Source organism: Pseudomonas sp. MIACH, assembly GCF_001269925.1.
Lineage (GTDB): Bacteria > Pseudomonadota > Gammaproteobacteria > Pseudomonadales > Pseudomonadaceae > Aquipseudomonas.
This window is the reverse complement of record NZ_LHVO01000018.1, coordinates 1-57,671: the sequence shown is the minus strand read 5'-3', so window position 1 is coordinate 57,671 and position 57,671 is coordinate 1. Positions and strand designations below refer to the sequence as shown.

Genomic DNA, 57,671 nt, shown 5'->3' with positions numbered 1-57,671 from the left:
GATTGAGGTCAGTACGCTCAAGAATGGAGGCCTCGACTCGTCAATCGTAGTCGGCCCCCAATTCGTCACGTCGGTGAATGGCGCGAGCCAGCCGCAGCCGACTGGCTCGATCAGGTCGTTCGACAGCAGCTCTACGTTGAGCGGCTCTCGCCAGGATTATGTTGTTTTTTAACGCCCTTCCCCGACTTCCGCTCGTATTGGTGATGAAAAAACCAAGCGATCAAAACCAGTATCGCCAGACCAAAAACGAATAACAGCAGCTCTATCGCGGGACCTTCGTGTGAAAACATTTTTCGTTCCTCATCCTGAAGTAGCGTGACCTGAAAACGGCCACAACCGAAATTATTCGTAACAATACGAACATTTTCAGGGTAGTCGCCAACACGCGCCGTGACAACCTTAAAAGCCTCAGAACCATTGATCTAGACACGTCACTCGTCGAAAAAAACCCTTTGAACGCGTTACGGGATACGGCGCAACGCTCTAGCGAGAGCGGGATCACGCCTGTACGGACTGATGCGGATGGAGATAGTTAGGCCTGCTCGAAAGGTTGGTACCCGGACCTTTTCTTTCGGGCAATAAAAAACCCCGTAGACGTTAATCTACGGGGTTTCTAAGAGTGGAGGCCGAGGTCGGAATCGAACCGGCGTAGGCGGATTTGCAATCCGCTGCATAACCATTTTGCTACTCGGCCTCAAACGATCAATGCCCTTGCTGCTGACATTCACCGTATAAAAACTTGAGTGGGCTATAAAACCCTGCCTCTACTCTAACTCATTGAATACATTGAAGTTTTTAATGCTTCGTTGCGTTCGATGGGCGCCATTATGTACTCATTTGCTTTTGCCTGCAACCCCTTGATTTCAAAAATATTTCGCATTGGCATCAAGGGGTTGCGTGCCTGCCCTACTCCTTGATGAGCTGCTGCTGGTACTGCGGGTCGGCCTTGATCTGGGCGTCGGTGAACGGCAGTGGGCGCAGTTTTTTCTCGGAGAACGCTTGGGTCTGGTCCTTCGAGTATTTCGATGCCGGGTTGCTGGACAGGGAAAACGCGAGCAGGCCTTGGGCGTGTGGGCCCTGGTCGTCGAAGGTGACGATCTGCAGGTAGCTGCTGCCGCTGACCACTTCGCGCTTGCCGTCGGCCCGGGGCACGGTCTGCATGGCGTTGTAGATCCCCAGCGCTTGCGGGCCGCCGTGGATCGGGGTTTGGCCGCTGACCTGGATATCGCCCCACTTGCTGTCGGCGTTGAGGCCGAGTTTGGCGACGGCTGCGGTGGAGGCCAGCATGGCTTCGCGCAGGGCCTTGGCCACGGGCGCGCGGTCGATGGCCAGGCCGCGTGGGGTGGTCAGGGGCTGGGCCGGGTCGAAAGCAACGCGCCAGGCATCAGGGATTTGCTGCAGGTGCTCGAACAGGTTGATGAAGTGCACCAGGCCCAGGCCGCTGTCGAGGTTGGCGTGTTGGTCCCAATCTTTGAGGCTGGTGCATAGCGGTGTCAGCGTAACCGCGTCGGTGCCCAGGTGTTTGGCGCAGAATTCCAACAGGTCGGGCATGACCTGGCCAGCCAGGTACACCTCGTTGTCCATCACCATGTTTTGCAGGTCGGCGACGTTGATCGGGCGCTGCTCCAGGGATTGCAGGCGTTGCACGGCGAAGCGTGCCCGCGGGCCGAGGCCGATGTGGTCCTGGCTGATCACCGGAGAGAAACCGGTCAACGGCGCCTTGGGGTTGGCCAGCCACGCCGAATCGTTGGAGTGCTGCACGTAGTCGCTCCGCTCCAGCTGCGGCAACTGGTCGGCCGCGAAGATGCCGGCCTGGGCGGCGCGTGGATCGACGTCCCAGGCACACGCGCTGTGGGCGCCATCGAGCATGATCATCTGCAGGCCGGCACGCGGGTCGCTGCATTGCGCCAGTTTGGCCGCGCTGACGTTGGGCACCACCGACAGGTTCATGTACAAGCTCTGGCCCTGGTCATCGGCGGCCAGGGTGTTGACCCACGGGATGCCTTGCAGAGTGTGCACCGAGGTTTGCAGATCTTTAAGGCTCGTGGCGCGGTTCATGGCGTACCACTGTTGCAGGACACGGTCGTTGCCCAGGTTGGCGTCGCGCAGGCTGAAGGCGTAGTGGTTGTCCCAATCCAGCTTGCCGGGCCACTGCACCACGGGGCCGAACTGCGAGCTATAGACCGGATGGGTCACAGGCTTGACGCTGCCGTCCGCTTGCCTGACTTGCACCGTCACCGAGGTCTTTTCCAGGGGGATGGATTTTCCATCCAGCATGTAGCGCGTGGAATCCTTGGGATCCAATGTCAGGCGATACAGCGTGAAGTGCTTGGACGTGTCCACCGTATGCGTCCACGCCACATGCTGGTTAAAGCCGATATTGATCACCGGCAGGCCCGGCAACGCGGCGCCCATCACATCCAGCTGGCCGGGGATGGTCAGGTGCATTTCATAAAAGCGCATGCCGCCCACCCAAGGGAAATGCGGGTTGGCCAACAACATGCCACGTCCATTGAACGAACGATCACGCCCCACCGCCACCGCGTTGCTGCCGCGATCGAGACTGAAGCGATGTTGATTGGCGGCGGCCAGTTCAAACGCCTTGGCGCTGGGCTGCACACTCGCCGTTGCCTGAGGCGGCTTGGCGCCGACCAGGGCTTCGGCGAATTGGCCGACACCGCCTTCCACCAGCAGCCTGCGGGTCAATTTCACCAGGTCTTCAACCACCAGCGGCCGTACCCAGGCCGCCTGGCACTGGGCGGGTGCGCCCTGCTCTTTCAGGTAGCGGTTGTAACCGGCCACATAGCCTTGCATGCGCTGCTGGATCTGCGGGCTCTGCGCCTTCCAGAAGGCCGCCACGGCACCGGGCGTATTGAGCCAGGTGAAAAACACGTCGCTGGCCAGGTTATTGCGTTCTTCCAGGGTCGACTGCTCGGGGCCGAAGTACCTGGCCCGCTCGCCGTTCACCGTGACCACTTCATTGGCCAGCAGGCACAGGTTGTCCTGGGCATAGGCGTAACCGATGCCCAGGCCCAGGCCGCGCTCATCATTGGCGCGAATATGCGGCACGCCGAAACTGGTACGCCGGATATCCGCCGACGCTTGCGTCACCTGTTCCCGCGCCGAAGCAGCCAGGCTCAACCCGAGCAACAACCCCGCCACGCACACCCTGGACAACCCGTTGGAAATAATCACACAGACTCCGCAGTCAAATTGAACACCCTCACCGGGGATTGCTACCCCACCGTAAGGACGCAAAAAACCGCGAAGAATTTAACCCGGTCAGGCGTTTATTTAAGGCTCCAGAGATGTGACAAAACCGATACCGACGAAATTTCTACATCCCTCACTTCATGATTTCCCTTGCTCGTTCGTCTTATTAGATAAGAGCGCCATCATTTTCCTGATCAGGCTCTGATAAGGAGTTTTTGCATGTACAACCCGCAAGTGCCCACGGACGGACATTCGGTCGCCGATAGCCAATTCGCCAGCGGCGCGCAAGTGTTCGGTAAAACGCCCGAACAGCAAGGCAACCAGCGTATTCGGCATTTACTCAAGTGTTTTGGTTTGCGCACCAGCCTGATTCGGCTGAAGGTCATCGACGCACTGCTCACCGCCGCCGACAACCAGCGCGCCCTGGGGGTACGCGGCGTGCACAGCCATCTGCTGGAGCTGGGGATTCCGCTGTCGTTCCTAAGTGTGCGCGAGGTGCTCAAGCGCCTCTGCAGCGAGGGGGTGATCACCCTCAACGCGGATAAAAGCTACAGCCTCCATGAAGAGGCTGCGAAGGTGCTCGAAGGTCGGGCTTAGAGCTTGACCTTGCGGCGCATGATGCCGTTGATCACCACCACGACCACTGCGACCGCAATGGCGATGGTCTGGAACGTCTTCTCACTGATAGCCCCGATGTTCTGCAGGTAGGACAGGCCAAACATCGTCGCCAGTACCGCCAGGGCGATCAGGATCGAGTATTTCAAGCGTTGCTTTTGGGTCATGAGGGGTTCCTGAACCGGAAGAGTGTATCCACTGTGTTCGCCGAACATGCCAGGCATACACCCGGCGACGGGTGCGTATGTTACAGGTGATAAAACACTTTGGCGCGTCCGGCATTTCCGTCATCCCCCCGGCAGCAGACGAGTGGACCGCCCCCCTGATGGACGTTTCACGCCGTTACCGACACCCGACTTTACAAACCGCAAGCCTCCCGGCAGGAACCCCGGTGGGTGTTTCCCACACCCAATGGGGCGTCTGGGGAATAGGGAACCTCCTAATAACAGGCGCTTTTGTTGCCACGTCAAGAAAGGTACCCCCCCATGACAACCCCTTCTGTAGCCGTCCAGCAGCCTCGCCCTTTTCTGCCCTCCCTCCCCATTGATAACCACCGCCAGCCATTAGCCGGCCAGTCGTCCACAGGTACCCAGCACGCGGACTCTGCCAATACGGGCCTGGAACAGGCCCAGGCAAACATGCAGAACCTGCGAGCCCTGGGGCAAAAACTCAACGAAATCGCCCTAGACCTGGGCAAGACCACACTGCCTCAGGCAATCCTGCGGGCGCTGAGAACGACACTCATCGATGTGCATCCCGCGTCTTCCTCTTCCGAAGCCGGTAACACCGTCACGCTTGAGGCGTATATCCGCTCGTCCAACTTCAGCGTACCCACCAGCCATTTTGCACTGACCGCGTTGGCTGACGCGGTGCTCAATAGAACCCAGCAACACCCTCTGGGTAACTTTGGCGGCGCGCTGTCCTGGCCGATGCCCTTGAGTGCCCAGGGGCAGAACGCGCTGCTGGAAACTGCCCTGCGCTATGCGACCCAGCATCCGAACCCTCGACCGATGGGGACAAGCCTGGGTGTACTGGAGTATTTGAACAGCAACCAGCCATTGTCCGCCGAGGCCATGAAAGACCCGGCCAAGGCCCTGGAGGCACTGCTTGGCACCCCACGCGCGCAGGATCTGGGCCAAGCCTTGCAGACTCAGTTGAGGGGTATCGCCACCGACACCAGCGTGAACGACTACACCTTGGCGGCGATGAATGTGCTGCTGGACCCGGCGTCCATTGGCGAGCCCCATGCAAACACCGTCGCCAACTTCGATCTGGCCCAGCAAAGTCATTGGGGCAAACCCGCGTCGGCGGTGTTGGGCAACCTCAGTGCGCATCTGGAGACCGAAGGCTACGCCACACCTGCAATGGCCAACGTCGGCGCCTACCTGTTACTGGCCAGAAAAGCTCCGGAGCTGCTGATCAAAGACATCCCCGCCAACGTGACCTACGGCAGCGCTGCCTGGGTCAACCTGTCCATCGCGGCGGCAACGATCGAAGCCTGGACACCCGGCAGAGTGCCCAACATGACCTTCGCCCAAGTCATGATGGAAGCCGAAAATGCCGGCCTGCAAAACCTGTCCGTCACCCAGCAGGCACAGACCGCTGCGCTGCGGGTCTGGGGTGTCGTCAACGGCGTGCTCTCTGAAACAGAAGCTGGCCGTTACGCTACCCCCGACATTGAGAAGGCCAGGAGCGCCTTCAACCGGCAGGCAGACGCCCGGGTCGGCGCCAGCGACCAGATCGAGGCCGCAGTCCCCAACCGTAAAGAAATCGCACTGGCCAAGCTGAAAGAACGATTTGGCGAGGATGTACCTTTTGAAGAGAAACTGCTGACCGTCAAGAACACCTCGCAGCCCTACGACCAACCGCTCTATGACCCTAATCGCGCACCCGCCGGTCGACACTCGTTGCTGGATATCGCAATGAGCGGGCTGCATCAGTATGAGTGGGAATCCACAGACGAGCGGATTGTCAACGCCACACAAGGCAAGTCCCTCGCATTTGACGTAAAGAAGGTGTTCGATACTCAGCTCACTCAGGCCATGGAAGCCCGCAAACAAGGGATCTCCATCGCCATCAGGCAGATGATCAGCCAACTTCCGATCGAAGACCGGGAGAATCTCGAATATGGACGGCTTGAGTTCTATCAGAACCATACCTACACCCTGGACCCAGGCTTCACTGGGCGAACCCTTGCCAAAAAAAATGATCGGTTGCTGATCAAGTCCACAGGCGTGAGCGGCGAGACGGTTTATGAAGTGGATCTCAAACAAGCCACTATCAAGGCGGTTCCCGGTACCGTATTGACCCAAGAGCAAACGCGCGACGCCAGCCGAATCTATCCAATAGAGACGTTCACCCCAAAAGACATCGCTGAGACCGCGTTTGAAAAAAGTAAAGAGGCGCGCACACCACTGCCGGTGCCCGACAGCTTCTCCAGCCCCCGTACGCTGGCGATCGCCGACGCGTTTACCCAACATCTGGATATCTATAACTCAGATGTGATCAAGCAGGCCAAAGGCGCAACCACCTTTGATCGGCAAATGGAGACCCAGTCAAAACTGGCGAATTTTTTCCTTGATTTGATTCCACTCAAATCGTCGATCCAGAACTTTTCGGAGGGCAACTACCTGGATGGTGCCGTCGACCTGGGCATGGATATTTTCGGTTTCGTCACGGCGGGCGCAGGTGCGGCAGCCAAGGTGGCTACTGTCGCGTCCAGGACCGTTAAAGCGACGACCAAGGCCCTCAAGGTTGCCAGAATCCTCGGCACCACCGTGATCGGTGAACTCAATCCGTTGAGCGGGGTGGGCGACCTGGTACAGGGCGGTGCCAAGCTGATCGGCAAGGGCGTGGACAAGATCAAGGGCGCCACTGGCACTTATGATTTAACCCGCACGATCACCCGCGAGCATGGGCCCATTACCCACGGCACGTTCAAGGTCGCAGACCAGACCTACCAGGGCGACACAGTCCTGTTCAACGGCCAGCGATATGCCTATGACCCGGACAAGATGAAGCCTTACGGCCCCCCCCTGAGCGACTTCAACCCGCTTGACACGCTGTCCCCCCATTCGCCATTGACGCATTCCCCCAGACAGCGTCACGCGCAGCGATTCAATCCCATGGATGCCAGTGGCCGCCCGATTCGGGTCAGAAAACCGCTACCCGACGGCGACTATGTAGAAGCCACGCGCGGAAGGTTGGAACCGGACCATTTCAAGCCCGATACCAAGATGGCGACGATGAATAGGTTCAATGAGCAAATGAATGAATACTACGACGCCATGAAACAAGGGGGGCTCCCATCACGGCCCGCCATTCCTGACGTCCCTGAACCGATCCTCGTATCCGAGCTCATCACAAAAGCCCTTGAACACTCGCCCGGGGTGGTGTTTGGCGAAAGCCACAATCAGATGGCCAGCTTCCGGGTGCTGTTCGATAACGTGGAAACGTTGAAGAACCAAGGTGTCAAAAAAGTCTACTTCGAGGGCTTGATCGACATGCCGCAAGGGCTTGTGGATGACGGCGTGGGACGGTTGGGACGAAGCGACTCACCTCGAACCCAACCGACATTTGTGCAGTTACGCGAAAAGCTGGAGGCCGACGGCATCGAAGTGTTGCCCATCGACCACTACTACCTCACCCGACACATTGATATTCGTCGTCACCTGCACGAACCCACGCAGACAGGTCACGGTTCTGTACGGCGACTGGAAGAATTCAACTACTACGCCGCAGAAACCATCCAGGCAACGTCCGGTACAGAAAAGTGGGCCGCATTGGTGGGCCATTCCCATATGAACACCTCAGAGGGTGTACCAGGCCTCGCAGAGCTGACAGGGAGCATCGGCATTGGCGTATTTGACAACTCCAAAGTACCGTGGAGTGCTGGAATGAAGGTCCAGGGCCGTGCACCGGACCCCACCAAGGCAATCTCCCCCAGAGATATCCCAGGGGATTTGCACATCTACATCAAGCCATAGGTCACCCCCGCACGCGCCGTCACGTCCTAAAGGCATCGGGCAACAGCCCGGTGCCTGGCCTCGCTATGCCGAAACACCGCGATTTAGCACCAACGTACCTAAAGCTGCGCACATTCAAGCCGATAGCCCTACGAAGCTCCAAAAAGCCGCGTCGATAATAAACGCTTCGTAAGGACGACCCCCATGCCCCCACTGCGCTCCATCCAAGCTCGCTATACCCTGTTTCTGGTGCTGTTCGTCCTGGTGCTATTCGTGTTGACCGTCGTCGGTATCGGCCAGTTGGTCGCGCCCAAGCTGCGACAGACCGAAGAACAGGTGGTGCTCAACCGCATCAGTGAGGTGGCCGAACAGATCCAGGGCGAACTGAACAAGGTTCAGTCCCAGCAACGCACCATCACCCAAACCATTCCCCTGCTCGACAGCGATGCCATCGACAAAGTCCTGCCGGGCCTGGTCGACCAGTATGGCGAGCTGAAAGTATTCGGTGGCGGTATCTGGCCGCTGCCCAACCAGCGCACGCCCGGACGTAACAAGCACAGCACCTTCTGGCACCGTGACGCCTCGGGCAAGCTGGCGGTCAACACGTTCTGGAACAGCGACCCCGCCCCCAACTATTACGACCAGAGCTGGTACAAGGGCGGCCTCGCGTCGCCACGCGGCCAATGTGCCTGGGCCGCGGCCTATAAGGACGATGCCAGCCAGGAGCCGCGCACCAACTGCGCCATGGCGATCCAGCGTGACGGCGCGGCGTACGGCGTGGCCACCATCGACGTGACCCTGGGCTTCTTCAATGAGCTGGTGGCGAGCAAGGAAAAAGACATCGGCGGGCAGATGCTGATCGTCGAAGGCGACGGCAAGATCATCAGCAACAGCACACGCCTGAGCAGCCCGGTGGTGTTGAAAAACATCAGCGAACTGGCCGGCACCTCGGCCTTTGCCGCCAAGATCAGCAAAGCCCTCACCCATCGCGACCAGACCTTGCAGCGCAGCGAATTCGATAACCAGGGCGTGGCCAGTACCTTCTACATGCGGCCTATCGAAGGCACGCCGTGGTTCCTGGCCACCGCCCTGCCGACCTCGCTGATCACCGCCCAGCGCGACGATGTGCTCGGCAGCCTGGCCCTGCTGCAGGTCCCCATGGTGTTGCTGCTGGTGCTGCTGGCGGTCTATGCGATCCGCCAATTGGTGCAACGCATGACAATCCTGAAGACCAACATCGACGCACTGTCCACCGGTGATGCCGACCTGACACGGCGCATCACCATCCGCGCCGAAGACGAACTGGGCGCCATCGGTCATTCGGTGAACCGCTTTATCGTCTACCTGCAAGACATGATCGGCGAAGTGACCCAGGCCACCGGGGCCATGTCATCGGGCCTTGAGCAATTGCAGCAAACCTCGGCGCACACCAACAGCATCCTGGTGCGCCACGCCTCGGAGACCGACCAGACCGTCACCGCCATCACCGAGATGAGTTCTACGGCCGATACCGTGGCGCAAAACGCGGCGGAAACCGCTTCGTTCACCCAACGCGCCAACGAACACGCCGACCGCTCCCGCGTGGTGGTGGGTGAAGCGTCCACCAGTGTCAGTGCGCTGATCGGCGAAGTCGCCAGTGCCACCCACACCGTGGAGAACATGCGCCAGGACGCTGCGCGCATCACCGAAACCCTCGGGGTGATCGGCGCGATTGCCGGCCAGACCAACCTGCTGGCCCTCAACGCGGCCATTGAAGCAGCGCGTGCCGGCGAGCAGGGGCGTGGGTTTGCGGTGGTCGCGGATGAAGTCCGCGCACTGGCGGCACGTACCCAAGCCAGCACCTCGCAGATCAATGAAATGCTCGCGCGCTTGACCACCGGCGTGAGTTCGTCGGTGGCGGCCATGGAAAACACCCAGGCCAGTTGCCAGTCGGCGGCGGATGCCACGGCGCGGGTAAACACCGGCCTTGACGAGATGGCCGGATCGGTCAGCCATATCAACAACCTCAGCACCCAGATCGCCACCGCTGCCGAGCAGCAAAGTGCGGTGACCGAGGAGATCAACCGCAGCATGGTGCATATCCGACATATGGTCGACGAACTGGTGGAAAGCGGCCACACCACGCAAACCAATACCCAAAGCCTGCTGGACGCCAATGGCCGGGTGATTGCGTTGATGAGTCGTTTCAAGGTGCGCTGATAAATGGCTGAGACACTCCCGTGCAATGTGCGGGAGTGGGACTATTCTGACAGTTCATAGCCACACAGGAGGTGTGCCATGCGCGCTGTCGAGCAGTCGGTCCGCTTGGAGCAGATCAGTCAGGAACGCTTTATCCAGGCCCCTATCGATGCCGTCTACGACTATGTGACCCAACCGGATCGCTGGCACGAATGGCACCCCACCTCCCTCGGTGCCGACACCGGCACCAGCGGCTCCCTCCCTGCCGGAGCACGCTTTACTGAAATGATCGACCTGTTGGGTGTACGTGTGCCGATGAGCTACCGCGTGCAGATCGCCCGGCGTCCTCGCGAATTCAAGACGGTGTTCACCTCACTGGTCGTCGACGGCTCGATTCACTACTTTTTGCAGCCCTTTCGCGACGGCACCCTGTTCAAGCGCGTGCTGACCTATGAAACCGAATTGCAGTTGGCCAGCCTCCATGAGCGCATGACCGAGCTATCGGCCGTTGCACTGGACCAACTCAGGCATCGCATGGAAAACCCGCCCTTCGTATAATTTTGAAACATTACCGCAACGTCCTACGGATAAAAGCAGGGAGAATGCCCGACCTACTGCCCGGTATTGGACGACACCCGAATGAAAACCCCATTGCGATTGGCCCTGCTTTCAGCGCTGTTCACCACCACCCTGGCCCAGGCCGCCGACCTGATTCCCATCGACGTGCACCGCGACGCCAGTTGCGGCTGCTGTAAAAAGTGGATCAGCCACCTGGAAAGCAACGGCTTCAAGGTCAATGACCACCTCGAAACCGACATGAGCGCCGTCAAGCAACGGCTGGGCGTGGCCCCGCGCCTCGGTTCGTGCCATACCGCCGTGATCGACGGCAAGTTCGTCGAAGGCCATGTACCCGCCGAGCAGGTGCTGGCGTTGCGCAAGCGTGACGACCTGCTGGGTATCTCGGCACCGGGCATGCCCATGGGTTCGCCTGGCATGGAGATGGACGGGCAGAGTGAGGCCTATCAAATCATCGGCCTGACCCGCGACGGCCATGATGTGGTGGTGGCGGACTACCCGGCGCACTGATCGGTGCTGATGGGTTACCTGGGGCTGTTCGTCGCGGCATTTGGCGCGGCGACGTTACTGCCACTGCAATCGGAAGCCGTACTGGTTGGCCTGTTGATCAGCGGACATTACAGCCTGTGGTTGCTGCTGGGGATTGCCACCTTGGGCAATGTCCTTGGCTCGCTGGTCAACTGGTGGCTGGGGCGTTGGGTGGAGCACTTCAAGCAGCGGCGCTGGTTTCCGGTAAGCGATAAGCAACTGGAAAAAGCCCGCCATCATTACCAACGCTGGGGGCATTGGACCCTGCTGCTCAGTTGGGTGCCCGTGATTGGTGACCCGTTGACGCTGGTGGCCGGCGTGATGCGGGAACCGTTTTGGCGGTTCCTGCTGCTGGTGACCCTGGCCAAGGGCCTGCGTTACGCGGTGCTCGCCGCCGTGACCTTGCAGTGGGTGTTAATCCCCCGTTAATCCCCCGCAAAGAGCATCCGAGCACCTTACTCGGAGCCCCGCCCATGCCTCTATCCCGTGCTTTTTGCATCGCCGGCCTGTTGACGGCCAGCATCGCCCCGGCGTTCGCCGCCAGCTATGGCCCTGAGCTGCAAGGCTTCCAATACCCCTACCCCCTCGAACATTTCCAATTCCAATCCCAAGGCAAATCCTTGCAAATGGGCTACATGGACGTGCCGGCCAAAGGTCAACCCAACGGCCGCAGCGTGGTACTGATGCACGGCAAGAACTTTTGCGGCGCCACCTGGGAAGGTTCGATCAAGGCCCTGAGCGACGCCGGATATCGGGTGATCGCACCGGACCAGATCGGTTTCTGCAGCTCCAGCAAGCCCGAACACTACCAGTACAGCTTCCAGCAGTTGGCCCTCAACACCCATCAACTGCTGGAAAAACTCGGCATTCAAAAGGCCACGCTCATTGGCCATTCCACCGGCGGTATGCTCGCCACCCGCTACGCGCTGATGTACCCCGAACAGACCGAGCAGCTTGGGCTGGTCAATCCGATTGGCCTGGAAGATTGGAAAGCCTTGGGCGTGCCCACGCTGAGCGTCGACCAGTGGTATGCGCGAGAGCAGAAAGTCAGCGCCGAGGGGATTCGCAAGTACCAACTCAATACCTATTACGTCGGACGCTGGAAGCCCGAGTACGAGCGCTGGGTAGACATGTACGCCGGCCTGAGCAATGGCCCCGGGCATACGCTGGTCGCATGGAACTCGGCGTTGATTTACGACATGATCTTCACCCAGCCGGTGTACTACGAGTTCAAGAATCTGCAGATGCCTACCCTGTTGCTGATCGGGACCGCCGACACCACCGCCATTGGCAAAGACATTGCGCCGCCGGCGGTCAAGGCCAGGATCGGCAACTACGCGGTATTGGGCAAGCAAGTGGCCAAGCTGATTCCCCACGCAACGTTGGTGGAATTCCCAGGCCTGGGGCATGCGCCGCAGATGGAAGAGCCCGCGAAGTTTCACCAGGCACTGTTGCAGGGGTTGAACGCCCTTTAATCCAACTTTTTCGAGGCACTCGTGAATGTCGGTACAGATCGCAGTCATTGATGATTGGCAGCATGTAGCCAGTAGCGTGGTGGATTGGTCAGCGCTGGAGGCCGTGGGGCGAGTGCACTTCCTGCACGATTACCCGGCAGATACCGCCACGATGATTGAGCGTTTGAAGGGGTTCGCGGTCATTTGCGTCATGCGTGAACGCTCGACCTTCGACAAAGCCCTGTTGCAGGGGTTGCCCAACCTCAAGTTGCTGGTAACCGGTGGCATGCGCAATGCCGCCATCGACCTCGCCGCCGCCAAGGCCCTGGGTATCCAGGTGTGCGGCACCGACAGCTACAAGCAGGCGGCGCCGGAACTGACCTGGGCGCTGATCATGGCCTCCACCCGAAACCTGTTGGCCGAAGCCAATTCCCTGCGCGCGGGTGGCTGGCAGGTCGGCCTGGGCGGCGACCTGCATGGCAAGACCCTGGGCATACTCGGCCTGGGCAGCATTGGCCAGAAGGTCGCGCAGTTCGCCCAGGTGTTTGGCATGCGGGTGATTGCCTGGAGTGAAAACCTCACGCCGCAACGCGCAGCCGAGGCCGGGGTGACCTGGGTCAGCAAGCGCGAACTGTTTGAGCAGGCCGACATTCTCAGCGTTCATTTGGTGCTCAGCGACCGCAGCCGCGGCCTGGTCGACGCCGAGGCCTTGGGCTGGATGAAGCCGACGGCCCGCCTGGTGAACACGGCACGCGGGCCAATCGTGGATGAGCAGGCGCTGGTGCAGGCATTGACCAATGGCCGCCTGGCGGGCGCGGCCCTGGACGTGTACGCCGAAGAGCCGCTGCCGGCCGATCATGCGTTTCGCCACCTGCCCAACGTACTGGCCACCCCCCATGTGGGCTACGTCAGCGAGCAGAACTACCGGCAGTTCTATCAGCAGATGATTGAAGACATCCAAGCCTGGGCCAAGGGCGCGCCCATTCGCGTGCTTGGCTGACGCACCAATCAGGTGCGGCCCGCACTAAGGGTGTGAGCGTAATCTTTGTGGTGAGCAGGCTTGCCCTGCGCTGGGGCGCGAAGCGGCCCTGAACCGGCGCAAGCCTGCTCACCACAACCTCCCGCCTTCCTCAATTGCATATGGTTACAAGTTTTTTGTCCTACAAAATTCCCACATAAACCCTACAGGCTCTGGAATCTGTCCTAGACTCATGACCGATGGGTCCGTTCCAAAACAAAAACCCCGCAAAAAATCGAAACTTTCGAACTCTGCCATAGGTCAGGTCTAGGGTAAGGCGCGCACAAGCGGTGCATACCAGATGCCGTCTATCTATTCTTTTTTGCTTACCGTGCAACTGGCATACGCCTTGCCAGTTTGTTATTGCGCTTGTGCGCCTGGCCGCAGGATGCGGTCATCGGAGCTAATGGCAGCGGGCCATTAGCCGACCAACACGTGGAGATAGCTATGATCAGTGCCGCTGCAAGTATTCAGGGAGAGCGTGTTAGTCAGCCAGTTGGCGGGTCGACAGCTTTAGTCGACCTCAACACGGTGCGGCCGGTCCCGAGTCATAACCCCAATCGCAAGAAAGTCCTGTTCGTGACGTCCGAATTCGCCGACCTGGTGAAAACCGGTGGCCTGGGCGACGTGTCTGCGGCGCTGCCCCGCGCCATGGCCCACTTGCATGATGTGCGCGTGCTCATCCCGGGTTATCCGCAGGTGATGGAAAGCGACAACCCGATCCATATCATCGGTGAGCTGGGTGGCCACGCCGCACTGCCGCCGTGCAAGATCGGGCGCATGGACCTCAAGGACGGCCTGGTCATCTATGTGCTGATCTGCCCCGAGCTCTACGAGCGCGAAGGCACGCCGTACGGCGCCAACAACGGCCGCGACTGGCCGGACAACCATATTCGCTTCGCCCGCCTGGGCCTGGCCGCTGCCGACATGGCCGCCAACCTCGCGCAGATCCATTGGTGCCCGGACCTGGTGCACGCCCACGACTGGCCCGCTGGCCTGGCACCGGCCTATATGCACTGGCGTGGGTCACGCACACCGACCCTGTTCACCATTCATAACCTCGCCTATCAAGGCGTGGTCAGCCTGGCCTCGACACCAGAGCTGGGGATTCCGCCCCACGCGTTACAACAGGAAGGCATGGAGTTCTACGGCAAGATGTCGTTCCTCAAGGCCGGCATGGCGTATTCCAGCCATATCACCACCGTGAGCGCGACCTACGCCCAGGAAATCACCACCCCCGAATTCGGCTGCGGCCTCGACGGCTTCCTCGCCGCCAAGACCCAGCAAGGCCTGCTCAGTGGTATCCCCAACGGCATCGATGAAAGTTGGGAAACCTCCACCGACACGCACCTGACCCACAACTTCAATATCGGTGACTGGGAAGGCAAGGCCGTCAACGCCGACCACGTACGCGAACTGTTCGGCCTGCATGCCTCCACCGGCCCGCTGTTCGCCGTGGTCTCGCGCCTGGTCTACCAGAAAGGCCTGGACCTCACCGAAGCAGTGGCCAGTTTTATCGTCGAGCACGGCGGCCAGATCGCCATCATCGGTCGCGGCGAGCCGGAAGAAGAGCAAGCCATGCGTGAGCTGGCGCTGCGCTTCCCCGGCCAGGTCGGCGTCCGCATCGGCTTCAACGAGACCGACGCGCGCCGCATGTTCGCCGGCAGTGACTTCCTGCTGATGCCATCACGCTACGAGCCGTGTGGCCTGAGCCAAATGTACGCCCAGCGCTTCGGTTCACTGCCGGTCGCGCGTAATACCGGCGGGCTGGCAGACACCATCGAAAATGGCGTCACCGGCTTCCTGTTCAATGAATCCACGGTCGAAAGCTACGAAGAAGCCCTGAGCCGCGCGTTCCGGGTATTCGCCAATAAAGGCCTGCTCAACGCCATGCGCAGCCGCTCCATGACCCAACCCTTCAACTGGTGCCAGGCGGTGGAACCGTACGCCGAGCTGTATGAACAACTGGTGGCCAAGGCCTTGGGGAAATCGACTAAATAATCAAGGGAGGTCTTCATAGATGCCGTTACGGACTTTGGAAACCTGGCCCCACGGCGCAATCATGCTGGACGCGCAACACACGCGTTTTGCCTTGTGGGCGCCAGACGCGTTTTATGTCAGCGTTGAATTGGAAAACGGTAAATCCATCGCCATGCTGCCCCAGGCAGAGGGCTGGTTCGAGACTGAAGTAAAGTGCCCCGCGGGCACGCGCTACCGTTACAACATCGATGGGGAAATGAAAATTCCCGACCCAGCGTCCCGGGCCCAGGCCTCGGACGTGCATGGTTGGAGCGTGGTAGTCGACCCGCTCGCCTACCCCTGGCGTCACGACAATTGGCCAGGCCGCCCCTGGCACGAAGCCGTGATCTACGAATTGCACGTCGGCGCGCTGGGCGGCTACGCCGAAGTCGAAAAGCACCTGCCACGCCTGGCCGAACTGGGCGTCACCGCGATCGAATTGATGCCGCTGGCGCAATTTCCCGGTGAGCGCAATTGGGGATACGACGGCGTGCTGCCCTACGCACCGCACTCCTCCTACGGCACCCCCGAGCAACTCAAACACCTGATCGACAGCGCCCATGAACACGGCCTCGCCGTGATCCTTGATGTGGTCTACAACCACTTCGGCCCGGACGGCAATTACCTGGGCCAATACGCCAAGGGGTTCTTCCAGGAAGATGTGCACACGCCATGGGGGGCAGGTATCGACTTTGAGCGGCGCGAAGTGCGGGATTTTTTCCTCGATAACGCGCTGATGTGGCTGCTCGAATACCGCTTTGATGGCCTGCGCCTGGACGCCGTGCACGCCATCGACAACCCCGGCTTTCTCCAGGAACTCGCTCACCGGGTCCGCCAGCAGGTGGACACTGGGCGGCATGTGTGGCTGATGCTGGAAAACGAGCTGAACCAGGCCAGCCTGCTCAAGCAGGATTTCGACGCGCAATGGAATGATGACTTTCATAACGTGCTGCACGTGTTGCTGACCGGCGAAACCGATGCCTATTACAGTGACTTCGCCCAGGACCCCACCGCCAAACTCGCGCGATGCCTGGGCGAAGGGTTTATCTACCAGGGCCACACCACGCGCCACGGCCATCAGCGTGGCGAACCGAGCGGTGAGCTGCCGCCCACGGCCTTCGTGGCCTTCCTGCAGAACCACGACCAGATCGGCAACCGCGCCCTGGGCGAACGCCTGCACCAGCTCTGCTCGCCCCAGGCGCTCAAGGCCGCGACCGCCCTGCTGCTGTTGTCGCCGATGATTCCGCTGATGTTCATGGGCGATGAAGCCAATGCGCGCGAGCCGTTCCTGTTTTTTACTGACCACCACGGCGAATTGGCCGAAGCGGTGCGTGAAGGCCGGCGCAATGAGTTTGCCGACTTCGCCGCGTTCCACGACCCCGAGCGGCGTGAACGCATCCCGGACCCCAACGCGCTGTCGACATTCGAGCAATCGACCCCGTTGATCGCCGACAACGAACATGCGCAGCTCTATCGCCAACTGCTCAGCCTGCGCCATCGCCACATCATGCCGCACTTGCCCGGCGCCGTGGCCTTGGGCGCGCAGGTGCTCGCCGATGCAGCCGTCAGCGCGCGCTGGCGCCTGAGCAATGGCAGCCTGCTACAGATCGACCTGAACCTGAGCGCCACGCCGCTGGATCACCCGGCAACCGCGCCAATCCTATTTGAAACGCCGGCCCCGCAAAGCGCGCAACTGCCGCCCTTCAGCGCCCGCGTCACCCTATCACCTGTTGGAGAGCACCCTTGAGCGAAGCGAACCTGGAAATCCTCGCCAGCCGAGCGGGACTGGCCGTCGATTGGATCGACGCAAACGGCCGCCCGCAACGAGTGACACCCGACGCCCTGCGCGCCGTCCTCAAAGGCCTGGGCCACCCGGCCGACAGCGATGCAGACATCAACGCCAGCCTGCTTGAATTGGAGCAGGTGCAACAAGACAAACACCTGCCCCCCTTGATGACCGTCGACAGCGGCGAAGGCCTCGACCTGGCACGCTACTTCGAACCCGACACCCTGTGCCGGGTCAACCTCGAAGACGGCGAAACCCTGGAGATGCGCCTCGACGGCGATGCCGTGCTGCCCGGCGTTATCGCCTTGGGCTACCACCAGGTGCATATCAATGACCAGGCCTTCACCCTCGCGGTCGCACCCACCCACTGCTACAGCGTGGCCGAAGCGGTGGACAACCAGCCAGCCCGCGCCTGGGGCCTGAGCGCCCAGCTGTATTCACTGCGCCGCCTGGGCGACGGTGGCTTTGGCGACACCCTGGCCCTGGAACACCTGGCGCGTTCCGCCGCCGAGCGCGGCGCCGATGCCCTGGCCATAAGCCCGATGCACGCGATGTTCAGCGCCGACACCGAGCGCTACAGCCCGTACTCGCCGTCCAGCCGCCTGTTCCTCAACAGCCTGTATGCCTCACCCGCCTGTATTCTGGGTGAACGTGAGGTGCGCAATGCAATTGAAGCCCTCGGCCTGGAAGAAGAGTTGCACACGCTGGAACAGCACAGCCTGATCGACTGGCCCGTCGCCGCCCAGGCCAAACAGCGCCTGCTGCGCGCGCTGTATGAAGACTTCCGCCACGGCCATCACCCGCAGCACGCCGACTTCCTGAGTTTCCGCCAGGCCGGTGGCGAGGCCCTGGAGAACCATTGCCGCTTCGAAGCCGTGCAGGCAGTGCGCGCCGCCGCAGGCGAAGACCTTGACTGGCGCCACTGGCCTGAAGAGTGGCGTTCGCCGCAGAGCCCTGCGCTGGTTGCGTTCGCCGAAGAGCACCACGCCGAGATCGGCTTCTACGCCTTCGGCCAATGGCTGATCGCCCGTTGCCTGGAGCGCGCCCAACAAGCCGCCAAAGGCAGTGGCATGGGCGTCGGCTTGATTGCGGACCTGGCTGTAGGCGCCGACGGCGGTGGCAGCCAGGCCTGGAGCCGCCAGGATGAACTGCTGGCCGACCTCACCGTGGGCGCGCCACCCGACATCCTTAACCGCGCCGGCCAGGGCTGGGGCATTTCCGCGTTTTCTCCCGAAGGCCTCAAGCGCAACGGTTTCCGCGCGTTTATCGAGATGCTGCGGGCCAACTTCGCCCATGCCGGCGGCTTGCGCATCGACCACGTCATGGGCCTGCAACGCCTGTGGGTGATCCCCATGGACGCCTCGCCGCGTGAAGGGGCTTATCTGTATTACCCGGTGGACGACCTGTTGCGCCTGCTGGCGTTGGAATCCCACCGCCACCAGGCCATCGTGCTCGGTGAAGACCTCGGCACGGTGCCCGACGGGCTGCGCGAAAAGCTCATCGCCCGCTCGATTCTCGGCATGCGCGTGCTGCTGTTCGAACAGGGCCACGACGGCCAGTTCAACCCGATCCTCGACTGGCCGGATAACGCCCTGGCCACCACCAGTACCCACGACTTGCCGACTCTCAATGGTTGGTGGCACAGCCGCGATATCGACTGGAACGTCCAGTTGGGCCTGATCGATGCGCCGACCGTGGAGCAATGGAGCGAACACCGCTTGCGTGAACGCCAGGCGCTGCGCCAGGCCTTGAGCCAGGACCCGCAGAACTTCGTCGATGAGATCCGCAATGAAACCGACCATATGATCGACGCCAGCGTGCGCTACCTCGGCCACACCCGTGCGCCGCTGGTGCTGTTGCCGCTGGAAGACGCGCTGGGCCTCGAAGAACAAGCCAACCTGCCCGGCACTACCGACACCCATCCCAATTGGCGCCGCCGTTTACCGGGCGAGGCCTCCAGCCTGCTCGACAACGCCGGTGCCGCGCGCCGCCTCGAACTGCTGGCTGTTGCGCGCAACCAAGCCTATGAGCGTGACCGATGAAAGCCCTGCCCCTGCGCGCGACCCAGCGCCTGCAATTCCACAAAGGTTTTACACTGGATGATGCGGTGCCGCTGGTGCCGTACTTCGCCCAGCTCGGCATCAGCCATCTATATGCCTCGCCCTTGCTGAGTGCGCGTGCCGGCTCCATGCACGGCTACGATGTAGTCGACCCCACCAGCGTCAACCCCGAGCTGGGTGGCGAAGCCGCCTTGCGCCGGTTGGTCGCGGCCCTGCGTGAGCACGATATGGGGCTGATCCTCGATATCGTCTCCAACCATATGGCCGTGGGCGGCGCCGACAATCCCTGGTGGCTGGACCTGCTGGAATGGGGCCGGCTGAGCCCCTACAGCGAATTCTTCGATATCCAGTGGCACTCCCCCGACCCGCTGCTCAAGGGCCAATTGCTGATGCCGTTTCTCGGCAGCGACTACGGCGAAGCCTTGCAGAGCGGCACGTTGACCCTGCATTTCGATGCGGCCCATGGCGCGTTTTACGTCGAACATTACGAACACCGTTTCCAGATCTGCCCACGGGATTACGCGGCGATCCTCGGCACGGATGAGCTGCTTAAACCCCTGGCCGACCGCTTCAGCGCCCTCGCCTATCAGGATGACGCCTACGCCGAAGCCGCCTGGCTCAAGCAGGCATTGGCCGAGCGTGCCACCGAAGTGTCAGCGGCCATCGAACACCGACTGACCGAGTTCGACGGACGCACGCCGGAGGGCTTCAACCGTCTGCACCACTTGCTCGAGCAACAGGCCTATCGCCTGGCCAGCTGGCGCACGGCGGCGGACGACATCAACTGGCGGCGTTTCTTCGACGTCAACGAGCTGGGCGGCCTGCGGGTCGAACGTACGGCGGTGTTCGAAGCCACCCACGGCAAGATCTTCGAATTGATCAGCGCCGGTCTGGTGGATGGCCTGCGCATCGACCACATCGACGGCCTGGCCGACCCGCGCGGTTACTGCCGCAAGCTGCGGCGTCGGGTGGACACGCTGTCGCCGGAACGGCACTTGCCGATCTTCGTCGAAAAAATCCTCGGTGAGGGCGAAACCCTTCGCGAAGACTGGCAAGTGGACGGCACCACCGGCTACGAATTCATGAACCAGTTGTCGCTGCTGCAACACCATCCCGAGGGTTTTGCGCCGCTGGCCGAGTTATGGACGCGCCACAGCGAACGGCCCTCGGCGTTTATCGAAGAGGCGCGGCTGGCGCGCCAGCAAATCCTCAACGGCTCCCTGGGTGGCGACTTTGAAAGCGTGGCCCAGGCCCTGCTGCAGGTGGCACGCGACGATGTGATGACCCGCGACCTGACCCTCGGCGCCATCCGCCGCGCGTTGCAGGAACTGATCGTGCATTTCCCGGTGTACCGCACCTATATCAGCGCCCGCGGCCGTAGCGCCGACGACGACAAGGTGTTCCAACAGGCCCTGGACGGCGCCCGCACGACCCTTGGCGAGGGCGACTGGCCGGTGCTCGAGCACCTGGAAAAATGGCTCGGCGGTCAACCCTGGCGCAATCGCCCGGTGGGTCGCGAGCGCAAGATCCTCAAGCATGCCTGTGTGCGCTTCCAGCAACTGACCTCGCCGGCGGCGGCCAAGGCCGTGGAAGACACCGCGTTCTACCGCTCGGCCGTGCTGCTGTCGCGCAACGATGTGGGCTTCAGCACCGAGCAGTTCAGCGCGCCGCTGGCCGAGTTTCATGGGATCAACCAACAGCGCTTGCAGACCTTCCCCGATAACCTGCTGGCCACCGCCACCCATGACCACAAACGCGGCGAAGACACTCGTGCGCGCCTGGCCGTGCTCAGCGAGTGCGCACCGTGGTACGTCGAGCAAGTGGAGCACTGGCGAACGCTGGCAGCGCCGTTGCGTGACGATGCCGCCACCCCCTCGGCCGGCGATGAGCTGATCCTGTATCAGGTGTTGCTGGGCAGTTGGCCGCTGGACCAGGCCAAAGACTTCGAGGGCTATCACCAGCGCCTGTGGCAGTGGCAACAAAAAGCCCTGCGCGAAGCCAAGTTGCAGAGCAGTTGGAGCGCGCCCAACGAGGCCTATGAACAAGGCGTCGAAGCCTTTCTGTCACGCCTGTTGCTCAGTGATGAAGGACGCCCATTACGCCACGCCATCGGCAGCGCCGCCCAAGCCATCGCCCCCGCCGGCGCGCTCAACGGGCTGGCGCAAACCTTGCTTCGCATTACCGTGCCGGGTGTGCCGGACCTGTACCAGGGCGATGAGTTCTGGGACTTCAGCCTGGTGGATCCGGACAACCGTCGCCCGGTGGATTTCACCGCGCGCCAACAGGCACTCGACACCCCGCCGGACATCGGCGAGCTGTTGTTCAACTGGCGTGACGGGCGTATCAAACAAGCGTTGATTGCCCAGGTACTGGCCTTGCGCAAGGCCCATCCGGACGTGTTCCGCAGCGGCAGCTATACACCGCTGCAAGTGGTCGGCCAACACGCCGAGCGAGTGCTTGCGTTCTGCCGTGAACACCAGGGCAAACGCCTGCTGGTGGTGGTGCCACGTTGGTCTCATCACCTGCTTGAAAACGGTGTGCATCCCCAGATCAATGCGCAGGTTTGGGGCGATACCCGGGTGAAATTACCGTTCGCCGCGACAACGCAAAACTGGAAGGGACTTTTTCACACAGGCGCAGTCACACCAGACAAGGAGCTGTTGATCAGCACTGCCCTGGGGGATTTCCCGGTCAATGTCTTTATCAATCCTGATGATCAAGAAAGCTGAAAATTTTCTGTGAGGAGCATTGTGATGAGTACTGAAGACAAACGCATACGCGAATTAGCGCATCAGATCTGGGAGTCTGAAGGCAAGCCCCACGGGGAGGACGCGCGCCACTGGGAGATGGCGCGCAAGCTGGCCGAAGCCGAAGCGCTGACGCCGAGCAAGCCAAAACCGGCCGCCAAGCCCAAGACCGCCCCCAAGCCTGCGGCAAAGGCCAAGCCACCAGCCCCAAGCGCGAGCAAGCCGGCGCCCCCGGCGGCCAAGAAGCCGCCAGCGCCGAAAAAGCCCAAGGCTTAACGCGCACGGCGCCACGAACCTTTTGCCGGCGCTGTCGGCAAAAGGTGATTTCACTCTTCTTATCATTCGCTGAAAACTCTTCAGTAGGGTCGCGTTCGGCCCGAAAAAATAGCCTTGCAGGAGCAACTCAATGAGCAAACCCCATAAGACCCCATCGACGCCGGGTAACGAGCCGTCGCGGATTCGTGAAGGTTTGCCCTTCCCCCTAGGCGCTACCTGGGATGGCCTGGGTGTCAACTTTGCGCTGTTCTCGGCCAACGCCGAGAAAGTCGAATTGTGCCTGTTCGATGACACCGGCGAAATCGAGCTGGAGCGCATCGAACTGCCCGAATACACCGACGAAACCTTCCACGGTTACTTGCCCGACGCCCACCCTGGGCTGATCTACGGCTACCGTGTGTACGGGCCTTACGACCCGGCCAATGGTCATCGCTTCAACCACAACAAACTGCTGATCGACCCCTACGCCAAACAGTTGGTCGGCGAACTCAAATGGTCCGAAGCGCTGTTCGGCTACACCATCGGCCACCCGGATGACGACCTCAGTTTCGACGAGCGCGACAGCGCGCCCTTCGTGCCCAAGTGCAAGGTCATCGACCCGGCGCACACCTGGGGTAACGACCAGCCGGTGCGGGTGCCGTGGGACCGTACGATCATCTACGAAACCCACCTGCGCGGCATCAGCATGCGCCACCCTTCGGTCGGCGAAGAGGTGCGCGGCACCTGTGCCGGGTTGATGGAAGACGACGTGCTCAAGCACATCCGCCAGTTGGGCATCTCTTCGGTGGAACTGCTGCCGGTGCATGCCTTCGTCAACGACCAGCACCTGCTGGAAAAGGGCATGACCAACTACTGGGGCTACAACAGCATTGCGTTCTTCGCCCCCGACCCGCGCTACCTGGCCAGCGGCAAGATCGCCGAGTTCAAGGAGATGGTTGCGCACCTGCACGAGCAGAAGCTGGAAGTGATCCTCGACGTGGTCTACAACCACACCGCCGAAGGCAACGAGCGCGGCCCGACCCTGTCCATGCGCGGCATCGACAACGCCTCGTACTACCGGCTGATGCCCGATGACAAGCGCTTCTATATCAACGATTCGGGCACCGGTAATACCCTGGACCTGAGCCACCCGTGCGTGCTGCAAATGGTCACCGACTCCTTGCGTTACTGGGCCAACGAGATGCACGTCGATGGCTTCCGCTTCGACCTGGCGACCATCCTCGGCCGCTACCGCGATGGCTTCGACGAGCGCCACAGCTTCCTCGTGGCCTGCCGCCAGGACCCGGTGCTGCGCCAGCTGAAGTTGATCGCCGAACCCTGGGACTGCGGCCCCGGCGGCTATCAAGTCGGCAATTTCCCACCGGGCTGGGTTGAATGGAACGACCGTTTCCGCGACACCGTGCGTGCCTTCTGGAAAGGCGATGACGGCCAACTGGCAGACTTCGCCGGGCGCATGACGGCCTCGGGCGAGATGTTCAACCATCGCGGCCGCCGTCCGTACAGCTCGGTGAACTTCATCACCGCCCACGACGGTTTCACCCTGCACGACCTGGTGTCGTACAACGACAAGCACAACGAAGCCAACGACGAGAACAACCAGGACGGCAGCAACAACAACCTGTCGTGGAACCACGGCGTCGAAGGCCCCACCGACGACCCGGAAATCAACGCCCTGCGCCTGCGCCAGATGCGCAACTTCTTCGCCACGCTGCTGCTGGCCCAAGGCACGCCGATGATCGTCGCCGGTGATGAGTTCGCGCGTACCCAGCACGGCAACAACAATGCCTATTGCCAGGACAGTGAGATCGGCTGGGTCAACTGGGACCTGGACGAAGACGGCAAGGCGCTGCTCAAGTTCGTCAAGCGCTTGATCAAGCTACGCCTGGCCTACCCGATCCTGCGCCGTGGTCGCTTCCTGGTGGGCGATTACAACGAAGATATCGGCGTGAAAGACGTCACCTGGTTGTCGCCGGACGGCAACGAGATGACCACCGAACAGTGGGAAGACAGCCATGGCCGCTGCCTGGGCATGCTGATGGATGGCCGCGCGCAGGAAACCGGGATTCGCCGCGCCGGCGCCGACGCCACGCTGCTGCTGGTGGTGAACGCCCACCATGACATGGTCAATTTCCGCCTGCCGCCGGTACCGCAGGGTGAGTTCTGGACCTGCATGCTCGACACCAATGAACCGGCAGTACGCGGCCAGGAGCGCTTTGAGTTCGACCACGAGTACGCCGTGACGGGCCGTTCGCTGCTACTGTTCGAACTGCAGCGTGACGACGAGGTGTGACATGGCACTGCATGGATTCCTTCAAGGCTTCCCAGGCTATGCGGACACGCATGACCTGGCCAAGGCCCTGAGGGCACTTCAGGAGGAAGGGCTGGACCAGTTGCCGCTGCCGGGCAGCGGCGCAACACTGGCGCGGTTCAGCCGCCTGGCACAGGTGGCAGGCCATGACCTGCGCTTGTGCAAGTTATTCGAAGGTCACACCGACGCGCTGGCGATCATTGCCGAACTCGACTGTCCGCTGCCGCCCTTGGGCAGCCTGTGGGGCATGTGGGCGGCGGAACCGCCGAGTGCCAAGGTGCACGTCCACCGCGAGGGCCATCGCCGCCTTCTGCACGGGCGTAAAGCCTGGTGTTCCGGCGCCGCCGTGGTCAGCCATGGGCTGTTGACGGCCTGGGATGAAGACGGTCACCAGCAGTTGGTGGCGGTGCAGATGGATCAGCCGGGCATTACGGTCACCAATGAAGGTTGGAATGCCGTGGGCATGGCCGCCACCGGCAGCGTCGAGGTCATCTTTGATGGCGCCCATGGCATTGCCGTGGGCGGCCCCGGCGACTACCTCGCGCGCCCCGGATTCTGGCAAGGCGGCATCGGCATTGCCGCCTGCTGGTACGGTGCCGCACAACGCCTGGCAGAGGTACTGCGCGACCAGTGCAGCAAGCGCCCGGAGCCCCATGCCCTCGCCCACCTGGGCGCCGTCGACAGCGCCCTTAACAGCGCCGCCTGTGTGCTGCGGGCCAGCGCCGAACAGATCGACCGCGAGCCCAAGGCTGACGCCCGGCAACTGGCGCAGCAGACGCGCGCCTGTATCGAGGACACTGTCGAGCAGGTCATGCGCCATGTCGGCCGCGCCGTGGGGGCGGGACCGTACTGCAAGGATCCGCACTTCGCCCAGTTGATGGCGGACCTGTCGGTGTATGTCCGCCAAAGCCATGCCGAACGCGACCTCGCCGGCCTGGGCGAGCTGGTCGCCGGTGAACCCACCGGGAGGTGGCAGTTATGAAACCCAACCCGATCGTGGGCCAGGGCACGCCCCTGCAGCGCTGGCAGGACTCGGCGCTGATGGCCGGACTGCCACAGATCAGCGTCGCCGAGTTGGTGCCCGAAGGCTTTCGCGCCGTGATCATCGCTCCGCACCCGGATGACGAAGTGCTGGGCTGTGGCGGACTGCTGCAAGGCCTGGCTGAGCTGGGCCGGCCGATGCTATTGATTTCGGTGACCGATGGCAGCGCCAGCCACCCCGGCTCCACACAGTGGTCGGTGGAGCGTTTGAGCGTGGTGCGCCCGCAGGAATCGGCACAGGCCCTGCATCGCCTGGGTGTGCCGTTGCACAGCCTGAAATGGCTGCGGGCCGGCTTCACCGACAGCCAGGTGGCAGCGCGCGAAGACCAGCTCAGTGCCTTTATCCAACGCCATCTCAAACCCACGGATGCGGTGTTTACCACCTGGCGCGAAGACGGCCATTGCGACCACGAGGCCGTTGGCCGCGCCAGCGCCAAGGCGGCACACGCGGTGGGTGCAAGGCTGTATGAACTGCCGGTGTGGACCTGGCACTGGGCCTCCCCCGAGGACAGCCTGGTACCGTGGCACCGTGCACGCAAAATCCCGCTGAGCTGCGAAGCCGTCGCGCGCAAGCGCCACGCCATCCATGCGTTCGCCAGTCAACTGGAGGGTGATACGCACATCGGCCTGCCGCCGGTGCTGGCGCCCTATGTGGTGGAGCGTCTGCTACAACCTTTTGAAGTGGTATTTGTATGAGTGTGGCGACGCCGTATTTCGATCAACTGTTTGCCGGTAACGATGACCCCTGGGCCTTTCGCCAACGCTGGTACGAACGACGCAAACGTGCGCTGACCCTGGCGCTGCTGACTCGGCCACGCTATGCCTCGGTGTTCGAACCCGGTTGCGCCAATGGCGAACTGAGTGCCGAACTGGCGCCACGCTGCGATCGCCTGCTGTGTTGCGACACCGCCTCGGCCGCCGTCAGCCTGGCGCGTGGCCGCTTACTGGGCTTCGCCCATGCCCAGGTGCAGCAAAGCCGCCTGCCCGGACAATGGCCGACCGAAGAGTTCGAGCTGATCGTATTGAGCGAGCTGTGCTACTACCTGGACCACGATGACCTGTGCCGCTTGATCGACCGCGCCCTCGCCAGCCTGACTGCCAACGGCCAGATACTGGCCTGTCACTGGCGCCCCGCTATCGACGGTTGCCCGCAAACCGCCGAGCAGGTGCATGCCCTGCTGCATGAGCGGCTGGCGATGCCCCTGATCGCGTCGCACCACGAACACGACTTTCTACTCGACCTGTGGAGCCGCGACGGCACTTCGGTTGCCACCCACGAGGGCCTGCGATGATCGGCGTGCTGATTCCGGTACACAACGAAGAGGCCTTACTCGGCGAATGCCTGGAGGCAGCATTGGTCGCCGCCAGCCACCCAGGCTTGCTGGGCGAAGCGGTGCATATCCTGGTGCTGCTCGACAGCTGCAGCGATGCCAGTGCGACGATTGCCGAAGGCTTCCCGGTGCAGCGCCTGGACGTGCAGGCGCGCAATGTGGGCCATGTGCGCGGGGTGGGCGCGCGGCACCTGCTCAATCAGGGCGCACGCTGGATCTCGTGCACCGACGCCGACAGCCGTGTCGCTCCCGATTGGCTGGTGGCGCAATTGGCACTGGGCGCCGATGCGGTGTGCGGCACCGTGACCGTCGACGCCTGGAGCGAAGGGTTCGACCCGGCGGCGCAGATCCGTTACCAGCAGGCGTACCAGGCCCGTGATGGTCACCGCCATATCCACGGTGCCAACCTGGGCATCAGTGCCGGTGCGTATGTACGTGCCGGTGGCTTCGAACCGCTGGCCTGCCATGAAGATGTACAACTGGTGCGCGACCTCGAACGCTGCGGTGCTTCCATCGCCTGGAGCCACGCCCCGCAAGTCATTACCAGCGCACGCCTGGAGGCCCGTGCCCAAGGCGGTTTCGGCGATTATTTGAAGAGCCTGATGTGCGCTTCCTGAAAAAAACGACATTACAGAATGTAAAAAAGACCAATCCTTGTCTATGCTGATGACGCCTTGCTGGCAATTCAGGATTGAATGGCCACGCACGCACCACGGCGGAGTCTGTGGTGAATAAATAGAGTCGTCCCGCAAACCGGGCACGACCCAGCATCAATCGACAAGGATGTAACTCCCATGAAGCCTGCCTCCCTGAGTGAAGGCCGTCGCGGTCCTGCGCAAATCTGGAACAGCGCGCCGCAGTTGGCGCAGATCCCCCCCATTTCTACCGCCGCACTGGTGCCGCCCGGCGCGCGCGTGGTGATCATCGCGCCCCATCCCGGCGACGAAGTCTTGGCCTGCGGTGGTTTACTGCAATTGCTCAGCACGCTGGAACACCCCCTGCAACTGATCTCTATCACCGACGGCAGCGCCAGCCACCCGGGCTCCCACGTATGGCCGGCGAGCCGCCTGAGCGTGGTGCGTCCCCAGGAAAGCGCCGAGGCACTGCGCCGCCTGGGCATGCCGTTGCACAGCCTGAAATGGATTCGCGGCGGTTTTTGCGACAACGCCCTCGCCTCTCGGGAATCGCAACTGAGCCAATTTATCGCACGCTACCTGCAACCGGGCGATGTGGTGTTTTCAACGTGGCGCAACGACGGCAATGACGACCATGACGCCGTCGGCCGTGCCAGCGCCAAGGCCTGCAGCCTGGTGGGTGCGAAACTCTATGAACTGCCGATCTGGGCATGGCACTGCCCCGCCCGCGAGGGGGCGATGATCCCCTGGCAACGGGCGCGCAAGGTGCGCCTGGACACCTGGACCGTGGCCCGCAAGCTTCACGCCGCCCATGCGTATGCCAGTCAGTTGGCGGGCGATCCGCAGATCGGCCTCGCGCCGATATTGGCCCAGGTGCTGCTGGAGCGGATGCGTGAGCCTTACGAGATCGTGTTTACCTAGTCCCCCACTCGTCTGTACCTGTTATTTCTGACAGTGGCGGCCGGCAGGATGTGTGGCTATGGTGCAAAAAGTACTGCACAGCTTCAGGTGCAGTCGAGAAAGCCATGCCAACCCTTTGCATTGGCCGGTGTTTTCAGATTCAGGTAACCCGTCGTCCCTGATCCGTATCGCGTTCTTCGTTGTCATGGTCTTTAACCGTGCCTGTCACCAGGCACCGTGGAGATAGGCCGCCTTGAGCGAGGATGGATCATGAGCAAACCCCTTTCCCCCTTAGCGTGCCTGAGCGTAGCGATTGCCACGCTCTCATGGCTGGCAATCGCTCCTGACCGTGCACAGGCCTGCGCCTTTACGATCACGGCGGGCGATGACGTGATCAACTGCACCAGTGGCGCGGGCGGCAATCTCGTTGACATGCAAGGAAACAACAGCCTGATTTTTCCGTCAGGCAACGGCAGCGTGATGGGTGTGGCCTACGGCGCTGGCAATGACTTGATCGAGCTCAATGCACCTGATGCAGAGATCGGCCCCAGCGGTGTCAGCATGGGGGATGGGGCGAATATCTTTCGGCTGTTCCAAGGGCGCGTCAACAGCTCGGTTTTGCAAGGCGCGGGTAACGACATTGTGCAAATCAGCGGAGGACAAGTCGGTAGCATCAGTCAGGGCAACGGTGCCGACACGTTTTCCATGAGCGGCGGCATGACCACTGCATTGTTCCAGGGCGATGGCATTGATCACTTCACCATGAGCGCCGGCATCATCACGGGGGCCTTTGAGGATGGCGATGTGGCGCTGATGACCGGCGGCAGCATCGGTCGTGTCGACATGAAACTCGACGACAACGTATTTGATATGCGCGGGGGAACCATCGTCGGCAACCTGGTGACTGGCTTTGGCAACGACACCATCCTGGTCTCGGGCACCAGCTACATAGGTGGCAATATCAGTACCAGTGGTGGCGTAGACATCATTACCATCACCGGCGGTACGGTGAATGGGCAAATTCTTGCCAGCTTCGGCAACGACGCCTTCAGTTGGATCGGTGCGGGTCGGATCAACTCGGCGGTGTTGCTGGGCGGCGATAACGATACCGGCCTGCTGCAGAACCTGACGGAAGCTATTGTGGCACCCACCCCGGTGGTAGACGGTGGCCTGGGGGTCGATACCTTGACGTTCGATAACTCACAGGTCAGCACGCCGACGCGGTATCAGAACTGGGAAACCGTGAACCTGGATAACGGCTCGCAATTGACCCTTGGCGGCACATTGACCCTGGGTGACACCGGCACCGGTACCGGCACGTTGAACATCCATGGCAGCAGTGCGTTGCTGGTCAGCACGGGCGTGATCAACCCCTTTACCGCCGGCCAACTGACGACGTTGAACAACTTCGGCCTGATCGACATGACCACCGGCAGTTCCAGCGCCACCGACACCCTGACGGTCAATGGCAACTACAGCGGCACCGGCGGCCAGCTCGCGCTGCAAAGTGTCCTCGGCGCCGACGGCTCGCCCAGTGACAAACTGGTGATCAATCAAGGCACCCTCAGCGGTACCACGGCAATCAACGTCACCAACCTGGGCGGTGCCGGCGCGGCGACCCTGCAAGACGGGATCCAGGTGGTACAGGCCCTCAACGGTGCCACCAGCAGCGGCAGCGCCTTTACGCTCGGTCGTCCGGTGTCTGCCGGCGCGTTCGACTACTACCTGTTCAAGGGCGGCGTGACGGCCGGTACCGCAGAAAACTACTACCTGCGCTCGACAGTCCCGGTGGTGCCACCGGACCCGGTGATCATCGTGCCGTTACCCACCCCCGTTCCGGGTGACCCGCCGCTGCCGACCAACCCCGGGCTTAAGCCGATTCCCATTTACCGTCCGGAGGTGCCGATCTACGCCGCGCTGTTTCCCGCCGCCCAGCAATTGGTACAAGGCATGCTCGGCACCTTTCACCAACGCATGGGCGACCAGAGCCAACAACTGCACAGCGGTGCATTCACGTCCGGTTGGGGGCGGCTCTATGGCAACAGCACTCGCCAGGGCTTCGCGGGGACCGTCAGCCCATCGATCAATAGCTCGGTGACCGGCTTCCAGGTGGGCAGCGACGTGTACGCCAGCACCCACGACAATGGCCTGACCCAACGCAGCGGGTTCTTTGTCGGCCACAGCACCCTCAAAGGCAGCATCAAAGGCTTCAACGGTGGCTGGCAGGACAAGGACGCCGGCAAGACCACCCTGCGCGGGGACAGCGTGGGGGTTTACTGGACGCTGATCGGCGCCAACCAGGCCTACCTCGACCTGGTGCTGATGGGCACCCGCTTCGACGGCAACAATGAGTCCGATCGCGGCGTGAAGATGAACACCCACGGGCACAACGTCACAGCATCTGCCGAGGTCGGCTGGCCGTTTGCGTGGGTGGGTAACTGGGTGGTTGAACCCCAGGCGCAACTGATCGTCGGCAAGACCAAGCTGGATAAGCAAAACGACGGGATCTCCGACGTTTCCTATGACGCCGACACCCAGGTCACCAGTCGCCTGGGCGTGCGCCTGCGCGGCGACTACCAGGTCCGCAGCATGCCGCTGCAACCCTACGTACGGGCGAATGCCTGGCACACCAGCGCCGGGCAGAACACCGTCACCTTCAACGAGGTGACAGCGATCGACACCGAGCAGAAGTCCACCACCCTGGACCTGAATATCGGCGCCACGTTGAAGGTGGCCAAGGACATCAGCCTGTACGGCGAGGTGGGCTACAACCGCAACCTCGACAGCAACACCTTCAACGGCCGCCAGGGCACGCTCGGTTTGAGAATGGAGTTCTAAGGGACCCGTGAATCACCTATGACTGGCATTGACCACGCTGGCCGCCTTGAAGCGTGAAAACTGAAAGGCAATGCCCAGCCAGATAAACCAGGCCGGCATCACGCACAGCGCCAGGCGTGTATCCGGCCGCAACGCCAGCAGACCCAACACGAAGAGCAGGAACGCCAGGGAAAACCACGCCATCGGCACACCGCCGGGCATCTTGTAGAGGGACTTGGCGTGCAGGTCCGGGCGCTTTTTACGGTAGGCGATGTAGGACGCGAGGATGGTCGACCAGGTGAAAATCACCAGGATCGCCGACACCGTCGACACAATCGTGAAGGCGGTCATCACCTCCGGCACCACAAACAGCAACACCAGGCCCAGCAGCATCAACAGGGTGGTAAACGCCAGGCTTATAAACGGCACGCTGCTTTTCGACAATCGCCCAAAGATACCCGGCGCGTCCCCCAGGTCAGCCAGGCCGAACAACATGCGGCTGGCGGAAAACACCCCACTGTTGGCCGACGATGCCGCCGAGGTCAGCACCACGAAATTGACGATCCCCGCCGCGGCCGGAAAGCCTGCGACCAGGAACAACTCAACGAACGGACTTTTGCTCGGCGACACCTGTTGCCACGACGTCACCGCGATGATGCACGCCAGGGCCAGCACGTAAAACAGGATGATCCGCAGCGGAATCGAGTTGATCGCCTTGGGCAAGGTCTTCTCTGGCGCACGGGTTTCAGCCGCTGCGGTGCCGATCAGTTCGGTGCCGGCAAAGGAAAAGATCGCCATCTGGAAGCCGGCGAAAAACCCGAACAGGCCATTGGGAAACGCCGCCTGTTTATCCAGCAAGTGGCTCAAGGACGCCGTGACCCCGGTGGGCGAGACAAACGAGCTGGCAATCAGCACCACACTCACACCGATCAGGGTCACCACCGCGATGATCTTGATGATCGCGAACCAGAACTCCACTTCGCCGAACAGCTTCACCGTCAGCACGTTCAACGCGAACAGCGTCAGCAGCATGCCCACCGCTGGCATCCATGCCGGCACATGCGGGAACCAGTACTGGAAAAACCCGCCGACCACCACCGCATCCCCCACCACCGCCACGCTCCAGCTCAGCCAGTACGACCAGCCGAGAAAGAACGCCGCACGCGGGCCCAGGTAGGCGCCGGCAAAGTCGGCGAAGCTCTTGAAGTTGAGGTTGGACAGCAGCAGCTCACCCATGGCGCGCATCACGAAGTACACGAACAGCCCGATGATCATGTAGATCAGGATGATCGAGGTGCCAGACAACGCGATGATCTTGCCGGAGCCCATGAACAGGCCGGTGCCGATCGCACCGCCCATGGCCATCAGCTGGATGTGGCGGTTGCTCAGGGTGCGTTGCAATGCAGGCTTTTCACAAAGCCCGGACGTGGTTGTTTTCATCACAAAACCTCTTGTTATGTTTTTGAGTTTTGGCAGAAAAAAAGAATCGAGCGTGTGTTGTTATTGGGTCAGGCAGTCTTGCTTTCGAAGCCGTGCAGCACGTTGACGGCGTTGATGCCGATCTCATCGACCATGTAGCCGCCTTCCATCACGAACAGCGTCGGTACGCCCACGCTGGCGATGAGTTCGCCCATGCTGAGGAAGTCCTGGCTGTCGAGCAGGAAGTGGCTGATGGGGTCGTCCTTGAAGGTGTCGACGCCGAGGGAGATCACCAGCACGTCGGGGGCGAAGTGTTTGAGTTGCTGGCAGGCGTGGGTCAGCGCAGTGGTGTACTGATCCCAGGTGGTGTTCTTCGGCAGCGGGTAATTCAGGTTGAAGCCCTCCCCCGCACCTGCACCGCGCTCGCTGCTGGCACCGGAGAAATACGGATAGGACACCGCAGGCTCACCGTGCAGGGAGATGAACAGCACATCCGGGCGGTCGTAGAAAATATTCTGCGTACCGTTACCGTGGTGGAAATCCACATCCAGTACCGCGACGCGCTTGGCGCCTTGGGTGATCGCCTGTTGGGCGGCAATCGCGGCATTGTTGAGGTAGCAATAACCGCCCATGTATTCGCGGGCCGCATGGTGCCCCGGTGGGCGGCACAGGGCGAAGGCGCTGTTATGGCCTTCGTCGATCAGCGCCAGGCCGGTGAGCGCAATATCGGCGCTGGTCTTGACGGCGTGCCAGGTGGTGGCCGTGATGGGCGAGCCGGCGTCCATGGCGAAGAAGCCCAGCTTGCCGTCGATGAAGTCCGGTACCTGTTGATTGGCCAGGTCGCGCACCGGCCATACCAGCGGCAGCGCGTCATGGCTGCGGCCGATGGCGGTCCATTCGGCCCAGGCGGTTTCGAGGAAGCTGACGTAGCGTTCGCTGTGGGCGTTGACGTAACAGGCACGCTCAAAACTGCGCGGTACGATGATATCGCCCAGCCCAACGTGACGGACGCGGTCACGCACGGTGTCGGCGCGGCTGGGTTGTTCGAATGAGGGCTTGAGCACACCGTCCTTGAGTTCGGTGCCGTGGTGCAAACGGTGGTCATCACTAAAAACAGTCAGCATTTGGATACATCCGCCAGTAAAAGACAGGGTCTATTTTGTTCTGGCAGCGCCGGGCTTTCTTTGCTTTTACTTCTGGTGCTGGTAGCTTTATCGGGTGTTTTTACCCCAGTGACAGCCAAATATGAAAAATAAAACCAAACAGGTCGTTCTTGACGACACCGATCTCGCCATCCTCGCCCTGCTGCAGGAAGACGCGAGTATTTCCAACGCGCAACTGAGCGAGCGTCTGTCCCTGAGCCTCACGCCCTGCTGGCGGCGGCGCAAACGCCTGGAAGAAGAAGGCGTGATCAAGGACTACCAGGCCAACCTCGATCGCAAGCTGCTCGGCCTGGACATCATGGCGTTTGTGCATGTGCGTTTTGCGATCCACACCGACCATGCGCCGGATGCGTTTGAAGCGGTGGTCAAAGAGCTGCCTCAGGTGCTGTCGTGCCACAAGATCACCGGCGATGCGGATTACCTGTTGCAGGTGTTGGCGGAGGATCTGGACAGCTACAGCGAGTTTGTGGAGAGCGTGCTGCGGCGGCAGTTGGGGATTGCGTCGATCCAGTCGAGCCTGGCGTTGCGGGAGGTAAAGGCGACGAGCCGCGTGGCGATTCCAACACGCGATTGAGCGCGCGTGAAATGTGAAAAATTCGTTAACTAATTCTCCCCAAAGGCTTTTTCCTACGGGCTTAATCTGCCACACTAATGCGAATAATTATCAACAGATTTATTATTCGCCAAGGACGGCACTTAGGGGAGAGTCCGTTCCATGTCAGTGCAACAACACGGCGGTAAAGGTTTTACACCCAGTCTGATCGCTTTGGCGGTGTGTCTTGCCACCTCGCACGCGGCCTTTGCTGCCGACACTGAAACGCCGGCAGCCACTCTGGAACTGGGCGCTACCCAGGTCTCCGGCGAGCAGCAGTTGGGTGAAACCACCGAGGGCACACAGTCCTACACCACCGGTGCGATGAAAACCGCGACCAAACTGCCCCTCACCCTGCGTGAAACCCCGCAGGCCGTCACCGTCATCACCCGTCAGCGTATGGATGACCAGGCGATGACCAGCATCAATGATGTGGTCAACGCCACGCCGGGGTTGTTCCTCAATTACTCCAACGGACCTGGCCGGCAGTCCTATACCGCACGCGGTTTCGACATCGACAACCTGATGTATGACGGCATCCCCAGCGGCTATAACGGGGTTTCGGTAGGCGCCCAGCCAAACCTGGCGATGTTCGATCGTGTCGAGGTTGTGCGCGGCGCTACCGGCCTGGTGACCGGCGCGGGTAACCCTTCGGCGGCCATCAACATGATCCGCAAACGGCCGCTAGACGAGCAGAAAGTCACCCTCACCGGCGCCGCCGGCAGCTGGGATGACTACCGTGGCGAGCTCGACGCCTCCAGCCCGCTCAATGACAGCGGCACCTGGCGCGGCCGGGTGGTCACCTCTTACCGCGACGCCAACAGCTTCATCGACCATGCCGAGGAGTATCACGGCCTGTTCTACGCCGTCACCGAAGCCGACCTGAGTGAAGACACCAGCCTGACCCTCGGCTACTCGAACCAGAAGGACAAGACCAACTACTTCTGGGGCTCGTCGATGATCGGCCAGGACGGCCATCACCTCGACCTGCCGCGCTCCTACAACCCCGGCACCGACTGGGAGAACAAGGACCAGGAAGTCAACACCGTCTTCGCCGAACTGCGCCAGCGCCTGGCCAACGACTGGAAACTCCAGGTCAACGCCAACTACGCCGAACAGAACGCGTTGTTCTCCGGCTCCTACCAGTCGCGCTGGGTCAATAACACCCTGGCGCGTACGGTCTACCAGGCCGCCTACGACGAAAACCAGGCCGGCGTGGATGCCTTTGCCAGCGGCCCGTTCCAGGCGTTTGGACGTACCCATGAACTGGTGGTGGGTGCCAGCCGGCGGATCTACGACATGACCAGCCACGACTACAGCCCCTACAACACCAACTGGCCGTTGACGGCGGGCAAACCGGACTTCGTGCATACCTCCGATACCCGCGAAGTCACCACCCAGGATGGCTTCTACCTGACCTCGCGCCTGAGCCTGGCCGACCCATTGAAGCTGATCCTCGGCGCGCGCCTGGACTGGTATGACTACGACGCCCATGGCAGCAACGACGGCGACTATAAGGTCACCCGCAACCTCACGCGCTATGCGGGGCTGATCTACGAGCTGGACGACCATCACTCGGTCTACGTCAGCTACAGCGACATCTTCACGCCGCAGAGCTCCAAAGACACATCCGGGACCCCGGTCAAGCCGATTGTCGGCAAAAACTACGAGGTGGGCATCAAGGGTGAATACCTGGACGGCGCGCTGAATGCGAGCGTGGCGTTGTTCCGTGTCGACCAGGAAAACCGCGCCACGCAGGTGTACGTGCAAAACTGCCCACAGTCGGCCTGCTATGACGCCTCCGGCGAAATTCGCAGCCAAGGTATCGACTTCGAACTGCAAGGCGCGCTGACCGAGAACTGGCAGGTCGGCGGTGGCTACACCTACGCCCGCACCCACACCATCAAGGACGACGCCAACCCACAGAAGGTCAACAAGCAGTACGACACCGACACCCCGGAGCACCTGTTCAAGCTGACCACCCGCTACAACTTCCAGGGCCCGCTGGAGAAACTGCGCGTGGGCGGCAACATCTCCTGGCAGAGCCGCATGTACAACGACGTCAAACTGGCGGATGGCAGCACCTACCGCCTCCAGCAAGGCGCCTACGCCGTCACCGACCTGATGGCCGGCTACAAGGTCAACGACCACGTCGACCTGCAGCTCAACGCCAACAACATCTTCGACCGCCGCTATTACTCAGCCATCGCCAACTCCGTGAGCTACGGCGGTGATACCTACGGCACTCCACGCAACATGATGCTGACGGCCAAGTACAGCTTCTGATCCACCTGGCGGCAGCCCGCTCGGGCAGTCGCTCAGCGAACTCTTTCCCCGTGGCGAACGAGGGTCCTAATGTGGGAGGGGGCTTGCTCCCGATAGCGGTGGGTCAGTCAATGATGCTGTGACTGTGCTACCGCTATCGGGAGCAAGCCCCACATTGCCCCCCGCTTGCCACCAGGAATGTCGTCTGCCCCCTCTGATCGCGTTCGCACTTAAAGTCCCCTCCCCCCATGCCGATAAGCTTGTTGGTTTCCCTAAACCTGCAAAGTGCCTGATACCTGCTTTGCGCTGTACCCGCGGGCCATAGTGGCACGCCGCATGCTTTGATCCTGGCCAGACCACATGGAGTAAGAGTGAATGCCCGCAAGCGCCCGTTTTTTGGAGCATTACCGTAAAGCCGACCGCATCATGCTGGCATTGATCTGGCTGATGACGCTGTTCTCCATGGGCCTGGCCTTCTGGCACGACACCTTGATCCAGGCGATTGTCGTCGGTGGCGGCACCAGCGTGGTGCTCACCGCGCTCTATCGCGTCATCGGCGGCACTCGGGTGATGCGTTGCGCACTGGGCGCGGGCTTGATGGTCATGGCGGCGCTGCACATCAACCAGGCCCAGGGCGTAATCGAAGCGCACTTCGGGATTTTCGCGCTGCTGGCGGTGCTGACGTTCTACCGAGACTGGTTGCCGATCCTGGTGGCCGCACTGACGATTGCCGTACACCATGTGGTGTTTCACGCCTTGCAACATCAAGGCTTCCCGGTGTTCGTGATGGAACACCACGGCGGCTGGACCATGGTGTTTGTGCATGCCTTCTACGTGGTGATGGAAACCGTCGCCCTGCTCTACCTCGCCGTGCACAGCCAGGCAGAAGCGGTGGAGAGCCAGGAAATGCTGGAAAAAATGCTCGCTGTCACCACCCAATTCACCGTGGAAAGCGCCAAAGGTGAAGGCAAGGTGCACGTCTCCCTCAGCAAGCGCTTCGACCACTTCCTGCAACAAATTACCCACCTTATCGACGGCGTCGCCCGCGACTCCCATGGCCTCGGCCAACTCGGCCAGGAACTGGCCCACGCCAGCGGCACCCTGGAAAAAGGTGCTCGCCACCAACTGGCCGAAATCGCGCAAATGACCGACTCCATGCAGCGCATGGAAGACGCCATGGGCCACATTACGGTGCACGTCGAAGAAGCGGTTGAACACGCCGGCGTCGCCAGCCAGCAAATCCTGCGCGGCCAGGAAAGCGTTGGCCGCGCCCAACATGAAATCACCCAACTGGCCACGCGCCTGGAAGGCACCAACCAGACCGTCCAAGGCCTGGCCGTGCAGGCTGAACAAATCGGCTCGGTACTCGAAGTCATCAGCAGCATCGCCAACCAGACCAACCTCCTCGCCCTCAACGCCGCCATCGAAGCCGCCCGCGCCGGCGAACAAGGCCGCGGCTTCGCCGTCGTCGCCGATGAAGTACGCAACCTGGCGCAACGCACCGCCGTCTCTACCCAAGAAATCAAAACCATCATCGAAGGCCTGCAACAAGGCAGCCGCCAGGCCGTAGAAGCCATGCACGACAGCCGCCAGGGCGTGGAACGGTGTGTGGAGGACAGCCAACTCGCGGTGGAAATGCTGCGGGCAGTGGGCAATGACATTACCCAGATCGATGCGCTGAATGGGCGGATTGTCACCACCACACGGGAACAGACCTCAGCGAATCTGGAGATTGTCGGGCGCTTGCAGTCGGTACAGAGCATTGCGCAGAGCACGGCGCAGGATGTGGAGATGTTGGCCAGGAGCAGCGAGCAACTGCCGCCGATTGCGGTGCGGTTGGATGCATTGGGGCAGCGGTTTCATCAATGATGGGGGCTGTTTTCGGCGCAAGTGCATTATTTTTGAAGGCCGCCATCGGCCAGGAGCGAACATTTTTCAGCGACCGATAGAGCGGGAGGCAAACATTCTCGGGTGCGAATAAACCCGGTCAGGGTAATTCAAGGGCCTTCAGGAATATTGGCCGAGAATTCCACCGCATCAAACATGTGTAAACACTGTACAACCATCCGCCCGACCAATAAGATGAGAAGCGTTATCATTCACGTAGTGCGAGCCTCACATGCAGGATGCCAGCCCAACATCGTCCGTCGAACAGTTGTACGAGAATCATCACGGCTGGCTACAGGGCTGGCTGAACCGGCGGTTGGGACACCGTGCCGATGCCGAGGATCTGGCCCACGACACGTTCATCCGCGTGCTGCGCGCCCCTCAGCAGGTGCGCGAGCTGCGTCAGCCCATGGCGTTTCTCGCGGCGATTGCCAATGGACTGCTGGTTAATCGCTGGCGCCGCCAGGAGATTGAGCGGGCTTATCTTGCAGCGTTGGCTGCTCGGCCCGAGGGGGTGCAATCGTCACCCGAGGACCGGTATCTGGTGATAGAAACCTTGTTGCAACTTGACTCGCTGCTGATTGGCCTCTCCGAGCGCATACGGCAGATTTTCTTCATGTCTCAGCTCGACGGCCTCACGTATCCGCAGATCGCTGCGCAGTTGGGGCTGACCGTGGCTCAAGTGCAACGGGCCATGGGCAAGGCATTCAGTGTTTGCTATGCGAGCCGTTTCGAATGAGGGCCGAGATTAGTCCGCAGGTGCGTGATATCGCCATTGATTGGCTTGTGAGGATGCAGTCCGGGCTTATGAGTGCGCCTGATCTGGACGCATTGCAGCGTTGGCGCGAGGCGAGCAATGAGCATGAACAGGCTTGGCAACGTGTCGCCAGCTTGCTGCTGTTGCAACAGCCCGGAGCGAATCTTTTGCGCGATACCACCGCGCGCAAGGCGCTGGAGTCGGCCGGACCGGACATGCAGAAACGTCGGCAGGTACTCAAGCGCCTGCTGGTCCTTGGTGCGGTTGGCGGGGTTGCCTGGCAAGGCGCGGGCTCCACGCCGGTGCGCGCCGCACTGGCGAACCACCGAACAGGAACGGGCGAGCGTCACCAGTGGACACTGGTTGATGGCAGCTCGCTGTGGCTGAACACGGCCAGTGCCGTGAACCTGGATTTCACTGATCAGGTGCGGCGCATCCAAATGATCGAGGGCGAGTTGGCCTTGCGCGTGCGGGCAGAGTCGCGATCGCTGCAACTGATCACACCGGACGCGATCCTGCAGAGTAGCGAAGCGCATTTGCAGGTGCGCCATGATCGGCAAGGCACGCAGGTAACCGTGCTGGAAGGCCAGGTGCAGGTGCACTCACGAGGCCAACAAGCGCCATCCTTGCTTGAGGCAGGATGGCAGGCACGCGTGGACCGCTTCGGGATCGGCATGCCAAACCGTGCCGACCTCATGCTCACCCAGGCTTGGCTGCGCGGAGTTCTGCCGGCGGATCGCCTGCGCCTGGATGCCCTGGTGGCGGAACTCTCGCGTTACCGTCCCGGTGTTTTGCGTTGTCATGAGCAGGTGTCCGGGTTACGCCTCACGGGCAGTTTTTCGCTGGATGACACCGATGCAGCCTTGACGCTGGTAGCGCGCACGCTGCCGGTGCGTATCGAGCGCATGACCCGCTATTGGGTCTCGATCGTACCCGTCTGAAATTATTTTTTCGCTGCGCGATAGTTTTTTAAAACTCGCTTGGCCTATAGGGATCACCCACCCGCCAGAGGTGGGTCTTAACCCCTTAGGAGCCCCGTATGACTTCACCTTCCCGCGCCCTGCGTGCCCGCACGCTTGGGCTGTTATTGCTCAGCGTGCAACCGCTTTGCAGCCTTCCAGTCTTTGCCGCGGGTAGTTCGCAGCATTACAGCATCGACGCAGGCCCCCTGGACGCTGCGCTGTCACGTTTTGGCGCACAGGCGGGGATTACCATGGCGGGCAGCTCAACGCTGACAGCTGGCAAGAATACCCAGGGGCTGCAAGGCGACTTCAGTACTGAGGCCGGCCTGACGCAGCTCTTGCTCGGCTCGGGGCTGACCTATGAGCGCCAGGACGACGGTAGCCTGCTGCTGGTACCGGGCAACAGCGACATGCTGGAGTTAGCGCCGACCGCCATCAGTGGCACGGCGTACGACACCTCGTTGGGCCGCAACGATGGCCTGGTCGCCAGCCGAACCATGAGTGCCAACAAGACCGATACGTCGATCATGGAAACGCCTCAATCGATCAGCGTGGTCACCCGTAAGCAGATGGATGCCCAGCAGCCACAAAGCATCGGGCAGGTGCTGCGCTACACCGCCGGGGTCAATGGTGAAGCCAACGGTGTCGATACCCGGCGCGACACGATTAGTATTCGTGGCTTTGACGCGACGACTGGCGGTGGTATCTATCGCGATGGCCTGCGCCAGTACAGCTTTGCCAACCAGAGCCGTGCCGTGGGTGAAGTCTATGGACTGGAGCGCGTGGAGGTACTGCGCGGACCATCGTCGGTGCTCTATGGTCAAAGCTCGCCGGGTGGCATGGTCAACGTGATCAGCAAGCGTCCCACCGATGAGCCGCTGCATGAACTGGTGGCGCAGGCAGGCAGTTTTGATCGCAAGCAATTGGCTGCGGACTTCGGCGGGCCGCTTAGCGATGACGGCGTCTTGACTTATCGCCTCACCGGGCTGTGGCGAGACAGCGGTACACAAATCGACTACGCCCGTGATGACCGTCAGTTCATCGCCCCGGCAATCAGTTGGCGCCCCTCGGAAGACACCTCGTTGACGGTGCTGGCATCCTTTCAAAAAGACCGCAATGTGCTGGGCTACTACGCCTTGCCACGGGTCGGCACCCTCGACAGCTCGCGTTACGGACGGATCGCTACGGATCGTTTTGTCGGCGACCCTGACTTCGACAAGTACGATGTAGAACAGTGGTCACTGGGTTATCAGTTTGAGCATCACCTCAATGATATCTGGACATTCCGCCAGAACGCCCGTTACAGCCGCTCCTATCAGGAACAGCGCACGATTTACCAGTACGGCCTGGATGACGACCAGCGCACCGTGGGCCGCTTCGGATATCTGGGCCACGAAAAAGTGAAGAATGCGCTGCTCGATAACCACTTCCAAGCCCAGTGGAGCGCCGGCCGTTTCGAACATACAACGTTGGTCGGTATCGATCTGCAACATGCCAGTACCAACCAGTTGGGGGGTGGCAACGTGGTTGATCCACTGGATATCTATGCGCCGGTCTATCACCAGGATTACAGCGACCTGAACGCCTTTTACGACATCAACCAGCGTCGTCAGCTTGACCAGGCGGGTGTGTATCTCTCGGAACAGCTCAAATTCGACGAACATTGGGTCTTCAACCTGGGCGGTCGCCAAGACTGGGCACGATCGAAAACGATCCATTACGCCACCGATACTGCGGCAGACCTCAAGCAGCGCGATCACGCCTTCACCTGGCGAACCGGTGTGATGTACCTGGCAGACAACGGCGTGGCACCCTACGCGAGCTATTCCGAGTCGTTTTTCCCAAATATAACGGCGGTGGCGCGTGACGGCAGTGCCTTCGAACCCGAAACTGGCCGCCAGTACGAAGTCGGGATCAAATTCCAGCCCAAGGGAAGTGACAGCTACGTGACTGTCTCCCTATTCGACCTGACGCGGCAAAACGTACTGACTGCCGATCCTGCCAACAATCGTTTCTCAGTGGCGACCGGAGAAATCCAGTCGCGCGGTATCGAACTGGAAAGCAAGGCGCAGTTGTCCGACGCTCTGGAGTTGATGGCCAACTACAGCTATTCACACCTTGAAATTACCCGCAGCAATACGGCCGATGAAAAAGGCAATCAGCCTGGCAATACCCCTGAACAACTGGCCTCGCTGTGGTCGCAATACACCGTTCAGGGCGGTGCGCTATCGGGCTTGGCAATAGGGGGAGGAGTACGCTATGTCGGCAGGAGCTATATCGACTCGCAAAATAGCGAGGGCATTCCCCACTACACGCTGTTTGACGCCAGCCTGAGCTACGACCTGGGCAAGCTGTCTTCATCCTATGCAGGGGCGAAGCTGGCGCTCAATGCGTCCAACCTGACCGACGAAACCTATGTCTCTCAATGCGGGTACACGGGCGACAGCTGCAAATACGGGTATCGTCGAAATGTGACCGGGTCGGTGAGTTACAACTGGTAAGGCGTTGCGCTTACTTGCGAAAAGTATCGATCGGTCAGCGCCACCTTGGCGACCGGATCGGCAAGTAAGCGCCATTGCCAGAAAGCTCGAAACTTGAACCGTTAACCGGCAGTAATCCTTGCTCTAACGCCTGATTTATAAAGATAACGAAAAGCGTGCCGATACTGCCAAAGGACTCCAGGTCACTGCACACTTTTTTGGCGATGAGCAAGGCACACAATATGATCTCTACTCGTCAGAACCCACTCAAAGCATCAGACGTGACCTTTTGCGGTCTGGTGTGCCTAGCTGGGGTAGCCGTCACGTTCCTGGTGCTGGTTCTGTTCTTGGGATCAGAGCAGCGCACCGTTAGCGTTGCTGTGCAGAACCGGTGGAGAAGAGTTTGCATTGATCTGCCCGGATAGCGAACTGAACGATACAAGGCTGCTGGCAGAAAAGCTTCGAGCTGTAATAAGCACCCTGCCATTCGATGATATTGGCCAGGCGACTTGTAGTTTCGGCGTTGCAACGTGGATTCCATCCGAATCGTTTGACGCCTTCATCCGGCGTGCCGATACCGCAATGTACAGCGCAAAATCAAATGGTAGAGATCAAGTCCAACTTGCCGATATGAATGCCGCTTAAGTCCACTCCGTCGCCCACATGGCAAATTGCGATCCAGCGCCCTGGCATCAGCGCTCTCGGGCAGTTTATTAACGCCTCACACACACAAACAACCCATTCCCGGTCACGCCTTCCCAAGGCGTGATCCGCTCATAGTCATGCTCAAACACCTGCACTTCAAAGTACGGCGCTAACAGTGCCTGCAACTCAGTAAAACTCAGCGCCACCATGGCATGCTCATCCTGCCAGGTCTCAGTCACCCCCGCCGTGGTCTTCTCGATGCTCAGGCGCAGCGCCTGCTGCTCCCCTTCTCCGCTGTAATGCCAGCCGGAGCCGAAGGTGAAATGGCTGCCTTCAAAATCGACGCTGTGGCGTACCAGCAAGCGGTTGTCGATGTGCAGCTTGTCCACCGCGTTGAAACAGAACACGCCGTTTTCTGCGAGTGCGCCGTGCACGCTGGCGAAGCAGGCGCGCAGTTGGGCCAGCCCGGGGTTGTAATGGGTCGAGTACAGGAAGCAGGTGATCAGGTCTTGCGGTTCGTCTACCTGGAAGCCAGCCATGTCCTGGCGGCTGAACTGTGCTTCGGGGCAGCGCAGTTGAGCGAGATCCAGCATCGGTTGACTGATGTCCAGGCCGGCGCTGTGGTAGCCGAAGTCGAGGAAGTGGCGCACATGGGGCCCGGTGCCGCAGGCGAGGTCGAGGTGGCGGCGCCCGTTATTGCCGAACAATTGGTGCAGGCGGCGCACGCTGTGGCTCTGCGCGCGGTAGTCGATGTCGGCGCACATCAGGTCGTAGTAGATGGACAGGTCGGTGTACAGCGCGTTGGAGGACATAAGGGGCCAGAGGGTTCGGCGGGAATTTCGCGGCGCCATGGTAACCCAGTCCTGGGCGTAAACCGCTAGACTCGCACCTCAACCATCCGCCAAGGAGGCAACCATGAGCGTTCGCGGTCAAGACCGGCAGATCGACAATATCGAGTTCAACGTGGGTGATATCGCCCGCAGCAAAGCCTTTTACGGCGCAGTGTTCGGCTGGGCATTCGTCGATTACGGCCCCACCTACACCGAGTTCAGCGATGGGCGACTGACCGGCGGCTTCACTACCGGAGAGCCCGTTCGACCGGGTGGCCCGTTGGTGATCCTGTACGCGGATGATCTTGAAGGCACGCAGCAGCGGATCAAATCCGCAGGCGCCGTGATCAGCCGAGAGACCTTTTCGTTCCCCGGAGGCAGCAGGTTTCACTTCATTGATCCGGATGGTTATGAACTGGCGGTGTGGACCTCGTCGGCCCCTTAAGTGATCGTTGGTCCCTGGTCTGGCAGCTTGGCAATCACCTTGATCTCAAACTGGTACCCATACAGCCACGTAACCCCTACCCCAGTCAGCGTAGGGTGTGGTGCGTTGCCCCAGAACTCCGGCACCACCTTCCAGATCGTCTCGAACCTGGATTCGGGATCAACGATAAATACCGTCACATCAATCACATCGTCAAAGGTGCAACCGGCAGCGCCCAGGATCGCATTCAGGTTGTTGAATGCCAGACGGACCTGATCCTCCAGATCGGGCTCGGGCGAGCCGTCTTCATGGCTGCCGACCTGCCCCGACACGAATAAAAAGCCATTGGATTTAATGGCGGGTGAATAGCGATTGCGCTCATACAGCGCCTGGCGTCCAGGCGGAAAAACCACATTACGCTGCGTCATGAATGCCTCCATCAAAGGGTCGAAGTGACCCGTAATTAGCGATAGGCAGACTCTAGGGGCTTGTGCCAGGACGATAAACCAGCAACCTTAGCCAGCACTGTTTGTGAAACCCAAACAATCGATCGCCGAGGCCGTCATGGACCGTTTTGATGCAATGCAGGCATTTGCTCGCGTGGTGGAAGCCGGCAGCTTCACCAAGGCCGCCGAGACCCTGCACATGAGCAAGACTACCGTGACGCAACTGGTGCAGCAGTTGGAGGCGCGCCTGCGGGTCAAATTGCTTAACCGCACCACGCGCAAAGTCAATGTCACGGCCGACGGTGCGGTGTATTACGAACGCGTGCTGCAACTGCTGGCTGACATGGACGACGCCGAGACCAGCCTGTCCGGCGCGGCGACCCTGCCCAGGGGCCGCCTGCGCGTGGATGTGCCAAGCCCGCTGGCGAGCCTGATCCTCGTGCCCGCGTTGCCTGGGTTTTACGCCCGCTACCCGGACATCCAGATCGATATGGGCGTCAGCGACCGCATCGTCGACATGGTCGATGAAAACGTCGATTGCGTGGTGCGCGGCGGCGAACTCACCGACCAATCCCTGATGGCCCGCCGCGTAGGCGATCTCCCCCTCGGCGTTTTTGCCGCGCCGAGCTACCTGGCACGCGTGGGTACGCCCGCACACCCACTGGAACTGGAAGACTCGCACCATCGTATCGTCGGCTTCCTCTGGGCCCGCACCGGCAAGCCCTTGCCCTATGCCATGCGCAGGCACCTTGAAACGCTGCAGATCAAAGGCCGCTACGCCCTGGCGGTCGATGACGGCAATGCCTACCTCGCCGCCGGCCTGGCGGGTCTTGGGGTGCTCTGGCTGCCCACCTACATGTCGAAAGCCTTCGAGGCGCGGGGCGAATTAGTGCCCTTGTTCGAGGACTGGAATCTCGATCCGATGCCGCTTTACGTGGCCTTTCCACCGAACCGGCATATCAGCCTCAAGCTGCGTGTGTTTATCGAGTGGGTGGCTGAGTTGATGGCCGTGCATGCGCCTGTCAGTGGGCGATAGGACCGGTGCTGATGGAGTCGGAACAACCAACCTCTACTGCCTTTCAAGGCTTCTTTTCAGTCGCCGCAGATGACTACTGACGATCACTCTATGGGCGAGCCCCACCGGTAACATGTAGAGGCGTCCATAGAGGTTATGCGTGATGACCGATGATGTGATGGTGAGCACACGATCGGTTATCGAAAGGCAGATCATGACATCCAGGTGCCGGTCACGCTCTGTAAGAACCAGGATATCGGGGGCACTGTGCTCCACCAGAAAGAAATCCAGGTGTTCGCCTGTGTCTACTGTTGTTCGCGCAACGCCGGAGAATCCGCCGATTCGCCTCACGCCGAATAACGAAGAAATGGCGTCCCTTATTCGGAAAGCCAGCCGCATGGCCAGTCCCGGCTCAGCCGTTGTGATGTTCCACGCTTCAAGAGTGGTGATTCCAACGGGGAGTTGAACCGACCTGATGCGGTAGTAATCGAGCTCCGACCGTGCACGCAACGTGTGAGCTGGTGATGTGATAGGCAAATTTCATCCCGTCCAGTGGGCCAATTTTCATTCCCGATAACATCCGAGGCTGAGTGTCATGCGGCTATGTTACGTCAATGTACAGCCCCACGCGCCGCAGCCGGCAAGAACGTCCCTCACCCTGCCCCTTCCCCGCGTGTATCGCAAGTGGGCGGATGTTCTGCCGGATCAAGATGTTAGGCGCAGCGTATGAAGGCTGGACGGGGTCAGGCGCAGTTCTTGCCCGGCCGATTGACAGCGTCCCCCCGGTTGATTGTAATAGCCGCCGTTTATGCATGATGCAAGGGACCTGCCATGACCAAGATACCCTCTCCCGGGCGCGGCGATCTGCCCCGTGCGCTGATATTCATCCCGCTGGGCCTGTGCCTGCTCTACCTCACCCTATGGCTGGTCGAAGATCGGCTGAGCTTTCTGGCCCAGGCGCAACGCGCCGAAGGGCATGTCAGCGCCCTGAACGCGGGCGGCAGCCACCCACAAATTGATTTTACCGACGCCGCAGGCAAGACGGTCAGCTACCCCGAGAGCGGGTTTATATTCGGCTACGCGGTGGGCGACTCAGTGACAGTGTTTTACCGCGCCGATGCACCCTCGAGTACCGCAATCATTGAAGACCGTGGTGCGCTATGGGGCGCGAGCCTACTGACGGGCCTGTTCGCAATCGTGTTTATCGCAGGCGGCGGCTACCATGTGGCCGCCTGGATTCGTCGGCGCCGGATGGCGCGGCACCTATAAGGATATTCAAATGCAAATCCCATTACCTGTCACTGTCAGTGACTGGCGCTACAAGACAGCCAGCAGCGGCGGTTTGACCGTAGTGTTCGCGGCCGCCGCTGGCGGTGCATTGACACTGACCGACCCCAAGGGAGTCGACCAGCAGTTTCGTTATGGCTCAGTCGGGGTCGGCATGGGCATCGGCGCACGCCTGCCACGTTTCGGCAAGGTCAACTTGCACGTGCGCGGCAAGAGCGTCGGGGCCGCTGGCGCAAGCGAGGACTTTCCGGCGTTTGGCCAAGTGCTGGTTGCAGACTCGATCGCTGCCCGCGGTCTGACCCGGGAGGACTTCCAAGGCGCTTGTGTGTTCATTGAAGCGGGCGTGGGCCTCGTCGGCGGGGCCAGTGGCTCGGCCATGCTGTTCGGTCTGGACCCCAAGCTGCTGGCCATGGCCGCTGCCACACTGACGCCTATGGGCAACCTGCTCCTGCCCCACGACAGCACGACGCGCCTGCTGCGCTCGGCCAAAGGCGTGATCGTTGCCGCTGGCCTTAACGTTGGACTGCAGGCTGGGGGCGGCGCGACGATTTCGTTGGGCGGGCTGTTCTGATCATCAGCAGCGAATCATCACGGTGTTGAGTGCGGGGTAGTCATCAATGAGTGCACCGCCAAACTCGTGACCAAAACCTGAGGATTTGCTAACGCCGCATCAAGCATTGTGCATAGGCAACACGACGCGTGTTTGCCTGTGGCATTTGGCATCTGCCCTCGCTCAGTGAATGCCACAGGCCCCGCAGCGATTGTGGTTGAGCTATCGCAGAAAGCTCAGGTCCAAGGGGTAATCAAGGATGATCCGGGTTTGATCCAGGTCGTTGGCAATCGCGCCGTAATCGCCACCGGTACGCATCGAGGCGAGCATCAAGCGCATCGACAGGTTCTTCGCTGGTCCTGACTGCACCACGTATTTGACCCACAGGTCCCGCTCCCACTGCGAGCCATCGCGCACGGCCTGGTATCGGGAGTAGGCGCCGCCGGCATCCCTGCCATCGATGTCGGTACCGCGAATGTAGCGCGCGGTGAAGGTCAGGCCCGGTACGCCAAGCACTGCGGCATCCAGATCGTAGCGGGCGCTCCAGGCTTTTTCGTTGGGGCTGTTGAAGTCACTGCCCTGGGAGGCCGCATCCAGCTCGATATCAAAACTGTTCCAGACATAGTCAAATGGCTGGTCGCCATCGATCTTCGTATAGGCCAGTTCAAACTTGTGCCCACCCAGCGCATACCCCGCACGCGCACTCCAGGCATCGTTGCGAATATCGCCCAGCAATGCCGCGCCGGTATTGCGGGTCCGGTAATAATTGACGCCCGTGTTCACCACGCCGCCCACGGTCAACGGAAGGCGGTAATCAAGCGAGGCAAACTGCTGATTCCAGATGTCATCCAGTTCGGAACCAAATAACTTGATCTTGAGGTTGTTGACCCCGGTGTAAATACCGCCGTAATAACTGACAAACTCGCTATCAGCCTGACGCCCGCTGTAAGCCGTGCCCAGATGCCCACCATGATTGGGTTGCGCCCGATCACTACTGGAGAAAAAACGCCCGGCATTCAGGGTCAGGCCATCGAGCGAGCGATCCGTGGCATTGAAGCCCCTTAATGTTTGCGGCAACAGACGAATGTCGCCGTATTTGAGTACCGGCGAATCGGGGAACAGATCACCGTAGGCAAACTCGGTCTGGCCGACACGCATCTTCACCGCGCCACCGGCCTTGGAGTAGCCACTTTTAGGCTCGCCCTGATTGTCCCGCGCAACGATGCCGCCATTGCCGATGCCATCCCCGACGCGGCCGTTGCCACCGTCGAGTTTCAGCGCCCCCATGTAATGCAGATCCACGCCGAAGCCAATCAGCCCCTGCGTATAACCTGAGTTGAACTTGGCAAGTACCCCTTGCGCCCACTCCTGACGATAACTTTGCCGTTCACCTTCGGGGTTGCGGTAACTGCCGTTACGGTTGTCGGCATTCCAGTAAAAGTTGCGCAAGCCTACCGACGTCGTGCTGCCTTCAATAAAGCCTTTGTCCGACTCTGCCGCGCTCACAACGGTGCTGCTCAAGCAGACACTGGCACCGGCCATCCCCAGGGTGAAAAGTTTGAACCACATAGTGCACTTCCTTTTTGCCAACGTTTAAGAGTGGCAGCGTCAAATTTTTATTGTTATTGACCAGGTGTGTTTGCAGCGGGCAAGGTCAAGCCCGACCGCTGACTTGCGGCTAGCCGTAAGTTGCACCCTTGTTGTTTTAGGTATTGCTCGGTAAACCCGGGCTGGAAACCGTGGTGGGTTAGTCAGCCCGGGCGAATGACTGTCAGCGTGAAGCGGTCAAGCCGTCGAAGAACCGTGCGGCGTTTTCATCGAGGGTGGCGATGTCGTAACCGCCTTCCTGCACCACGACACACGGCAGGCCCAGCGCCTTGATTCGCTGCCCCAGCACCCGGAAACCTTCATCGCTGACGGCGACCTTGGACTGCGGGTCGTTTTCGTAGATATCAAAGCCCAGCGACAGCACCAGTACGTCCGGGGCGAAGGCGCGTAAGGCAGTCTCTGCCTGATCCATACAAGCGAAGAAATCCGCCTCGCTGGAGCCGTGGGCCATCGGCAGGTTCAAGTTGAAACCCTCGCCTCGGCCAGTGCCGGTTTCGTCGTCGAAGCCGGCTACTACCGGATAGAAATTGGTGGGGTCGCCATGGATCGACACGTAGAGCACGTCATCGCGGTCGTAGAAAATCTCCTGGATGCCCTGACCGTGGTGCATGTCAGTATCCAGCACCGCGACTTTGGCGAACTTGCCTCGCAACACCTGGGCAGCAATCGCCGCATTATTCAGAAAACAGAAGCCGCCAGCGCCTTCGGCACGGGCATGGTGTCCCGGTGGACGGCACAGTGCGTATGCCGCGTCATCGCCTTCGATAATTGCCTGCGCGGCGGCTACCGCACTTTGCGCTGACCAGTAAGCGGCCTGCCAGGTGTGTTGGCCAATCGGGCAACTGCCGTCGGCCAGGTAACGGGCGGTCTTGCCCAGGATGCCACGCAGCGGATTGCCCTCGCGGATGAAAATGTTCGACATCACCTCATCGCCCCAATCCTCAGGCACCTCGTGCCATTGCTGGTAGGCGCTGCTCAGGTATTCCAGGTATGCCGGGCTGTGCACCGCGGCCAGTGGCGCCTGACCGGAGTCGGCAGGTTCCAGCAGCGGGTAGCCGAGCTTCTTGACCACCGCCAACAGCGGGTCGATACGCGCGGGGACCTCTAGCGGCTCGCGCATTTGCCCACGCGACAGGTAGGAACGTGGATGGTGCAGACGCTGTGCCGGATGGAAAAATGTTTTCATGGATAACCTCATGCCAAGACAATTCAGACTGCACACGCCTCGCGCCGACAACGCAGCACGCAACGCGCAGTGATTAATTCGCTGTCCGCTCAATAGCCCTGTTCGGGATCGACCAGATTGTTCAATGCCAGTCCCGCCGTCAGCCGCGAGACGTTGTCGGCGACCTGCTGGGCGATGCATTGATCCGAGGCGGCAGACGCCATGTGCGGCGTCACCCATACCCCAGGGGTGTGCCATAGCGGCGAATCCGCAGGCAGCGGCTCCTGTTCAAACACGTCAAGCAAGGCCCCACGCAGCTGCCCGCTGGCCAGGGCCTGTTGCAGGTCCAACTGATTGAGGTGCTGGCCACGCCCGCAATTGATCAAGGCACTGCCCCGCGCCATGTGCTGGAACACCTCGCGGCCCAATACACCTTGAGTGGCGGCGGTCAGCGGCAGCAAGTTGACGAGCACATCCAACTCCGTAAGAAACCCCTGCAGCGCGGACGCTCCGCTGAAGGTGCTCACACCGTCGATCACCCGCGGTGTGCGAGCCCAACCGCGCACGGCGTAGCCGGCCTCGGCCAGCCGCGTGGCCACCGGTGCGCCGATCGCTCCGAGGCCCATCACCCCGACCTTGAACCCTTGCGCACGGCGCTGCAGCGGACGCTGCCAGCGTTGCGTAGCGTTGCCGGTTATCACTTGGTCGAAGCCGCGGTGAAAGTGCAGCACCCCCCAGTGCACGTATTCGCTCATACCCAAGGTGTGATCCGGGTCGACAACCCGACATACCGGCAGCGCAGGATCACGCGAAGGATCCTGGGCCAGATGGTCGACCCCCGAGCCAATCGAGTACACCAGGCGCAAGTTCGGTAAGGCACCGAGGCTGCCCGCTGGCGGGAACCAGCACACCGCGACCTGGGCCTGCTGTGCGCATGGATCTTCAGGGCGCAGCACCTGCAAGTGCGGCGCATGGCTGGCGAACAGCGCGGCCAGCCAATCGGTCAACGCCGGGTTCTGGCACAACAACACGAGACTGGCCATGGTCAACTGCACCAATCGGCGCGCTGCTCGTCGATCAGACTGAGCGCGGCCTGCCAGGCCAGATCAATGATCCCGTCGATCCCATCACGGCCAAACTGCGCAGCGGTGTGACGGCATACGGCTTCGTCGGGGATGTTCAGCGCCACCCCGGCGGACATCGCCTGGATCTGCGCCTGGCAGGCACGCTCCAGGAAGTAGATCTCGTGGAACGCGGCCGCCACGCTGCCACCGGCCGCGAGCAGGCCGTGGTTACGCAGGATCATCGCTTTGTGCGAGCCCAGGTCGGCCACCAGCCGCTCGCGCTCCTGCATCGACAGCGCGATGCCTTCGTAGGTGTGATACGCCAGGTTGCCGTAGAACTTCAGGGCGTGCTGGGTCAGCGGCAACAGCCCGTCACGCTGCGCGGCCACCGCCATACCGGCAGCGGTGTGGGTGTGGATGATGCAATGCAGGTCCGGGCGAGCTTCATGAATCGCCGAATGGATGATGAACCCGGCCGCATTCACGTGCCCACCGTGCTGACCGTCGACCACCTTGCCCTGGAGGTCTATCAAGACCAGGTCACTGGCGCGCATTTTCTCGAACGCCACGCCGTAGCGATTGATCAGGAAATGCCGCTGGGGCCCTGGCACACGCAGGGTGATGTGAGTGTCGATCAGGTCGGTCATGCGGTAGTACGCGACCAGGCGATACAGCGCGGCCAACTCGCAGCGCGACTGCCACTCGATGTGCGACATAGCGCTTGGCTTACTCATTAAACAACTCCTTGGGAAAGGGGCAACCCGACCGTCTTGGCGTTGACGCCACGCAAATAAGCCAGGCCCAGCACGCCGATCAATGACATCAGGGCCAGCCCGCTGAAGAAGATTGCCAGCGGCCACCACTGACCGGCGAAGTGACCCGCCAGGAAGGTGCCGATCAGCGGCGTCAGGCCGCCGCTCACGCCGCTGCCCAGTTGATAGGCAATCGAGATACCCGAGTAACGCACCCGTGCCTGGAACGCTTCAGCCATGTAGCCGGCAATCACTGCGTACAGCGCTGCCAGCAGTACCACCGCCAGGGCAATCCCCGCGGTCATGTAGAACAGATTGCCGGTCTGCACCAGCAGGAACATCGGGTACGGCACCAGGATGCACAGCGACGCCACCCATTTGAGGAAGCGCCCCTCTCCCAGGCGCTCGGCCAACAGCGCAGAACAGGGTTGGGATAAAAATTGCAGGACGGTGACCACGAACAGACAGTCGAGGATCGTGGTCTTGGCGATGCCCTGGTACTGGGTGACGTAGGTGATCATGAAGGTGTTGGTGAAGAAGAAACCGCCCGAGCCGATGGTCACCGCCAGGGCCGCGAACAGAATGCTTTTCCAGTCCTTGCGGATAACTTCCAGCACCGGGTTCTCGGATGTCTGGCCGCTGTCCTTGACCTCGGCAAACTCCGGCGACTCAGGCACCCCGAAACGAATCGCCAGGCCGACCATCATCAGCACGCCGCTCATCAGGAACGGAATGCGCCAGCCCCAGCTCATCAGCGCGTCCTGCTCCATTTCGCTGATACAGCGGAATGCGATCAGCGCCAACAGCAGGCCCGCCGGGCTACCCCACTGGGCGAACGAGGCGAAGAACACCTTGCGGCCCTTGGGCGCGTGCTCACTGGCCATCAGTACCGCACCGCCCCATTCGCCACCGACCGAAATCCCTTGCAGCAAACGCAGAACCACCAGGCCGATCGGGGCCCAGATACCCGCCTGGGCGTAAGTGGGTAACAGACCGATGCAGGTAGTCGCCAACCCCATCAGCACGATGGTCACCAGCAACATTTTCTTGCGCCCCAGGCGGTCGCCAAGATGGCCGAAGACCATGCCGGCGAACGGGCGGGCAATAAAGCCGACCGCGAAGCTGCCGAACGCCGCCATAGTGCTGAGCATCGGATTTTCACTGGGGAAGAACAGTTGGCCGAGGACCAGCGCTGCCGCGAAGGCATAGATGTAGAAGTCGTAGAATTCGATGGTGGTGCCGATAAAGGCCGCTGCCGCGGCACGTCGCGGACTTGAGGTAGTGCTCGTCATCTGTAGCTCCTGGGCGTCATTGTTATAAGCAGGAGAAAAGGTGTGTCGTGCGCAGGCACAACGTTCGCACTCTGGCGGTGCGTTGCTGGATCTTGCGCCAGCCCCTATGCTAGGAAAAGCTTCTAATCTAAATACTCAAGTATAAGCACCAGGAATAATGATGAACCCTATCGGCCCTTCGTTACGCGATCCCGATGCCAAGCGCTTCCTCAACGATCGCCTGGACTGGAATCTGTTGCGCACCTTCCTGGTCATCGGCCAGGAAGGCAGCATCAGCCGGGCCGCCGCGCGCCTGCACTTGAGCCAACCCGCCATCAGCCAGGCCCTGCGGCGCCTTGAAGAACAACTCGATAGCGCGCTGGTGGTGCGCCGTGGGCCGCGTATCAGCCTGTCCAGGGCCGGCGAAGAAGTGATGCAAATCGCCGCCGACCTGTACGGCACGGTCTCGCGCCTGGGCCCTGCCTTGGATTCACCCACCGAGACGGTGGTGGGCAAGATCCGCATGCTGACCATCAGCCGTATCCAATCACGCTGCTACGATGAGTTCCTCGCGCAATTTCACCTTGAATACCCGCAGGTGGAATTCGAGGTCGATGTGCTGCGCAGCTCGGATGTCGCCAGCGCACTGCTGCAAAAAACCGCCTCGTTCGGCCTGGGCCTGTGCCGCACTCCGCAGCCCAAGCTTGAACAGCGGGTGTTGCTGCAGCAGCGCTATGCGTTTTTCTGCGGCAAGCGGCACCGGTTGTTCGGTCGCAAGAACCTGACCCTGGCGGATTTGCAGAGCGAAAACTTCGTCAGTTTTACCAGCGACCAGATCGGCGGCAACCTGTCACCGCTCACGGTGTTTCGTGATCAGCAAGGGTTCACCGGGCGCATTGTTGCCTCTTCTCCGAGCCTGGATGAAATCCGCCGGCTGGTGGGCGCCGGTTATGGCATTGGTTGCCTGCCGGAACATATCGTCGCAGCTGATGTGCTGGCTGAAGAAGTCTGGCGCTTGCCACCATGGGAGGGAGTCATTGACGTGAATGTCTACCTGCTCTGGAACCGTGAACAGAAACTGACCCAGGCCGAGTCGGTGTTTCTGGAGAGGTTCGAGCAGATGCTCATGACCACGGACATGGCTGAGCGATTCTAGGCTCAGCACACGTCGCAGCGGCTGAGGAAACGCCAGCAGCAAGCTGAATCCAACCGGCTCGACGCACGTTGGCATTTTTTCGATGCCCGCGCGCGCACTGTCCAACCACCCCCACTCCCCTTATCCTCGACGCTCCCCGCCCGTCCAAAATCGGAGCCGCCCTTCGCCCTGAACATGGCCCCCGGCCCCAACAACCTGCTCTCCGTGAGCAACGCCACCCGTTACGGCTATCGCACATCCTGCCTGGCCGGCATGATCGCCCTTGCCTTTGCGGGCCTCGCGGTGGTGTTGCAAACCTCGGAACTGCTGTTCTATGCGATCAAGATCCTGGGCGCGGCGTATCTGTTTTATCTGGCGGTTCAACTGTGGCGCGCGAATCCGCAGGCGGAGATGGAATCGGTAACCGCCAAGGTGAGTTTGTGGGCACTGGCGCGGCAGGAGTTTCTGGCGGCGGCGGGCAAGCCTCATGATGGGCAATATAAAAACTTCTGACAGGCCGTTATCGGCCAAGAGGAGCCATTCGTGAGAATCCGCTCTCGACCCTAAGCGGGTAAATCGCTAGAACGGATGTTCGAATCGATTCGCTGAATTTCCGCCTCGCTCATTACTCGCCAATCATTTGGCAAAATACCGTACTCGAACTCAGCGCTTTCCAGGGCCTCATCCAATCCAAGTATCAAGTGGTCGCCTTCAATCTGGAGTTTTCCGTAGTCCTCAAAACGTATTAGCAGATACACCGGGTCATCGTCTTTTACCTCCAGGCCGAAAAGCACGATAGCGGTAACGTCAGGCCGGAAATCACTGACTGTCCTTACATAAGCGAACAGATGGCTTGTGGGCTGAGGCATGGCGTCGGCTGCATTTAATTGATGATGGGTTACGGCATTCTATATTACCGCTTCTGGCCGATTCTCGCCTGTGATGGTGGGCAGAAATCGGCCAAGGGTTGCCTTTCACCTGTCCACAGAAAGACACTCAATGTACCCTGCAGAAGAGACAACATTGAAAAGGACACAGACTTAAAAACTACTTAAACCTATCTGGAACGTACTCTTGTCTTTCAACTAATTTTAGCGCATCCAACATATCTTCCAAGAAGTGAGTTAACTCCTCTTTAGATTCACAAACTGTTAGAGAAGCTATTTCCGAATCATAAAGGCGTTCTTTGATAATGCGCATGCAATCTGCATAAACCATTAGCTCACCTTCAGACAGGCGCAAATCAAACAACGTTACACTGGCAATACACTCTTTTTTCAGAATATCCATTACTCACCATTTAACAGAGTCAGAAAATTTAGATTGAAATGCCTTAAGCCCGCCTGAATCGCCCCTGATTTCCTGGAGGCATCCGACTGGCTCCTTTTGGCCGATTTCTGCCGGTCATAACAGGCTTCTATCTACCCATAGCAGTCATCTGAACCGCATTGATCGACAGAAATGTCCACCGCCAATCCTAAAATCGTGAAGGTGGCTCATTTCCGGTCTTGATATTCGAAAAGACCTCATCTGGATCTGCCTGACACCAATATCTGAACAGAAGGCGAGGTTCGGTATTTCCGAAATATTGATCAACGGTGCTGTCGGGCGGCACGGTCAATTTAGGTGCTGGCCATTGCTGCGCTAAAACACCTATTGGTTTGTCAGACGACCAAATAATCCAAGTAGCCTTGCCTCCATTGATACCCGGTAAGTAGCCGGCATCTTGTATCACTTCGATTAAGGCGCGCAGCGTTGCTGATGGATCGAGTGTGATCGACGTCGCATGGCTTCCCAGATCATCTCCTGCATGAACGCTATCTCGATCGATGGCAACTTCCAACGTGACTACTCCTTTTTTATCGCTGTGCTGTCACTAGATCGTCCAGCGTAGAGACATCAACGGCTACCTGTCCACAGTCTGCTTTTGGCCGACTCCTGCCGTTTGGTGACAGGCAGAAACCGGCCGATTCTGTTGAAAAAGTCGGATTTTCAGATCGCTTGAACTCAGGCACGACCACCACTGGAGAATCTACTCACCACATTGAGTGGTTTCTCGGCTCTTCGTTGAGCTTTGCAGCTCGGTTATTGGGTTGGTTTGAGGGTTTTTGCTTTGTGCAGACGCACCTATCCCGTAACCGGTGGCCCTTGAGAAGTAAATTTGGCCAACCGACGCAGGTTCTGCACGGCAGCGGCCAGCGTGAATTCATCGGTTGCGCCGCTCATGCCGCGTAGTCGCAAGCGATCCAGTTTCAGGATGCGCTTGAGGTGGGCAAACAACATTTCGACCTTCTTGCGTTCGTGGCGAGAGCGAATGTACGCAGGTGTCGCTGCGATTCGCCGAGCCACATCACGAGCGGCTTCATGGACGCTGCGGACGATCTTGCGAATCGAAGTGTTCGGGCAGCACTTGGCTTTCAGCGGACAGGCTACGCAGTCGGTCTGCCGGGATCGGAAGATGATGGTGTTGGCTTTGGTGACGTGCGA

Annotated in this window: 48 protein-coding genes, 1 tRNA gene and 1 pseudogene; 33 read left to right on the top strand and 17 right to left on the bottom strand. The window is 60.7% G+C overall.

What is annotated here, in order from left to right:
- Positions 1-620: 620 nt before the first annotated feature.
- A tRNA-Cys gene (locus AD670_RS06700) sits at positions 621-694 on the bottom strand.
- A 212-nt stretch (positions 695-906) separates the two neighbouring features.
- Entirely contained in the window at positions 907-3,195 is a 2,289-nt protein-coding gene (locus AD670_RS06695) for an acylase (protein ID WP_053129566.1), read from the bottom strand.
- Positions 3,196-3,432: 237 nt separating this feature from the next.
- On the opposite strand from AD670_RS06695, the gene AD670_RS06690 reads away from it, so the two are divergent.
- Positions 3,433-3,810, top strand: coding sequence for a fe2+ zn2+ uptake regulation protein (locus AD670_RS06690; RefSeq protein ID WP_053129565.1), 378 nt, complete (start codon positions 3,433-3,435; stop codon positions 3,808-3,810).
- Here the strand turns inward: AD670_RS06690 and AD670_RS06685 are convergent.
- Positions 3,807-3,995, bottom strand: coding sequence for a hypothetical protein (locus AD670_RS06685; RefSeq protein ID WP_016978057.1), 189 nt, complete (start codon positions 3,993-3,995; stop codon positions 3,807-3,809). The two genes, AD670_RS06690 and AD670_RS06685, sit on opposite strands and share 4 nt — an antisense overlap.
- 318 nt (positions 3,996-4,313) lie before the next feature.
- On the opposite strand from AD670_RS06685, the gene AD670_RS06680 reads away from it, so the two are divergent.
- The 19 genes from AD670_RS06680 to AD670_RS06590 all read left to right on the top strand — a co-directional run bounded on the left by AD670_RS06680 (position 4,314) and on the right by AD670_RS06590 (position 31,488).
- The gene (locus AD670_RS06680) at positions 4,314-7,814 is read left to right on the top strand and encodes a membrane-targeted effector domain-containing toxin (protein WP_156338133.1); all 3,501 of its coding nucleotides are present in this window, start codon (positions 4,314-4,316) and stop codon (positions 7,812-7,814) included.
- A gap of 183 nt (positions 7,815-7,997) precedes the next feature.
- Positions 7,998-9,992, top strand: coding sequence for a methyl-accepting chemotaxis protein (locus AD670_RS06675; protein WP_053129559.1), 1,995 nt, complete (start codon positions 7,998-8,000; stop codon positions 9,990-9,992).
- Between the two features lie 78 nt (positions 9,993-10,070).
- Complete coding sequence (locus AD670_RS06670; protein ID WP_053129558.1) at positions 10,071-10,529, top strand: SRPBCC family protein; 459 nt, start codon at positions 10,071-10,073, stop codon at positions 10,527-10,529.
- Between the two features lie 81 nt (positions 10,530-10,610).
- Positions 10,611-11,057, top strand: a complete 447-nt coding sequence (locus AD670_RS06665) for a DUF411 domain-containing protein (protein WP_053129556.1) — start codon at positions 10,611-10,613, stop codon at positions 11,055-11,057.
- 3 nt (positions 11,058-11,060) lie between these two features.
- The gene (locus tag AD670_RS06660; RefSeq protein ID WP_172681450.1) at positions 11,061-11,504 is read left to right on the top strand and encodes a YqaA family protein; all 444 of its coding nucleotides are present in this window, start codon (positions 11,061-11,063) and stop codon (positions 11,502-11,504) included.
- A gap of 44 nt (positions 11,505-11,548) precedes the next feature.
- A complete protein-coding gene (locus AD670_RS06655; protein WP_053129550.1) occupies positions 11,549-12,550 on the top strand; it encodes an alpha/beta fold hydrolase in 1,002 nt (333 codons plus the stop codon).
- Between the two features lie 25 nt (positions 12,551-12,575).
- The gene (locus AD670_RS06650; RefSeq protein ID WP_053129546.1) at positions 12,576-13,529 is read left to right on the top strand and encodes a D-2-hydroxyacid dehydrogenase family protein; all 954 of its coding nucleotides are present in this window, start codon (positions 12,576-12,578) and stop codon (positions 13,527-13,529) included.
- Between the two features lie 465 nt (positions 13,530-13,994).
- Positions 13,995-15,548 (top strand): glycogen synthase GlgA, encoded by a 1,554-nt coding sequence (gene glgA / locus AD670_RS06645; RefSeq protein ID WP_053129543.1) that lies wholly within the window; start codon positions 13,995-13,997, stop codon positions 15,546-15,548.
- A 19-nt stretch (positions 15,549-15,567) separates the two neighbouring features.
- A complete protein-coding gene (gene treZ / locus AD670_RS06640) occupies positions 15,568-17,313 on the top strand; it encodes a malto-oligosyltrehalose trehalohydrolase (RefSeq protein ID WP_053129542.1) in 1,746 nt (581 codons plus the stop codon).
- Positions 17,310-19,394, top strand: coding sequence for a 4-alpha-glucanotransferase (gene malQ, locus AD670_RS06635; protein WP_053129539.1), 2,085 nt, complete (start codon positions 17,310-17,312; stop codon positions 19,392-19,394). Before treZ ends, malQ begins: the two co-directional genes overlap by 4 nt.
- Positions 19,391-22,141, top strand: a complete 2,751-nt coding sequence (locus tag AD670_RS06630) for a malto-oligosyltrehalose synthase (RefSeq protein WP_053129536.1) — start codon at positions 19,391-19,393, stop codon at positions 22,139-22,141. Before malQ ends, AD670_RS06630 begins: the two co-directional genes overlap by 4 nt.
- Before the next feature lie 24 nt (positions 22,142-22,165).
- Positions 22,166-22,435: a DUF2934 domain-containing protein gene (locus AD670_RS06625; RefSeq protein ID WP_053129533.1), complete on the top strand. Its 270-nt coding sequence runs from the start codon at positions 22,166-22,168 to the stop codon at positions 22,433-22,435.
- Positions 22,436-22,565: 130 nt separating this feature from the next.
- Entirely contained in the window at positions 22,566-24,725 is a 2,160-nt protein-coding gene (glgX, locus tag AD670_RS06620) for a glycogen debranching protein GlgX (RefSeq protein ID WP_053129530.1), read from the top strand.
- Between the two features lies 1 nt (position 24,726).
- Complete coding sequence (locus tag AD670_RS06615) at positions 24,727-25,725, top strand: acyl-CoA dehydrogenase family protein (RefSeq protein ID WP_053129528.1); 999 nt, start codon at positions 24,727-24,729, stop codon at positions 25,723-25,725.
- A complete protein-coding gene (locus tag AD670_RS06610; RefSeq protein WP_053129525.1) occupies positions 25,722-26,480 on the top strand; it encodes a PIG-L deacetylase family protein in 759 nt (252 codons plus the stop codon). Before AD670_RS06615 ends, AD670_RS06610 begins: the two co-directional genes overlap by 4 nt.
- A complete protein-coding gene (locus AD670_RS06605; protein ID WP_053129523.1) occupies positions 26,477-27,076 on the top strand; it encodes an SAM-dependent methyltransferase in 600 nt (199 codons plus the stop codon). The genes AD670_RS06610 and AD670_RS06605 overlap by 4 nt, the downstream gene beginning before the upstream one ends.
- The gene (locus AD670_RS06600) at positions 27,073-27,732 is read left to right on the top strand and encodes a glycosyltransferase family 2 protein (protein WP_053129521.1); all 660 of its coding nucleotides are present in this window, start codon (positions 27,073-27,075) and stop codon (positions 27,730-27,732) included. Before AD670_RS06605 ends, AD670_RS06600 begins: the two co-directional genes overlap by 4 nt.
- A 177-nt stretch (positions 27,733-27,909) precedes the next feature.
- Positions 27,910-28,671 carry a PIG-L deacetylase family protein gene (locus AD670_RS06595; RefSeq protein WP_053129518.1) on the top strand — a complete coding sequence of 254 codons (762 nt, stop codon included), beginning with the start codon at positions 27,910-27,912 and terminating at the stop codon, positions 28,669-28,671.
- A 249-nt stretch (positions 28,672-28,920) separates the two neighbouring features.
- On the top strand, positions 28,921-31,488 hold the full coding sequence (locus AD670_RS06590; RefSeq protein ID WP_053129514.1) for an autotransporter outer membrane beta-barrel domain-containing protein: 2,568 nt from the start codon (positions 28,921-28,923) through the stop codon (positions 31,486-31,488).
- A gap of 12 nt (positions 31,489-31,500) precedes the next feature.
- Here AD670_RS06590 and AD670_RS06585 read toward each other — a convergent pair whose 3' ends face one another.
- Both AD670_RS06585 and AD670_RS06580 read right to left on the bottom strand, forming a co-directional pair.
- Positions 31,501-32,907, bottom strand: a complete 1,407-nt coding sequence (locus tag AD670_RS06585) for an amino acid permease (RefSeq protein ID WP_053129511.1) — start codon at positions 32,905-32,907, stop codon at positions 31,501-31,503.
- Positions 32,908-32,975: 68 nt separating this feature from the next.
- A complete protein-coding gene (locus tag AD670_RS06580) occupies positions 32,976-34,010 on the bottom strand; it encodes a histone deacetylase family protein (protein WP_053129508.1) in 1,035 nt (344 codons plus the stop codon).
- A 121-nt stretch (positions 34,011-34,131) separates the two neighbouring features.
- On the opposite strand from AD670_RS06580, the gene AD670_RS06575 reads away from it, so the two are divergent.
- From AD670_RS06575 to AD670_RS30625, 7 genes are all read left to right on the top strand, one after another.
- The gene (locus tag AD670_RS06575) at positions 34,132-34,623 is read left to right on the top strand and encodes an Lrp/AsnC family transcriptional regulator (protein ID WP_053129505.1); all 492 of its coding nucleotides are present in this window, start codon (positions 34,132-34,134) and stop codon (positions 34,621-34,623) included.
- 141 nt (positions 34,624-34,764) lie between these two features.
- Positions 34,765-36,927, top strand: coding sequence for a TonB-dependent siderophore receptor (locus tag AD670_RS06570; RefSeq protein ID WP_053129502.1), 2,163 nt, complete (start codon positions 34,765-34,767; stop codon positions 36,925-36,927).
- A gap of 354 nt (positions 36,928-37,281) precedes the next feature.
- Positions 37,282-38,775 (top strand): methyl-accepting chemotaxis protein, encoded by a 1,494-nt coding sequence (locus AD670_RS32140; RefSeq protein ID WP_053129499.1) that lies wholly within the window; start codon positions 37,282-37,284, stop codon positions 38,773-38,775.
- A 250-nt stretch (positions 38,776-39,025) separates the two neighbouring features.
- Positions 39,026-39,532 (top strand): sigma-70 family RNA polymerase sigma factor, encoded by a 507-nt coding sequence (locus tag AD670_RS06560; protein WP_053129496.1) that lies wholly within the window; start codon positions 39,026-39,028, stop codon positions 39,530-39,532.
- A complete protein-coding gene (locus AD670_RS06555) occupies positions 39,529-40,491 on the top strand; it encodes a FecR domain-containing protein (RefSeq protein WP_053129493.1) in 963 nt (320 codons plus the stop codon). The genes AD670_RS06560 and AD670_RS06555 overlap by 4 nt, the downstream gene beginning before the upstream one ends.
- 98 nt (positions 40,492-40,589) lie before the next feature.
- A complete protein-coding gene (locus tag AD670_RS06550) occupies positions 40,590-43,013 on the top strand; it encodes a TonB-dependent siderophore receptor (protein ID WP_053129490.1) in 2,424 nt (807 codons plus the stop codon).
- 354 nt (positions 43,014-43,367) lie between these two features.
- A complete protein-coding gene (locus AD670_RS30625) occupies positions 43,368-43,637 on the top strand; it encodes a GGDEF domain-containing protein (RefSeq protein WP_262417215.1) in 270 nt (89 codons plus the stop codon).
- 68 nt (positions 43,638-43,705) lie between these two features.
- Here AD670_RS30625 and AD670_RS06545 read toward each other — a convergent pair whose 3' ends face one another.
- Positions 43,706-44,449, bottom strand: a complete 744-nt coding sequence (locus AD670_RS06545) for a class I SAM-dependent methyltransferase (protein ID WP_053129488.1) — start codon at positions 44,447-44,449, stop codon at positions 43,706-43,708.
- Between the two features lie 103 nt (positions 44,450-44,552).
- Here AD670_RS06545 and AD670_RS06540 point away from each other — a divergent pair, with 103 nt between their 5' ends.
- Positions 44,553-44,912: a VOC family protein gene (locus tag AD670_RS06540; RefSeq protein WP_053129485.1), complete on the top strand. Its 360-nt coding sequence runs from the start codon at positions 44,553-44,555 to the stop codon at positions 44,910-44,912.
- Here the strand turns inward: AD670_RS06540 and AD670_RS06535 are convergent.
- Complete coding sequence (locus tag AD670_RS06535; protein ID WP_053129482.1) at positions 44,909-45,319, bottom strand: RidA family protein; 411 nt, start codon at positions 45,317-45,319, stop codon at positions 44,909-44,911. The genes AD670_RS06540 and AD670_RS06535 overlap by 4 nt on opposite strands.
- Before the next feature lie 136 nt (positions 45,320-45,455).
- Between AD670_RS06535 and AD670_RS06530 the strand changes: the two genes are divergently transcribed.
- The gene (locus tag AD670_RS06530; RefSeq protein WP_053130109.1) at positions 45,456-46,373 is read left to right on the top strand and encodes a LysR family transcriptional regulator; all 918 of its coding nucleotides are present in this window, start codon (positions 45,456-45,458) and stop codon (positions 46,371-46,373) included.
- Between the two features lie 33 nt (positions 46,374-46,406).
- Here AD670_RS06530 and AD670_RS06525 read toward each other — a convergent pair whose 3' ends face one another.
- A complete protein-coding gene (locus tag AD670_RS06525) occupies positions 46,407-46,889 on the bottom strand; it encodes a DUF2867 domain-containing protein (protein ID WP_053129479.1) in 483 nt (160 codons plus the stop codon).
- 294 nt (positions 46,890-47,183) lie between these two features.
- Here AD670_RS06525 and AD670_RS06520 point away from each other — a divergent pair, with 294 nt between their 5' ends.
- Together AD670_RS06520 and AD670_RS06515 are read left to right on the top strand one after the other, a co-directional pair.
- Positions 47,184-47,621: a DUF3592 domain-containing protein gene (locus AD670_RS06520; protein ID WP_053129477.1), complete on the top strand. Its 438-nt coding sequence runs from the start codon at positions 47,184-47,186 to the stop codon at positions 47,619-47,621.
- A 10-nt stretch (positions 47,622-47,631) separates the two neighbouring features.
- Positions 47,632-48,210 carry a hypothetical protein gene (locus tag AD670_RS06515; protein ID WP_053129475.1) on the top strand — a complete coding sequence of 193 codons (579 nt, stop codon included), beginning with the start codon at positions 47,632-47,634 and terminating at the stop codon, positions 48,208-48,210.
- Between the two features lie 201 nt (positions 48,211-48,411).
- Here the strand turns inward: AD670_RS06515 and AD670_RS06510 are convergent, their stop codons facing one another.
- From AD670_RS06510 to AD670_RS06490, 5 genes are all read right to left on the bottom strand, one after another.
- Complete coding sequence (locus tag AD670_RS06510; protein ID WP_082340921.1) at positions 48,412-49,758, bottom strand: OprD family porin; 1,347 nt, start codon at positions 49,756-49,758, stop codon at positions 48,412-48,414.
- A gap of 202 nt (positions 49,759-49,960) precedes the next feature.
- The gene (locus tag AD670_RS06505) at positions 49,961-50,983 is read right to left on the bottom strand and encodes a histone deacetylase family protein (protein ID WP_053129473.1); all 1,023 of its coding nucleotides are present in this window, start codon (positions 50,981-50,983) and stop codon (positions 49,961-49,963) included.
- A gap of 89 nt (positions 50,984-51,072) precedes the next feature.
- Positions 51,073-52,005: a glyoxylate/hydroxypyruvate reductase A gene (locus tag AD670_RS06500; RefSeq protein WP_053129471.1), complete on the bottom strand. Its 933-nt coding sequence runs from the start codon at positions 52,003-52,005 to the stop codon at positions 51,073-51,075.
- A 2-nt stretch (positions 52,006-52,007) separates the two neighbouring features.
- Positions 52,008-52,760 carry a class II aldolase/adducin family protein gene (locus AD670_RS06495; RefSeq protein ID WP_053129469.1) on the bottom strand — a complete coding sequence of 251 codons (753 nt, stop codon included), beginning with the start codon at positions 52,758-52,760 and terminating at the stop codon, positions 52,008-52,010.
- Positions 52,760-54,070, bottom strand: a complete 1,311-nt coding sequence (locus AD670_RS06490) for an MFS transporter (RefSeq protein ID WP_053129466.1) — start codon at positions 54,068-54,070, stop codon at positions 52,760-52,762. Before AD670_RS06490 ends, AD670_RS06495 begins: the two co-directional genes overlap by 1 nt.
- Before the next feature lie 160 nt (positions 54,071-54,230).
- Here AD670_RS06490 and AD670_RS06485 point away from each other — a divergent pair, with 160 nt between their 5' ends.
- Positions 54,231-55,205 (top strand): LysR family transcriptional regulator, encoded by a 975-nt coding sequence (locus AD670_RS06485; protein WP_053129463.1) that lies wholly within the window; start codon positions 54,231-54,233, stop codon positions 55,203-55,205.
- 174 nt (positions 55,206-55,379) lie between these two features.
- Positions 55,380-55,670 (top strand): annotated as a pseudogene (locus AD670_RS06480) (LysE family translocator); the annotation flags it as partial.
- Between the two features lie 77 nt (positions 55,671-55,747).
- Here the strand turns inward: AD670_RS06480 and AD670_RS06475 are convergent.
- The 4 genes from AD670_RS06475 to AD670_RS06465 all read right to left on the bottom strand — a co-directional run.
- On the bottom strand, positions 55,748-56,053 hold the full coding sequence (locus AD670_RS06475; RefSeq protein WP_053129460.1) for a hypothetical protein: 306 nt from the start codon (positions 56,051-56,053) through the stop codon (positions 55,748-55,750).
- A gap of 178 nt (positions 56,054-56,231) precedes the next feature.
- Positions 56,232-56,474 carry a hypothetical protein gene (locus tag AD670_RS06470; RefSeq protein WP_053129457.1) on the bottom strand — a complete coding sequence of 81 codons (243 nt, stop codon included), beginning with the start codon at positions 56,472-56,474 and terminating at the stop codon, positions 56,232-56,234.
- A 187-nt stretch (positions 56,475-56,661) separates the two neighbouring features.
- Positions 56,662-57,027, bottom strand: a complete 366-nt coding sequence (locus AD670_RS30620) for a hypothetical protein (RefSeq protein WP_082340919.1) — start codon at positions 57,025-57,027, stop codon at positions 56,662-56,664.
- Positions 57,028-57,311: 284 nt separating this feature from the next.
- A partial coding sequence (locus tag AD670_RS06465; protein ID WP_172681449.1) for a transposase occupies positions 57,312-57,671 on the bottom strand: 360 nt, incomplete at its 5' end.

Excerpts from the sequence above, each read along its gene's own strand:
- glgX (WP_053129530.1), top strand. The coding sequence starts at position 22,566 with ATGAGCAAACCCCATAAGACCCCATCGACGCCGGGTAACGAGCCGTCG.
- AD670_RS06530 (WP_053130109.1), top strand. The coding sequence starts at position 45,456 with ATGGACCGTTTTGATGCAATGCAGGCATTTGCTCGCGTGGTGGAAGCC.
- AD670_RS06680 (WP_156338133.1), top strand. The coding sequence starts at position 4,314 with ATGACAACCCCTTCTGTAGCCGTCCAGCAGCCTCGCCCTTTTCTGCCC.
- AD670_RS06630 (WP_053129536.1), top strand. The coding sequence starts at position 19,391 with ATGAAAGCCCTGCCCCTGCGCGCGACCCAGCGCCTGCAATTCCACAAA.
- AD670_RS06560 (WP_053129496.1), top strand. The coding sequence starts at position 39,026 with ATGCAGGATGCCAGCCCAACATCGTCCGTCGAACAGTTGTACGAGAAT.
- AD670_RS06690 (WP_053129565.1), top strand. The coding sequence starts at position 3,433 with ATGTACAACCCGCAAGTGCCCACGGACGGACATTCGGTCGCCGATAGC.
- AD670_RS06595 (WP_053129518.1), top strand. The coding sequence starts at position 27,910 with ATGAAGCCTGCCTCCCTGAGTGAAGGCCGTCGCGGTCCTGCGCAAATC.
- AD670_RS06570 (WP_053129502.1), top strand. The coding sequence starts at position 34,765 with ATGTCAGTGCAACAACACGGCGGTAAAGGTTTTACACCCAGTCTGATC.
- AD670_RS06650 (WP_053129546.1), top strand. The coding sequence starts at position 12,576 with ATGTCGGTACAGATCGCAGTCATTGATGATTGGCAGCATGTAGCCAGT.
- AD670_RS06580 (WP_053129508.1), bottom strand. The coding sequence starts at position 34,010 with ATGCTGACTGTTTTTAGTGATGACCACCGTTTGCACCACGGCACCGAA.
- AD670_RS06545 (WP_053129488.1), bottom strand. The coding sequence starts at position 44,449 with ATGTCCTCCAACGCGCTGTACACCGACCTGTCCATCTACTACGACCTG.
- AD670_RS06675 (WP_053129559.1), top strand. The coding sequence starts at position 7,998 with ATGCCCCCACTGCGCTCCATCCAAGCTCGCTATACCCTGTTTCTGGTG.
- AD670_RS32140 (WP_053129499.1), top strand. The coding sequence starts at position 37,282 with ATGCCCGCAAGCGCCCGTTTTTTGGAGCATTACCGTAAAGCCGACCGC.
- AD670_RS06485 (WP_053129463.1), top strand. The coding sequence starts at position 54,231 with ATGAACCCTATCGGCCCTTCGTTACGCGATCCCGATGCCAAGCGCTTC.
- AD670_RS06535 (WP_053129482.1), bottom strand. The coding sequence starts at position 45,319 with ATGACGCAGCGTAATGTGGTTTTTCCGCCTGGACGCCAGGCGCTGTAT.
- AD670_RS06515 (WP_053129475.1), top strand. The coding sequence starts at position 47,632 with ATGCAAATCCCATTACCTGTCACTGTCAGTGACTGGCGCTACAAGACA.
- AD670_RS06490 (WP_053129466.1), bottom strand. The coding sequence starts at position 54,070 with ATGACGAGCACTACCTCAAGTCCGCGACGTGCCGCGGCAGCGGCCTTT.
- AD670_RS06470 (WP_053129457.1), bottom strand. The coding sequence starts at position 56,474 with ATGGATATTCTGAAAAAAGAGTGTATTGCCAGTGTAACGTTGTTTGAT.
- AD670_RS06670 (WP_053129558.1), top strand. The coding sequence starts at position 10,071 with ATGCGCGCTGTCGAGCAGTCGGTCCGCTTGGAGCAGATCAGTCAGGAA.
- AD670_RS06665 (WP_053129556.1), top strand. The coding sequence starts at position 10,611 with ATGAAAACCCCATTGCGATTGGCCCTGCTTTCAGCGCTGTTCACCACC.
- AD670_RS06600 (WP_053129521.1), top strand. The coding sequence starts at position 27,073 with ATGATCGGCGTGCTGATTCCGGTACACAACGAAGAGGCCTTACTCGGC.
- AD670_RS06615 (WP_053129528.1), top strand. The coding sequence starts at position 24,727 with ATGGCACTGCATGGATTCCTTCAAGGCTTCCCAGGCTATGCGGACACG.
- AD670_RS06495 (WP_053129469.1), bottom strand. The coding sequence starts at position 52,760 with ATGAGTAAGCCAAGCGCTATGTCGCACATCGAGTGGCAGTCGCGCTGC.
- AD670_RS06655 (WP_053129550.1), top strand. The coding sequence starts at position 11,549 with ATGCCTCTATCCCGTGCTTTTTGCATCGCCGGCCTGTTGACGGCCAGC.
- AD670_RS06590 (WP_053129514.1), top strand. The coding sequence starts at position 28,921 with ATGAGCAAACCCCTTTCCCCCTTAGCGTGCCTGAGCGTAGCGATTGCC.
- treZ (WP_053129542.1), top strand. The coding sequence starts at position 15,568 with ATGCCGTTACGGACTTTGGAAACCTGGCCCCACGGCGCAATCATGCTG.
- AD670_RS06555 (WP_053129493.1), top strand. The coding sequence starts at position 39,529 with ATGAGGGCCGAGATTAGTCCGCAGGTGCGTGATATCGCCATTGATTGG.
- AD670_RS06610 (WP_053129525.1), top strand. The coding sequence starts at position 25,722 with ATGAAACCCAACCCGATCGTGGGCCAGGGCACGCCCCTGCAGCGCTGG.
- AD670_RS06605 (WP_053129523.1), top strand. The coding sequence starts at position 26,477 with ATGAGTGTGGCGACGCCGTATTTCGATCAACTGTTTGCCGGTAACGAT.
- AD670_RS06585 (WP_053129511.1), bottom strand. The coding sequence starts at position 32,907 with ATGAAAACAACCACGTCCGGGCTTTGTGAAAAGCCTGCATTGCAACGC.
- AD670_RS06540 (WP_053129485.1), top strand. The coding sequence starts at position 44,553 with ATGAGCGTTCGCGGTCAAGACCGGCAGATCGACAATATCGAGTTCAAC.
- AD670_RS06475 (WP_053129460.1), bottom strand. The coding sequence starts at position 56,053 with ATGCCTCAGCCCACAAGCCATCTGTTCGCTTATGTAAGGACAGTCAGT.
- AD670_RS06625 (WP_053129533.1), top strand. The coding sequence starts at position 22,166 with ATGAGTACTGAAGACAAACGCATACGCGAATTAGCGCATCAGATCTGG.
- AD670_RS06500 (WP_053129471.1), bottom strand. The coding sequence starts at position 52,005 with ATGGCCAGTCTCGTGTTGTTGTGCCAGAACCCGGCGTTGACCGATTGG.
- AD670_RS06685 (WP_016978057.1), bottom strand. The coding sequence starts at position 3,995 with ATGACCCAAAAGCAACGCTTGAAATACTCGATCCTGATCGCCCTGGCG.
- AD670_RS06575 (WP_053129505.1), top strand. The coding sequence starts at position 34,132 with ATGAAAAATAAAACCAAACAGGTCGTTCTTGACGACACCGATCTCGCC.
- AD670_RS06520 (WP_053129477.1), top strand. The coding sequence starts at position 47,184 with ATGACCAAGATACCCTCTCCCGGGCGCGGCGATCTGCCCCGTGCGCTG.
- AD670_RS06505 (WP_053129473.1), bottom strand. The coding sequence starts at position 50,983 with ATGAAAACATTTTTCCATCCGGCACAGCGTCTGCACCATCCACGTTCC.
- glgA (WP_053129543.1), top strand. The coding sequence starts at position 13,995 with ATGATCAGTGCCGCTGCAAGTATTCAGGGAGAGCGTGTTAGTCAGCCA.
- AD670_RS06510 (WP_082340921.1), bottom strand. The coding sequence starts at position 49,758 with ATGTGGTTCAAACTTTTCACCCTGGGGATGGCCGGTGCCAGTGTCTGC.
- AD670_RS06550 (WP_053129490.1), top strand. The coding sequence starts at position 40,590 with ATGACTTCACCTTCCCGCGCCCTGCGTGCCCGCACGCTTGGGCTGTTA.